Origin of the sequence: Pseudomonas sp. F8002, assembly GCF_013385495.1 — a bacterium.
In the GTDB taxonomy this organism is placed as follows: Bacteria; Pseudomonadota; Gammaproteobacteria; order Pseudomonadales; family Pseudomonadaceae; genus Aquipseudomonas.
The window spans coordinates 1-57671 of the sequence record NZ_JACAPW010000017.1 but is presented as its reverse complement, the minus strand read 5'-3'; the positions used below and the strand labels follow the sequence as shown (position 1 = coordinate 57671).

General features: G+C 61.5%; 52 protein-coding genes and 1 pseudogene (1 of these 53 running past the window's edge). 19 read left to right on the top strand and 34 right to left on the bottom strand.

Translation table 11 applies throughout. The features are described from left to right. Positions 1-8: the 3' portion of a tRNA 5-methoxyuridine(34)/uridine 5-oxyacetic acid(34) synthase CmoB gene (gene cmoB, locus HX811_RS14820; protein ID WP_003210420.1), read on the top strand. The gene continues 949 nt to the left of window position 1, outside the view; only the last 8 of its 957 coding nucleotides appear in the window; its start codon lies off the left edge, out of view; it ends in the stop codon at positions 6-8. A 138-nt stretch (positions 9-146) separates the two neighbouring features. Here the strand turns inward: cmoB and tadA are convergent, their stop codons facing one another. The 10 genes from tadA to lptF all read right to left on the bottom strand — a co-directional run bounded on the left by tadA (position 147) and on the right by lptF (position 10620). Continuing rightward, on the bottom strand, positions 147-638 hold the full coding sequence (tadA, locus tag HX811_RS14815; RefSeq protein WP_003210422.1) for a tRNA adenosine(34) deaminase TadA: 492 nt from the start codon (positions 636-638) through the stop codon (positions 147-149). After that, the gene (locus HX811_RS14810) at positions 638-2017 is read right to left on the bottom strand and encodes a multicopper oxidase family protein (RefSeq protein ID WP_087695164.1); all 1380 of its coding nucleotides are present in this window, start codon (positions 2015-2017) and stop codon (positions 638-640) included. The genes tadA and HX811_RS14810 overlap by 1 nt, the downstream gene beginning before the upstream one ends. A gap of 218 nt (positions 2018-2235) precedes the next feature. Beyond that, positions 2236-2979: a pyridoxine 5'-phosphate synthase gene (gene pdxJ / locus HX811_RS14805; RefSeq protein ID WP_177046379.1), complete on the bottom strand. Its 744-nt coding sequence runs from the start codon at positions 2977-2979 to the stop codon at positions 2236-2238. 52 nt (positions 2980-3031) lie between these two features. Continuing rightward, positions 3032-3721, bottom strand: a complete 690-nt coding sequence (gene recO, locus HX811_RS14800) for a DNA repair protein RecO (protein ID WP_003210428.1) — start codon at positions 3719-3721, stop codon at positions 3032-3034. Positions 3722-3885: 164 nt separating this feature from the next. Beyond that, positions 3886-4788 carry a GTPase Era gene (era, locus tag HX811_RS14795; protein ID WP_003210432.1) on the bottom strand — a complete coding sequence of 301 codons (903 nt, stop codon included), beginning with the start codon at positions 4786-4788 and terminating at the stop codon, positions 3886-3888. Beyond that, positions 4781-5470, bottom strand: coding sequence for a ribonuclease III (gene rnc / locus HX811_RS14790; RefSeq protein WP_003210434.1), 690 nt, complete (start codon positions 5468-5470; stop codon positions 4781-4783). The genes era and rnc overlap by 8 nt, the downstream gene beginning before the upstream one ends. A 147-nt stretch (positions 5471-5617) precedes the next feature. Continuing rightward, entirely contained in the window at positions 5618-6472 is an 855-nt protein-coding gene (gene lepB, locus HX811_RS14785; RefSeq protein WP_003210437.1) for a signal peptidase I, read from the bottom strand. Between the two features lie 5 nt (positions 6473-6477). After that, positions 6478-8277: a translation elongation factor 4 gene (lepA, locus tag HX811_RS14780; RefSeq protein ID WP_003210439.1), complete on the bottom strand. Its 1800-nt coding sequence runs from the start codon at positions 8275-8277 to the stop codon at positions 6478-6480. A 152-nt stretch (positions 8278-8429) separates the two neighbouring features. Further along, on the bottom strand, positions 8430-9509 hold the full coding sequence (gene lptG / locus HX811_RS14775) for an LPS export ABC transporter permease LptG (RefSeq protein ID WP_003210440.1): 1080 nt from the start codon (positions 9507-9509) through the stop codon (positions 8430-8432). Further along, positions 9502-10620 (bottom strand): LPS export ABC transporter permease LptF, encoded by a 1119-nt coding sequence (gene lptF / locus HX811_RS14770; RefSeq protein WP_008438514.1) that lies wholly within the window; start codon positions 10618-10620, stop codon positions 9502-9504. The genes lptG and lptF overlap by 8 nt, the downstream gene beginning before the upstream one ends. Positions 10621-10902: 282 nt before the next feature. On the opposite strand from lptF, the gene HX811_RS14765 reads away from it, so the two are divergent. From HX811_RS14765 to rlmF, 5 genes are all read left to right on the top strand, one after another. Then, on the top strand, positions 10903-12393 hold the full coding sequence (locus HX811_RS14765; RefSeq protein ID WP_003210444.1) for a leucyl aminopeptidase: 1491 nt from the start codon (positions 10903-10905) through the stop codon (positions 12391-12393). Between the two features lie 51 nt (positions 12394-12444). Further along, positions 12445-12873 (top strand): DNA polymerase III subunit chi, encoded by a 429-nt coding sequence (locus tag HX811_RS14760; RefSeq protein WP_003210446.1) that lies wholly within the window; start codon positions 12445-12447, stop codon positions 12871-12873. A 7-nt stretch (positions 12874-12880) separates the two neighbouring features. Then, positions 12881-13285, top strand: a complete 405-nt coding sequence (locus HX811_RS14755; RefSeq protein WP_177027932.1) for a DNA polymerase III subunit chi — start codon at positions 12881-12883, stop codon at positions 13283-13285. 229 nt (positions 13286-13514) lie between these two features. Continuing rightward, the gene (locus tag HX811_RS14750; RefSeq protein ID WP_177046377.1) at positions 13515-16361 is read left to right on the top strand and encodes a valine--tRNA ligase; all 2847 of its coding nucleotides are present in this window, start codon (positions 13515-13517) and stop codon (positions 16359-16361) included. Positions 16362-16609: 248 nt separating this feature from the next. After that, complete coding sequence (gene rlmF, locus HX811_RS14745; RefSeq protein ID WP_003212741.1) at positions 16610-17632, top strand: 23S rRNA (adenine(1618)-N(6))-methyltransferase RlmF; 1023 nt, start codon at positions 16610-16612, stop codon at positions 17630-17632. 64 nt (positions 17633-17696) lie between these two features. Here the strand turns inward: rlmF and HX811_RS14740 are convergent, their stop codons facing one another. Then, positions 17697-17978: an HU family DNA-binding protein gene (locus HX811_RS14740; RefSeq protein WP_003212743.1), complete on the bottom strand. Its 282-nt coding sequence runs from the start codon at positions 17976-17978 to the stop codon at positions 17697-17699. Positions 17979-18375: 397 nt separating this feature from the next. Between HX811_RS14740 and yejK the strand changes: the two genes are divergently transcribed. Continuing rightward, entirely contained in the window at positions 18376-19380 is a 1005-nt protein-coding gene (gene yejK / locus HX811_RS14735) for a nucleoid-associated protein YejK (RefSeq protein WP_003212745.1), read from the top strand. Beyond that, on the top strand, positions 19380-19730 hold the full coding sequence (locus HX811_RS14730; RefSeq protein WP_003212747.1) for a glutaredoxin family protein: 351 nt from the start codon (positions 19380-19382) through the stop codon (positions 19728-19730). The genes yejK and HX811_RS14730 overlap by 1 nt, the downstream gene beginning before the upstream one ends. Before the next feature lie 135 nt (positions 19731-19865). Here the strand turns inward: HX811_RS14730 and HX811_RS14725 are convergent. From HX811_RS14725 to HX811_RS14700, 6 genes and pseudogenes are all read right to left on the bottom strand, one after another. Then, positions 19866-22106, bottom strand: a pseudogene (locus HX811_RS14725) (TonB-dependent receptor). Positions 22107-22379: 273 nt separating this feature from the next. Beyond that, positions 22380-23369 carry a FecR family protein gene (locus tag HX811_RS14720; RefSeq protein WP_177046375.1) on the bottom strand — a complete coding sequence of 330 codons (990 nt, stop codon included), beginning with the start codon at positions 23367-23369 and terminating at the stop codon, positions 22380-22382. Continuing rightward, positions 23366-23926: an RNA polymerase sigma factor gene (locus HX811_RS14715; RefSeq protein WP_003212753.1), complete on the bottom strand. Its 561-nt coding sequence runs from the start codon at positions 23924-23926 to the stop codon at positions 23366-23368. Before HX811_RS14715 ends, HX811_RS14720 begins: the two co-directional genes overlap by 4 nt. 11 nt (positions 23927-23937) lie before the next feature. Next, a complete protein-coding gene (locus HX811_RS14710) occupies positions 23938-24264 on the bottom strand; it encodes a DUF3325 domain-containing protein (protein WP_003212755.1) in 327 nt (108 codons plus the stop codon). After that, complete coding sequence (locus HX811_RS14705) at positions 24265-25839, bottom strand: PepSY domain-containing protein (protein ID WP_177046373.1); 1575 nt, start codon at positions 25837-25839, stop codon at positions 24265-24267. After that, entirely contained in the window at positions 25836-26138 is a 303-nt protein-coding gene (locus HX811_RS14700) for a DUF3649 domain-containing protein (protein WP_003212759.1), read from the bottom strand. Before HX811_RS14700 ends, HX811_RS14705 begins: the two co-directional genes overlap by 4 nt. A 159-nt stretch (positions 26139-26297) precedes the next feature. Here HX811_RS14700 and HX811_RS14695 point away from each other — a divergent pair, with 159 nt between their 5' ends. The 3 genes from HX811_RS14695 to fecA all read left to right on the top strand — a co-directional run bounded on the left by HX811_RS14695 (position 26298) and on the right by fecA (position 30160). Continuing rightward, entirely contained in the window at positions 26298-26786 is a 489-nt protein-coding gene (locus HX811_RS14695; RefSeq protein ID WP_177046370.1) for a sigma-70 family RNA polymerase sigma factor, read from the top strand. Further along, complete coding sequence (locus tag HX811_RS14690) at positions 26783-27724, top strand: FecR domain-containing protein (RefSeq protein WP_177046368.1); 942 nt, start codon at positions 26783-26785, stop codon at positions 27722-27724. The genes HX811_RS14695 and HX811_RS14690 overlap by 4 nt, the downstream gene beginning before the upstream one ends. Before the next feature lie 90 nt (positions 27725-27814). Continuing rightward, positions 27815-30160 (top strand): TonB-dependent Fe(3+) dicitrate receptor FecA, encoded by a 2346-nt coding sequence (gene fecA / locus HX811_RS14685; RefSeq protein ID WP_102605177.1) that lies wholly within the window; start codon positions 27815-27817, stop codon positions 30158-30160. Here fecA and HX811_RS14680 read toward each other — a convergent pair whose 3' ends face one another. Continuing rightward, a complete protein-coding gene (locus tag HX811_RS14680; RefSeq protein ID WP_177046366.1) occupies positions 30161-31033 on the bottom strand; it encodes a LysR family transcriptional regulator in 873 nt (290 codons plus the stop codon). Between the two features lie 104 nt (positions 31034-31137). Here HX811_RS14680 and HX811_RS14675 point away from each other — a divergent pair, with 104 nt between their 5' ends. Then, positions 31138-32646: an MFS transporter gene (locus HX811_RS14675; protein ID WP_177046364.1), complete on the top strand. Its 1509-nt coding sequence runs from the start codon at positions 31138-31140 to the stop codon at positions 32644-32646. A 72-nt stretch (positions 32647-32718) separates the two neighbouring features. On the opposite strand, the gene HX811_RS14670 is transcribed toward HX811_RS14675, so the two are convergent. Together HX811_RS14670 and HX811_RS14665 are read right to left on the bottom strand one after the other, a co-directional pair. Continuing rightward, the gene (locus HX811_RS14670) at positions 32719-33129 is read right to left on the bottom strand and encodes an HPF/RaiA family ribosome-associated protein (RefSeq protein ID WP_003212772.1); all 411 of its coding nucleotides are present in this window, start codon (positions 33127-33129) and stop codon (positions 32719-32721) included. 211 nt (positions 33130-33340) lie between these two features. Continuing rightward, positions 33341-34288, bottom strand: coding sequence for a LysR substrate-binding domain-containing protein (locus tag HX811_RS14665; RefSeq protein WP_003212775.1), 948 nt, complete (start codon positions 34286-34288; stop codon positions 33341-33343). 137 nt (positions 34289-34425) lie between these two features. On the opposite strand from HX811_RS14665, the gene HX811_RS14660 reads away from it, so the two are divergent. From HX811_RS14660 to HX811_RS14650, 3 genes are all read left to right on the top strand, one after another. Next, positions 34426-35802 (top strand): L-serine ammonia-lyase, encoded by a 1377-nt coding sequence (locus tag HX811_RS14660; protein WP_177008189.1) that lies wholly within the window; start codon positions 34426-34428, stop codon positions 35800-35802. 60 nt (positions 35803-35862) lie between these two features. Then, positions 35863-37158: a serine/threonine transporter gene (locus tag HX811_RS14655; RefSeq protein WP_177046362.1), complete on the top strand. Its 1296-nt coding sequence runs from the start codon at positions 35863-35865 to the stop codon at positions 37156-37158. Between the two features lie 300 nt (positions 37159-37458). Further along, entirely contained in the window at positions 37459-37776 is a 318-nt protein-coding gene (locus HX811_RS14650; protein ID WP_003212781.1) for a DUF3509 domain-containing protein, read from the top strand. On the opposite strand, the gene HX811_RS14645 is transcribed toward HX811_RS14650, so the two are convergent. The 4 genes from HX811_RS14645 to HX811_RS14630 all read right to left on the bottom strand — a co-directional run bounded on the left by HX811_RS14645 (position 37773) and on the right by HX811_RS14630 (position 39315). Further along, on the bottom strand, positions 37773-38261 hold the full coding sequence (locus HX811_RS14645) for a phosphate-starvation-inducible protein PsiE (RefSeq protein WP_003212783.1): 489 nt from the start codon (positions 38259-38261) through the stop codon (positions 37773-37775). The genes HX811_RS14650 and HX811_RS14645 overlap by 4 nt on opposite strands. A gap of 172 nt (positions 38262-38433) precedes the next feature. Continuing rightward, on the bottom strand, positions 38434-38703 hold the full coding sequence (locus tag HX811_RS14640) for a type II toxin-antitoxin system RelE/ParE family toxin (RefSeq protein ID WP_177046360.1): 270 nt from the start codon (positions 38701-38703) through the stop codon (positions 38434-38436). Beyond that, complete coding sequence (locus tag HX811_RS14635; RefSeq protein WP_177046358.1) at positions 38693-38884, bottom strand: antitoxin; 192 nt, start codon at positions 38882-38884, stop codon at positions 38693-38695. The genes HX811_RS14640 and HX811_RS14635 overlap by 11 nt, the downstream gene beginning before the upstream one ends. 173 nt (positions 38885-39057) lie before the next feature. Beyond that, positions 39058-39315: a DUF6124 family protein gene (locus tag HX811_RS14630; RefSeq protein ID WP_177046356.1), complete on the bottom strand. Its 258-nt coding sequence runs from the start codon at positions 39313-39315 to the stop codon at positions 39058-39060. A 305-nt stretch (positions 39316-39620) separates the two neighbouring features. On the opposite strand from HX811_RS14630, the gene HX811_RS14625 reads away from it, so the two are divergent. Beyond that, entirely contained in the window at positions 39621-39881 is a 261-nt protein-coding gene (locus HX811_RS14625; RefSeq protein ID WP_003212789.1) for a YebG family protein, read from the top strand. A gap of 207 nt (positions 39882-40088) precedes the next feature. On the opposite strand, the gene HX811_RS14620 is transcribed toward HX811_RS14625, so the two are convergent. Continuing rightward, the gene (locus tag HX811_RS14620) at positions 40089-40814 is read right to left on the bottom strand and encodes a dienelactone hydrolase family protein (protein ID WP_023659147.1); all 726 of its coding nucleotides are present in this window, start codon (positions 40812-40814) and stop codon (positions 40089-40091) included. A 217-nt stretch (positions 40815-41031) separates the two neighbouring features. Here HX811_RS14620 and HX811_RS14615 point away from each other — a divergent pair, with 217 nt between their 5' ends. Further along, a complete protein-coding gene (locus HX811_RS14615) occupies positions 41032-42339 on the top strand; it encodes an acetamidase/formamidase family protein (protein WP_177046354.1) in 1308 nt (435 codons plus the stop codon). 6 nt (positions 42340-42345) lie between these two features. Here the strand turns inward: HX811_RS14615 and HX811_RS14610 are convergent, their stop codons facing one another. After that, complete coding sequence (locus HX811_RS14610) at positions 42346-43365, bottom strand: Glu/Leu/Phe/Val dehydrogenase dimerization domain-containing protein (RefSeq protein WP_010176963.1); 1020 nt, start codon at positions 43363-43365, stop codon at positions 42346-42348. A gap of 186 nt (positions 43366-43551) precedes the next feature. Here HX811_RS14610 and HX811_RS14605 point away from each other — a divergent pair, with 186 nt between their 5' ends. Further along, positions 43552-44355, top strand: a complete 804-nt coding sequence (locus HX811_RS14605) for a SirB1 family protein (protein ID WP_003212796.1) — start codon at positions 43552-43554, stop codon at positions 44353-44355. Here the strand turns inward: HX811_RS14605 and HX811_RS14600 are convergent. The 4 genes from HX811_RS14600 to hmgA all read right to left on the bottom strand — a co-directional run bounded on the left by HX811_RS14600 (position 44279) and on the right by hmgA (position 49025). Further along, positions 44279-45664 (bottom strand): aromatic acid/H+ symport family MFS transporter, encoded by a 1386-nt coding sequence (locus HX811_RS14600; protein WP_177008194.1) that lies wholly within the window; start codon positions 45662-45664, stop codon positions 44279-44281. The two genes, HX811_RS14605 and HX811_RS14600, sit on opposite strands and share 77 nt — an antisense overlap. A gap of 133 nt (positions 45665-45797) precedes the next feature. Further along, positions 45798-46439, bottom strand: a complete 642-nt coding sequence (maiA, locus tag HX811_RS14595; protein WP_177046352.1) for a maleylacetoacetate isomerase — start codon at positions 46437-46439, stop codon at positions 45798-45800. Positions 46440-46451: 12 nt separating this feature from the next. Continuing rightward, complete coding sequence (fahA, locus tag HX811_RS14590) at positions 46452-47738, bottom strand: fumarylacetoacetase (protein WP_102368145.1); 1287 nt, start codon at positions 47736-47738, stop codon at positions 46452-46454. A 3-nt stretch (positions 47739-47741) separates the two neighbouring features. Next, positions 47742-49025 carry a homogentisate 1,2-dioxygenase gene (gene hmgA / locus HX811_RS14585; protein WP_177046350.1) on the bottom strand — a complete coding sequence of 428 codons (1284 nt, stop codon included), beginning with the start codon at positions 49023-49025 and terminating at the stop codon, positions 47742-47744. 119 nt (positions 49026-49144) lie between these two features. Here hmgA and HX811_RS14580 point away from each other — a divergent pair, with 119 nt between their 5' ends. Further along, entirely contained in the window at positions 49145-49933 is a 789-nt protein-coding gene (locus HX811_RS14580) for an IclR family transcriptional regulator (protein WP_008438587.1), read from the top strand. Positions 49934-50088: 155 nt separating this feature from the next. Here HX811_RS14580 and HX811_RS14575 read toward each other — a convergent pair whose 3' ends face one another. The 4 genes from HX811_RS14575 to HX811_RS14560 all read right to left on the bottom strand — a co-directional run bounded on the left by HX811_RS14575 (position 50089) and on the right by HX811_RS14560 (position 57432). Beyond that, entirely contained in the window at positions 50089-52578 is a 2490-nt protein-coding gene (locus tag HX811_RS14575) for a LuxR C-terminal-related transcriptional regulator (RefSeq protein WP_177046348.1), read from the bottom strand. Positions 52579-52850: 272 nt separating this feature from the next. Continuing rightward, complete coding sequence (locus HX811_RS14570; protein WP_003212808.1) at positions 52851-54218, bottom strand: DUF1329 domain-containing protein; 1368 nt, start codon at positions 54216-54218, stop codon at positions 52851-52853. Positions 54219-54244: 26 nt separating this feature from the next. Further along, positions 54245-56035, bottom strand: a complete 1791-nt coding sequence (locus HX811_RS14565; protein WP_177040111.1) for a DUF1302 domain-containing protein — start codon at positions 56033-56035, stop codon at positions 54245-54247. A gap of 485 nt (positions 56036-56520) precedes the next feature. Beyond that, complete coding sequence (locus tag HX811_RS14560; RefSeq protein ID WP_008438591.1) at positions 56521-57432, bottom strand: SDR family oxidoreductase; 912 nt, start codon at positions 57430-57432, stop codon at positions 56521-56523. Positions 57433-57671: the final 239 nt, after the last annotated feature.

The window sequence follows — 57671 nt, the reverse complement described above, 5'->3', positions numbered from 1 at the left end:
AGAAATAAGACTGCTGTTGTGTTGAAGAAATAAGACTGCTGTTGTGGCGAGGGAGCTTGCTCCCGCTGGAGTGCGCAGCGCTCCCCGGATTTTGGGGCCGCTACGCAGCCCAGCGGGAGCAAGCTCCCTCGCCACAGGGCATCGTGTCAGCCTTTGGCTCTTCGCGCCTTGAAGAACTCGCTCAACACCGTCCCGCACTCCTCGGCCAACACCCCGCCTTCATACAGCACCCGATGGTTGAGAAAGCCCTGGGTAAAAAACTGTCCCTGGCTTTGCACAATCCCGGCTTTCGGCTCCAGCGCGCCGTACACCACCCGGGCAATCCGTGAATGCACGATCAGCCCGGCGCACATGCTGCACGGCTCCAGCGTGACGTACAGCGTACTGCCCGGCAGCCGGTAATTACTGACAGCCTGAGCGGCGGCCCGGATCGCGACCATCTCGGCATGCGCACTGGGGTCGTTGCCGCTGATGGGGCAGTTGAAGCCGCGCCCGATTACTTCGCCATCCTGCACCAGCACCGCGCCCACCGGCACTTCGCCCAGCGCGGCACCCTGGGCAGCCAGGGCCAGCGCTTCACGCATGAAGTCCTGGTCGCGGCTGCGGTCGATAATCGCCGTGGGGCGAAACTGGCGCATCACGCCACCTCGATGGCGGCCATCAGGCCGGTTTCCATGTGGTCGATCACATGGCAGTGGAACATCCAGACACCCGGGTTATCCGCCACCAGCGCCACGCGGGCACGCTCGTTCTTGCCCAGCAGGTAGGTGTCGGTGAAGTACGGAATCACCTTGTGGCGGTTCGAGGCGATGACCTTGAAACTCATGCCGTGCAGGTGGATCGGGTGTTGGTACTGGGTCATGTTCTTCAATTCGAAAATGTAGCTCTTGCCCTTTGCAAGCTTGGCAATCGGGCGGTCGGCGCAGGTCTTGTCGGTGATGTCCCAGGCCTGGCCGTTGATCTGCCACAGGCTCGGTGGCTTATTGTCCACGTTCACCGAGACCGATCCAACCCATTCGAAATTGAAGTTGAGTTTCTCGGCATTGGCCAGGTCCGGCTCGGCAATCGGGTTCGCCGGCAACGCAGGCGGCCATTCGGTCGCCGTGTCGGTGCTGGCCACCGAGCGGAAGGTGCCCAGGCGTACCGGGCCGTTGCGGATCGACAACTCTTCACCGGCGGGCGGCGCCTTGATCGCCAGGCAGATGCGCATGCCAGGGCCGAGCCAGTATTCCTTGCCCAGCGGGCGCGGTTCGATGGGGTTGCCGTCCAGGGCATAGATCTGCGCTTCAACGTCGGGGATGTTGATGCGATAGGTCAGGGTGTTATCGAGGTTGAGCAGGCGCACACGGGTGATCTGCCCGGCCGGCAAATCGATCACCGCCTGGGACACGCCATTGATGGTCGACAGGCGTCCGGCGGTGCCGCCCCGGGCCGCTTCGCGGGGAATGCTGAAGGCGACAAAGGCGCCCTCTTCGTCCACGTGCCAGCTTTTCAGGCTCAGGGTGCGTTCGTGCTTGAAACCGGTGGGTTCGCGCTCCTCGATGATCAGCGGGCCCACCAGGCCACGGCCCAGTTCTTCGCTGCTGTTCACGTGGGGGTGATACCAATAGCTGCCGGCATCGGGCACGCGGAATTTGTAGTCGAAGTATTCGCCCGGCAGTACCGGCAATTGCGAGACATACGGCACGCCGTCCATTTCCAGCGGCAGGCGTATGCCATGCCAGTGGATGGTGGTGGCGACCGGCAGGTGGTTGATAAAGCGTACCCGCAGCCATTCACCCTGGCGCACTCGCAACTCGGTGCCCGGCGCCGAAGGGCCGAAGGCCCAGGCCTGGGTCTTGTGCCCCGGCACCAGCTCCACGTCCAGCGGCGCGGCGATCAGCTCGTAATCGTGCCCCGCCTCGGCCTCGGCCACCTTCCCGAGCCAGTAGCGATAGGCGCCACCGGCACCGACGCCCACCACCGCGAGACCGGCAAGACCACCCAGGATTTGTCGACGGGAAAACGATTGGGACACAACAACCTCACGTATCTGCCGCGGGTCCGAGACCCGCAAAGGGCAGATACCATACACCGGCATCACCTAAACAGTAAGGGTTCGCATTGCCACATGTGGGAGCGGGCTTGTGTGGGAGCGGGCTTGCTCGCGAAAGCGGCGTGTCAGACGATGCATGAGTAACAGACCCACCGCCTTCGCGAGCAAGCCCGCTCCCACATTGGATCTTCAGCGCTCTTTTAATGTTTGGCGGCGGCCAGAATCAAGGCTTTCATCTCGGCGACGGCACCTTTGAAGCCGACGAACAGCGCATGAGCCACCAGTGCATGGCCGATGTTCAGCTCGTTGATGCCCTTGATCGCAGCCACGGCTTCGACGTTATGGTAGTGCAGGCCGTGGCCGGCGTTGACGATCAGGCCTTCGCCCAGGCCGCAGTTGACGCCGTCGGTGATGCGCTGTAATTCGTCGGCAACTTCGGTCGGCGTGGTCGCGTCGGCATAACGGCCCGTGTGCAGTTCGATGGCCGGGGCACCGACACGGCGCGAAGCTTCGATCTGGCGCTCGTCGGCGTCGATGAACAGCGAGACTTCACTGCCGATCTTCGACAGGCGCTCCACGGCGGCCTTGATCCGCGCTTCCTGGCCAGCCACATCGAGGCCGCCTTCGGTGGTCAGTTCCTGGCGGGTTTCCGGCACCAGGCAGATATGCGCCGGGCGAATGCGCTCGGCGAACGCCATCATTTCCTCGGTGACGCCCATTTCGAAGTTCATGCGGGTTTGCAGCACGTCCTTGAGCAGCAGCACGTCGCGCTCCTGGATGTGGCGCCGGTCTTCGCGCAGGTGCACGGTGATGCCGTCGGCGCCCGCTTCTTCGGCGTCCAGCGCGGCCTTGACCGGGTCCGGGTAACGGGTGCCCCGGGCCTGGCGCAGGGTGGCTACGTGGTCGATGTTCACGCCGAGAAGAATGCGATTGCTGGTGGTCACGAAAAGCGCTCCTGAAGAGGGAAGGAATCGCTGCACAGCATACACGGGGATGTCAGGGCTTTCGAAACAACTCGCGGCTGACCAGTGGCCGCCCCCCCAGATGCACGGCCAGGGCTTGGCGCATCAGGCGCTTGGCGGCAGACAGGGCGCCGGGGGCGGTCCAGTCGGCTTCGCTCATGGCGAGCAATTCGGTGCCTTGGAACAGGCCGGGTTGCAGCAGGTAGACCCGCTCCAGGCCTGCGTCCACTTGCAGGCGGTACATGCCGTCGGCGGCGATGGGCTCGCCGTGCAGGTCGTTGCTCAGTTCGAAGCCGTAGCCCAAGTCATCCAGCAGGCGCCATTCGAATGCGCGCAGCAGCGGCTCCAGGGGACGGCCTTCGGCGAGGGCGAGCAAGGTGGCGGCATAATGATCGAAGACGCCGGGGTGCGGGTCTTCGGCGGGGAGCAGGCGGATCAGCAATTCGTTGAGGTAAAGGCCGCTGAACAGCGCCTCACCGTTGAGCCAGTTGGAGGCGCCGGCAGCTTCCATGCGGCCGACGTTCTTCAGCTCGCCGCGTCCACGAAACTCCACTTCCAGGGCCACGAAGGGCCGCGCCAGGGTGCCGGCCTTGCCGCGTGCACTGCGCAAGACCGCGCGCAGGCGGCCTTGGGGCGTGAGGAAGTCCACCAGGGCGCTGGTCTCGCGGTAGGCGCGGCTGTGCAAGACGTAGGCGGGTTGGCCGGTGGGTGGGGTTTGAGACATGGGGTTCTCGCTGCGGGAACACGGTCTGGAAAACAACGACTATCCAATGTGGGAGCGGGCTTGCTCGCGAATGCGGGGTGTCAGTCAACACATCTGGTGACTGACACCCTGCATTCGCGAGCAAGCCCGCTCCCACATTTGTCCTGCGGTGTTCCGGAGACCTGTTACAGGTCGCCGTAACCCAACGAACGCAACGCGCGCTCATCATCGGACCAACCACCCTTAACCTTCACCCACAGGTTGAGCATGATCTTGGAATCAAACAGCAATTCCATGTCCTTGCGCGCTTCGGTGCCGATGCGCTTGATGCGCTCGCCCTTGTCGCCAATGATGATTTTCTTCTGGCCGTCACGCTCGACGAGGATCAACGCATGGATATGCAGGGTCTTGCCCTGCTGCTTGAACTCTTCGATTTCGACGGTGATCTGGTACGGCAGCTCGGCACCCATCTGGCGCATGATTTTCTCGCGTACCAGTTCGGCGGCGAGGAAACGGCTGCTGCGGTCGGTGATCTGGTCTTCCGGGAAGAAGTGTTCGTTCTCCGGCAGGTAGCCAGCAATCACACGTTCCAGGGCTTCAAGGTTGTGCCCGTGCTGGGCCGAGATCGGCATAATCTGGGCGTTCGGCAGTTGTTCCTGCAGCCAGCTCAGGTGCGGCATCAGCTCGGCCTTGTCTTCGATGCGGTCAGTCTTGTTCAACGCGACGATCAACGGGCCGGTGACGTACTGCACGCGCTCCAGAACCATCTGGTCTTCGTCGGTCCACTTGGTGCGGTCGACCACGAAGATCACCACGTCGACGTCTTTCAACGCTGCCGAAGCGGTTTTGTTCATGTAGCGGTTGAGGGCCTTTTCGCCGCCTTTGTGCATGCCCGGGGTATCAACGTAGACAGCCTGTACGGCGCCTTCGGTCTTGATGCCCAGCATGTTGTGGCGGGTGGTCTGGGGCTTGCGCGAGGTGATCGCCAGCTTCTGTCCCAGGATGTGGTTCAGCAACGTGGACTTGCCCACGTTCGGACGGCCGACGATGGCAACATAGCCACAGCGAGTTGCGGTTGAATCAGTCATGGCCATTCTCCACGCCCAGGGCAATCAGTGCTGCAGCGGCCGCTACCTGTTCGGCAATACGACGGCTCACACCCTGACCTCGGCTTTTTTCATTCAGTAAGGTGATTTCGCATTCGACGAAGAAGACTCGGCAATGCGGTTCACCCTGGATATCCACCACTTCGTAACGCGGCAGGTCGCAACCACGGGACTGCAGGAATTCCTGCAGGCGGGTCTTTGGATCTTTGTTGGTGTCTACCAGCGTCAGGCTTTCGATTTCGGTCGACAGCCAGGCGACGACGCGCTCTTTGGCCGCTTCCATGCCCGCGTCGAGGTAGATCGCGCCGATCAGTGCCTCAAGGGCGTCGGCCAGGATCGACTCGCGACGGAAACCGCCGCTCTTCAGCTCGCCGGAGCCCAGGCGCAGGTAATCACCCAGGTCGAAACCACGGGCCAGTACAGCCAGGGTCTCGCCTTTCACCAGGCGCGCACGCAAGCGCGACAACTGGCCTTCGCGGGCCAGCGGGAAGCGATTGAACAGGGCTTCGCCGGCGACGAAATTGAGGATGGCATCACCGAGGAATTCCAGGCGCTCGTTGTTACGCCCGGCAAAACTGCGGTGTGTGAGGGCAAGGATCATCAATTCCTGATCCTTGAAGGTGTAGCCGAGCTGGCGCTCGAGACGGCTTAGAGAAACGCTCACGGTTTACCCACATTCAGTTCGAGGCACCGGTGGCCTGCGACGATTAACGCTGTGTTCAAATTCAAATCCTGGTGGTTGCTGCATGGGGCCTGGTTTTGTCCAAGCCCCAGAAAAGCATTCGGCGCTGTGTTCACAGCGCCGCATGGATTACTTGATCAGCCCGACCCGCGAGAAGTTCGGCAGGTGGCTGAGCTTGGGTTCCGGCCAACTCATCCAGACCGCGAAGGCCTTGCCGACGATATTCTGGTCGGGGACCATGCCCAGCAGGTCCTTGGGAATATTCGGGTCATCCCAGTAGCGGCTGTCGTTGGAGTTGTCGCGGTTGTCGCCCATCATGAAGTAGTGCCCGGCAGGCACTGTCCACTGGTTGTCAGGCGGCGAACGGTAGCGGCTCATCTCCTTGCGGATTTCGTGCTCTACCGCCCCGAGTTTTTCCTGGTACAGCTCGGCGCTGCCCAGGGTGTTCGGCTCGGAACCGATCAGTTTTTCTGCCACCGACTCGCCGTTGACGAACAGGCGCTTGTCGCTGGTGTAGCGAATCACGTCACCCGGCAGGCCCACTACACGCTTGATGTAGTTGACGTTCGGGTCGCTTGGGTAGCGAAACACCATCACATCGCCGCGCTGCGGGTCACCGATCTCGATCACTTTCTTGTCGATCACCGGCAAGCGGATCCCGTAGGAAAACTTGTTCACCAGGATGAAGTCGCCCACGTCCAGGGTAGGTTTCATCGAGCCCGAAGGGATCTGAAACGGTTCCACCAGGAACGAACGCAGCACCAGCACGATGAACAACACCGGGAAGAACGACTTGCCGTATTCAACCAGCATCGGCTCTTTGTTCAGTTTCTCGATCACCGCCACATCGGGCTGGCTGACGCTGCCCTGATAGGACGCGATGGCTGCCCGGCGACGCGGGGCGAAGAACACCAGATCGAGCAACGCCAATAGACCGCAAACGGCAACGGCGATGACCAGCAACAGCGGGAAATTTAGTGACATAGGACCTAACTATCCAACCTGAGCACCGCAAGGAAGGCTTCTTGTGGAATTTCCACGTTACCCACTTGCTTCATGCGTTTTTTACCGGCCTTTTGCTTCTCGAGCAGCTTGCGCTTACGGCTGACGTCGCCGCCATAGCATTTGGCCAGTACGTTCTTTCTGAGTGCCTTGACGGAAGTCCGTGCAATGATCTGCCCGCCAATGGCGGCCTGGATCGCAACGTCGAACATCTGGCGCGGAATCAGTTCTTTCATCTTCTCGGTCAACTGGCGACCTTTGTAGTGCGCGTTGTCCTTGTGCACGATCAGCGCCAGGGCATCCACCTTGTCGCCGTTGATCAGCACATCCAGCTTCACCAGATTAGCTGATTGGTAACGGTCAAAATGGTAATCCAGCGAAGCATAGCCCCGGCTGGTGGATTTGAGACGGTCGAAGAAGTCCAGGACCACTTCGTTCATCGGCAAATCGTAGGTCACTTGCACCTGGGTACCGAGGAACAGCATGTCGTGCTGTACGCCACGCTTTTCGATACACAGGGTAATGACGTTGCCCAGATGCTCTTGCGGCACAAGAATATTGGCCCGCACGATCGGTTCGCGCATGTCTTCGATGGAAGACAGATCCGGAAGCTTGGACGGGTTGTCGACGTAAATCGTTTCACCGGTTTTCAGCGCCAGTTCAAAAATAACCGTCGGCGCGGTGGTGATCAGGTCCAGGTCGTATTCGCGCTCGAGGCGCTCCTGGATGATTTCCATGTGCAGCATGCCCAGGAACCCGCAGCGGAAGCCGAACCCGAGGGCGTCGGAGCTTTCCGGGGTGTACTGCAACGACGAGTCGTTGAGGGTCAGCTTCTGCAGGGCTTCGCGGAAGTCCTCGAAGTCGTCGGAGCTGACCGGGAACAGGCCGGCGTAAACCTGCGGCTGGATGCGTTTGAAGCCCGGCAGCACGTCGACGTCAGGGGTGGAACTCAAGGTCAGGGTGTCACCTACCGGTGCACCGTGGATGTCCTTGATACCGGCGATGATGAAGCCTACTTCGCCGGCTTTCAGATCAGTGGTAGCCGTGTGCTTCGGGTTGAATACACCGACGCTGTCCACCAGGTGGATCTTGCCGGTGGACTTGACCAGGATCTTGTCGCCCTTCTTCACACGGCCGTGGCGTACGCGTACCAGGGAAACAACGCCCAGGTAGTTGTCGAACCAGGAGTCGATGATCAACGCTTGCAGCGGATCTTCGTAGTTGCCGGTGGGGGCTGGAATGGTCTTGACCAGGCGCTCGAGCACCTCGTCGACGCCCAGGCCGGTCTTGGCGCTGCACTCGACGGCGTCGGTGGCGTCAATGCCGATGATCTTCTCGATCTCTTCCTTGACGCGGTCCGGATCGGCCTGTGGCAGGTCGATCTTGTTCAGCACCGGCATCACCTCCAGGCCTTGCTCGATGGCGGTGTAGCAGTTGGCCACGGACTGGGCTTCAACGCCCTGGCCCGCGTCCACTACCAGCAACGCACCTTCGCAGGCCGCCAGGGAACGGCTGACTTCATAGGTGAAGTCGACGTGACCCGGGGTGTCAATGAAGTTGAGCTGGTACTTGATACCGTCTTTGGCGGTGTAGTACAGGGTTACGCTGTGGGCCTTGATGGTGATCCCGCGCTCGCGCTCGAGGTCCATGGAGTCCAGCACCTGGGCTTCCATTTCACGCTCGGCAAGGCCGCCGCACATCTGGATGAATCGATCGGCCAGCGTCGACTTGCCATGGTCAATGTGGGCGATGATGGAGAAATTGCGGATATGACTCAAATCACTCACGGATCAACACTCAAAAAGGCTGCAGGCAGACTGCCCGCTGAAAAATAGCCGGGAATTGTACCTGATGCGCAGACCAGACGTCATCCATGGCGACCAAGAACAAAAATGCCCCGGTCGTTCGAACGGGGCATTTTTTGTTCATAAGCGCGGGCTCAACCGGCCCGACGCAACAGCCAGAAGCCGGCCACGGCGCAGATGGCGGTCGGCACCAGCACCGCAAACAGCGGCGAGAAACCGAATACCAGGCTGGACGGCCCCAGCAGGTCCTGGGCGATACGGAAGGTGAAACCCACCAGTACGCCGGTAAACACGCGCTGGCCGAGGGTCACGGAACGCAACGGGCCAAAGATGAACGAGATCGCCATCAGCACCAGCGCAGCCGTCACCACCGGCTGCAACACCTTGACCCAAAACGCCAGCCAGTAACGGCCGTTGTTCAAGCCCTGGTCCTTGAGGTAATGGATATACCCCCACAGGCCGGAGATAGGCAGGCTTTCCGGGATCATCACCACGGTATTCAGCAATTCGGGCTTGAGGGAAATATCCCACTGCTCCGTCGGCACATTGATCACTTCGGTGGTCGATGCCGCACCCTTGCCGATATCACGGAAATAGGTGGTGGTCACATCGCTCAGTTGCCACTTTTCGTCGGCGTACTGTGCACGTTTGGCGAAGCTCGACGACAGCAGGTGACGTTCCTTGTCGAAGTGGTAGCGGGTGACACCCACCAGCAAGCCACCCGGCTGCACGGCGTTGATGTGGATAAACTCCTCACCCTGGCGGTGCCACAGGCCATGCTTGGAGCTCTGGGCATCGCCCGAACCCTGGGCCAGGGCACGATTGGCCTGGGCCGTGGACTCGGCTGGAGGCGCCACGTATTCACCGATCAGCACGCTGACCACCATCAGCAACAGCATGGGCTTCATGACCGCCCACACGATGCGACCGATGGAAACACCCGCCGCGCGCATGATGGTCAGCTCGCTGTTGCTGGCCAGGCTGCCCAGGCCGATCAGGCAGCCGATCAGCGCAGCCATCGGCATCATGTCGTACAGGCGACGGGGCGCCGTCAGCGCCACGTAGCTCAGGACGTCGGTAACGGTGTAGGTATCGCTGACGTTGCCGACTTCATCAATGAAGGCGAACAACGAGGCCAGCCCCAGAATAATGCCCAATACCGCAAGGATTGCGACCAGGACGCTGCTACCAATGTAGCGGTCGAGCTTAACCACGGGCCATCTCCTTCACGCTGCGACGACTCCGCATCTTCAACCGCATCGGTTCCCAATAAAGCAGCCCCAGGCCAATGGCCAGGAAGACCCCGTGGACCCACCACAACCCGAGGGCCGGCGGCAGTTTGCCCTTCTCCAGGGAGCCGCGGGCGGAAATCAGGATGGTCAGGTACGCCATATAAAGCAGGATCGCCGGCAGCAGCTTGAGGAAGCGGCCCTGGCGCGGGTTGACCCGGGACAGCGGCACGGCCATCAAGGTCACGATAAACACCAGCAACGGCAGGGAAATTCGCCATTGCAGCTCGGCGATCGAACGCAGTTCCTTGCTGCCGATCAGGTCGGGGGTCGGGATCGCGTCGCGGTCGGTGACCTCATCGCTGACATCCGGCCGGGCCAGCATCACGCCATAGGTGTCGTACTTGATTGCGCGGTAATCGGCCTGACCGGGGCTGCCGTCATAGCGATAGCCATCTTCCAGGATCAGGTAACGGCTGCCATCCGGACGCACTTCCTGACGCCCCTTATCGGCCACCAGAATCGAAATACCACGGTCTTTCTGGTTCTGGCCGAGGTTTTTCTGGGAGATGAACACACCACCCAGGTTGGCACGGTCATCCGACATTTGCTCGGTATAGGTCACTCGGGTGCCGTCGTTGAGCGCTTGGAAGCGGCCCGGCTCCAGGGTGTCGAATTCGGTCATGGCGTCCTGTTTGTTCAGCACCAGCTGGAACTGCAGGGCGCCCTGGGGTGCCAGGCTCAAGCTCAGCCAGGCCACCACCAGCGCGATACCGGTGGCCGGAACCATGGTCATGGCCAGCAAACGTTGCTGGCTCATGCCGGTGGCCGACAACACGGTCATTTCGCTTTCAAGGTACAAGCGGCCGTAGGCCAGCAGAATCCCGAGAAACAGGCCCAATGGCAGGATCAACTGCAGGAAGCCCGGCAGGCGAAAGCCCATGATCAGGAACAGCGAACCCGGATCCAGGGCACCCGAGGCAGCCTGGGCGAGGTATTTGACGAAGCGACCACTCATGATGATGACCAGCAATACCGCACTCACGGCACTCAGGGTCAACAGGACTTCGCGGGATAGATAACGGAAGACGATCAAACCAGACACTCCAGGGTTGTCAGGCTAAGGCGGCCAAACAAGCAAGCATACCGAGTCGACCCATTGCTGCAGGCCGGCTAAAAAGATGGCGCATTATCCTGTGATTGACCGCACCTGTCACGGAGCTTGCTCATACGCGTGCACAAAGCTGCCCGCAAGGGTTGTCAGGCTCGGGCGGCGAGGTTCAAACTGCGGCCTTTGTCGCGGGCGGCCTACAGGCTGCCAAGCTTACAAGCCGGAGTACAGACTCCTGGCTCACTGACCTTTATAAGGGACCCGAAAATGGAACTGGTTGTAAAAAGCGTTAGCCCCGAAACGTTGAAAACCGCCACCCTCGTGGTCGCTGTCGGCGAAGGCCGCAAGCTGGGCGTTGCCGCCAAGCAACTGGACGAACTGAGCGGCGGCGCCATCAGCGCAGTCCTCAAGCGCGGCGACCTGGCCGGCAAGGTCGGCCAAAGCCTGCTGCTGCAAAGCCTGCCTAACCTTAAAGCCGACCGTGTATTGCTGGTGGGCGTTGGTAAAGACGCCGAACTGGGCGACCGTCCGTTCCGCAAGATCATCGCCGGCATCCTCAACACCCTCAAGGGCCTGGGCGGCACCGACGCGGCCCTGGCGCTGGACGAAGTCGTGGTCAAGGGCCGCGACAGCTACGGCAAGACCCGCCTGCTGGCCGAAAGCCTGCTGGACGGCGGCTACGTCTTCGACCAGTTCAAGAGCACCAAGGCCGAACCCCGCGCCCTGAAGAAAGTCACCCTGCTGACCATCAAGGCGGCCCAGGCTGAAGTCGAACGCGCCGTGACCCACGCCCAGGCCATCGCCGGCGGCATGGCGTTCACCCGTGACCTGGGCAACCTGCCACCGAACATCTGCCACCCAACCTACCTGGGCGAGCAAGCCAAGGCGCTGGGCAAGGAATTCAAGGGCCTGAAAGTCGAAGTCCTGGATGAGAAGAAGATCAAGGAACTGGGCATGGGCTCGTTCTATGCCGTGGGCCAGGGCAGCGACCAGCCGCCACGCCTGATCGTGATGCAATACAACGGCGGCAAGAAGTCCGAGAAGCCATTTGCCCTGGTCGGCAAAGGCATCACCTTCGACACCGGCGGCATCAGCCTCAAGCCGGGCCTGGGCATGGACGAGATGAAGTACGACATGGGCGGCGCCGCCAGCGTGTTCGGCACCCTGCGTGCCGTGCTGGAACTCAAGCTGCCGATCAACCTGGTGTGCATCCTGGCCTGCGCCGAGAACATGCCGAGCGGCGGCGCGACCCGTCCGGGCGACATCGTCACCACCCTCAGCGGCCAGACCGTGGAAATCCTCAACACTGACGCCGAAGGCCGCCTGGTGCTGTGCGACGCACTCACCTACGCCGAGCGCTTCAAGCCGCAAGCCGTGATCGACATCGCCACCCTGACCGGTGCCTGCGTGGTTGCCCTGGGCGCCCACACGTCGGGCCTGCTGGGCAACAGCGACGAACTGATCGGCCAACTGCTCAGCGCCGGCCAGGCTGCCGACGACCGCGCCTGGCAACTGCCGCTGTTCGATGAGTACCAGGAACAGCTGGACAGCCCGTTTGCCGACATCGCCAACATTGGTGGCCCGAAAGCCGGCACCATCACTGCGGCGTGCTTCCTGTCGCGCTTCGCCAAGAACTTCAACTGGGCCCACCTGGACATCGCCGGCACTGCCTGGACCAGCGGCGGCAAGGACAAGGGCGCCACTGGCCGTCCGGTTCCATTGCTGACCCAGTACCTGCTGGACCGCGCCAAAGCCTGAAAATGAAGATCCCCGGGCGCTTGTAAAGCCGCCCGGGGCTCAGGAACCGCAATGACCCAAGTCGACTTCTATATATTGCCCAGCGCCGATCCTTCCGCGCGCCTGGACTTTGCCTGCAAGCTCACCGAAAAAGCCTGGCGCATGGGCCACCGCATCTACCTGCACTGCAGCGACGCCGCCCAGCGTGATGACCTCGACGCCCGCCTGTGGCGCTTCAAGGGCGAAAGCTTCGTGCCCCACGGTGCCGCCGAATCAGAACCGGAAGGCCTGGTGGTACTGGGTTTGGGCGACAGCTGCGGCGATCACACAGACCTGCTGGTCAACCTTGACCTGAAAGTACCGGCCTTCGCCAAGGGGTTCGCCCGCGTGGCGGAAGTGGTGGTGGAAGACCCGGCTATTCGTCAGGCCGCGCGGGAGAGTTTCCGTTTCTACCGCGAACAGGGCTATTCTCTGCAAGATCACCGGCTACAACGACTTTGAGCACACGATGGACACTCCAAACCCGCTAAAAGACTCTGACCACCTGCTGGACGACCTTGAGTCGATCCGCAAGCTGCTCGGTGATGATGACCTGCAACCGCCATTGCTGACCGATGCGGTCAACGGTGACGTACAAATTCCCCTGCTGTTCGATATGGTGGGTGGCAAGCCGGTTACGCCGGAACCTGTCGAAACGCCCGCGGTACAAGCTGCGCCGGCTGCGGCTGTTGCCGTACCTGCCGCCGAAAAAGCCCCCGACGCCCTGCTGCTGCACCTGGACAACGAACTGCGCGCCGCCGCGCAACTGATCATGCAAGACGTGATCGACGATTTTGCCCCGCATATCGAAACCGAGATCAAGCGCCGGCTGGATGCGCGCATGGAGCGGTTGTTGAGCCAGTACCAGAACTAAGGCTGACACATATCCCCTGTGGGAGCGGGCTTGCTCGCGAAAGCGGTGGTTCAGTCAATACATTGGGTGACTGCTACACCGTCTTCGCGAGCAAGCCCGCTCCCACACAAGCCCGCTCCCACATTTGATCGGCGCCACCGTTGAGCCCGTCTTCAACTCGCCCTCTCCCCTATCCCCCGTTATACTTGTCGGCTTTCCTGAATTAATGCCAACTAGGGTCCCGCCGCGCATGGATAAGACCTACCAGCCGCACGCTATTGAAACTTCCTGGTACCAGACCTGGGAGTCCGAGAATTATTTCGCTCCGCAAGGCGCGGGCGATGCCTACACCATCATGATTCCGCCACCGAACGTCACTGGCAGCCTGCACATGGGCCATGGCTTCAACAATGCGATCATGGATGCCCTGATTCGTTTCCGCCGCATGCAGGGTCGCAACACCCTATGGCAACCAGGTACAGACCACGCCGGTATCGCCACCCAGATGCTGGTGGAGCGCCAACTGGAAGCCACCGGCCAGAACCGTCACGACCTGGGCCGCGAGAAATTCCTCGAGAAAATCTGGGAATGGAAGGATCAGTCCGGCGGCAATATCAGCCGTCAGATTCGTCGCCTGGGCTCGTCCGTCGACTGGAGCCGCGAGCGCTTCACCATGGACGACGGCCTGTCGGAAGCCGTGAAGGAAGCCTTCGTGCGCCTGCATGATGACGGCCTGATCTACCGCGGCAAGCGCCTGGTCAACTGGGACACCAAGCTGCACACGGCGATTTCCGACCTTGAAGTGGAAAACCACGACGAAAAAGGTTTCCTGTGGAACCTCAAGTACCCGCTGGCTGACGGCGCCAAGACCGCCGAAGGCAATGATTACCTGATCGTCGCCACCACCCGTCCGGAAACCATGCTTGGTGATGCCGCCGTCGCGGTTAACCCGAACGACGAACGCTACCAGGCGCTGATCGGCAAGTTCGTCGAGCTGCCGCTGGTTGGCCGTCGCATCCCGATTATCGCGGACGACTACTGCGACCCTGAATTCGGCACCGGCTGCGTGAAAATCACCCCGGCCCACGATTTCAACGACTACGAAGTCGGCAAGCGCCACAACCTGCCGCTGCTGAACATCTTCGACAAGAACGCCGCGGTTCTGCCGGCCTGCCAGGTGTTCAACCTCGACGGCACGCTGAACGAAAGCATCGACGGCAAGATCCCGGCTGAATACGCCGGCCTCGACCGTTTCGAAGCGCGCAAGCAGATCGTTGCCGCCTTCGACGCCGCCGGCCTGCTGGTGAGCGTTGACGACCACGGCCTGAAAGTGCCGAAGGGCGACCGCTCCGGCACCATCATCGAGCCCTGGCTGACCGACCAGTGGTACGTGTCCACCAAGCCTTTGGCTGAGCCGGCGATCGCTGCCGTGGAAGACGGCCGCATCGCGTTCGTGCCGAAACAGTACGAAAACATGTACTTCTCGTGGATGCGTGACATCCAGGATTGGTGCATCAGCCGCCAGCTGTGGTGGGGCCACCGGATTCCGGCCTGGTACGACGAGTCGGGCAAGGTCTACGTGGGCCGCGACGAAGCAGAAGTACGTGCCAAGCACAACCTTGGCGCGGACGTGGCGCTGCAACAGGACAACGACGTACTGGACACCTGGTTCAGCTCGGGCTTGTGGACCTTCTCCACCCTCGGCTGGCCGCAACAGACCGAATTCCTGAAGAAATTCCATTCCACCGACGTGCTGGTGACCGGCTTCGACATCATTTTCTTCTGGGTTGCCCGGATGATCATGCTCACCATGCACTTGGTGAAGAACGAAGACGGCACCCCGCAGGTACCGTTCAAGACCGTGTACGTGCACGGCCTGGTGCGTGATGGCCAGGGCCAGAAGATGTCCAAGTCCAAGGGCAACGTCCTGGACCCGCTGGACATCATCGACGGCATCGACCTGGAAACCCTGGTGCAGAAACGCACCTCGGGCCTGATGCAGCCGAAACTGGCGAAGAAGATCGAGAAGCAGACCCGCGACGAGTTCGCAGACGGCATCGCCAGCTACGGCACCGACGCCCTGCGCTTTACCTTCTGCTCGCTGGCGTCCACCGGTCGCGACATCAAGTTCGACATGGGCCGCGTCGAAGGCTATCGCAACTTCTGCAACAAGATCTGGAATGCCGCGCGCTACGTGCTGGATAAAGGCGAAGACTGCGGCCAGAACGGCGAGGCCATCGAGCTGTCCCTGGCAGACCGCTGGATCATCTCCCAGCTGCAGCGCACCGAAGCCGAAGTGACCCGTCAACTCGACCAGTTCCGCTTTGACCTGGCGGCGCAGGCCCTGTACGAGTTCATCTGGAACCAGTATTGCGACTGGTACCTGGAACTGTCCAAGCCCGTGCTGTGGGACGAGAACTCGCCGATCGAACGTCAGCGCGGCACCCGTCAAACCCTGGTGCGCGTACTGGAAGTGGCGTTGCGCCTGGCGCATCCGTTCATGCCCTTCATCACCGAAGAAATCTGGCAGCGCATCGCGCCGCTGGCCGGCAAAGACGGCAAGACCATCATGCTGCAACCTTGGCCGGTGGCCAACGAAGCCCGCATTGACGAGGCAGCCGAAAGCGATATCGAGTGGCTCAAGACCCTGATGATGGGTACGCGCAACATCCGCGCCGAGATGAACATCGGTCCGGGCAAGCCACTGGCCGTGTTCGTGAAGAATGCCAGCGCCGAAGATCAGCGTCGCCTCACCGAGAACGACGCGCTGCTCAAGAAGCTGGCGAAGCTGGAGTCGATCACCGTATTGGCCGCTGGCGAAGAAGCACCGCTGTCCGCCACCGCACTGGTGGGCGAGATGGAAGTGCTGGTGCCGATGGCCGGCCTGATCGACAAGGGTGCCGAACTGGCGCGCCTGGACAAGGAAATCCTGCGCCTGCAAGGCGAAGTGCAGCGGGTGGGCGGCAAGCTGTCCAACGCGGCGTTCGTCGACAAGGCTCCGGCTGAAGTCATCGAGAAAGAACGCGCCAAACTGGCTGAAGCTGAACAGGCTTTGGGCAAGCTGGCGGAGCAACACGCACGGATCTCCAGCCTGTAAGGGGCAGCCCGTGTGAAAAAAGAGACCTTCGGGTCTCTTTTTTTTGCTTGGAAAAACACCGCTATTTCTCTTTGGAAACCCGATCAATGTGGGAGCTGGCTTGCCTGCGATGGCATCGCCTCGGTCCGGCAGATACACCGAGTCGGCTGCATCGCAGGCAAGCCAGCTCCCACATTTGACCGAGTTCGACCAAGGAATGTGTGACAATACCCGCCACTTTTGAAACAAACGCAGAATCGACGCAGCCCATGACCGCCCCCAGCACACCCAAAGCACCGCGCAAGAAGCCTAAATCCAGTACGCCGGCCAAGCCCGTCGTTCCGCGCAAAGAGGCCACCTTGCACCCGCGTAACCGCCACCAGGGCCGTTACGACTTCCAGGCGCTGATCAAGACCACGCCCGAACTGGCGCAATTCGTGATCATCAACCCGTACGGCAAGGAAAGCATCGACTTCGCCAGCCCCGACGCGGTGCGGGTGTTCAACCGGGCGTTGCTCAAGGCGTTCTACGGCATCAATCACTGGGATATCCCGGCTGACTACCTGTGCCCACCGGTACCGGGGCGTGCCGACTACGTGCACTTCCTCGCCGACCTGCTGGCGAGCGTCAACGAAGGCGTGATCCCCCGTGGCGCGCCGGTGAAGGTGCTGGACATCGGCATGGGCGCCAACTGCGTCTACCCGTTGATTGGCTACAGCGAGTACCGCTGGAATTTCCTCGGCTCGGAAGTCGACCCGACCGCCGTGGCCGCCGCCAAGGCGATCGTGCAGTCCAACGGGCTGAACAAGGCCATCCAGCTGCGCCAGCAAACCAACCCCAAGCAGATCCTGCTGGGCTTGCTGGAGCCAGGCGAGCGGTTTGACCTGACCATGTGCAACCCGCCCTTCCACGCGTCCATGGATGAGGCGACCAAGGGCAGCGAGCGTAAATGGCGCGCACTGGGCAAGGCTGATCCGAAACGCAAGCTGCCGGTGCTGAACTTCGGTGGCCAGTCGGCGGAATTGTGGTGTGAAGGCGGTGAAGCGCGGTTTGTGACGCAGTTGATCGCTGAAAGCGCGCATTTCCAGCACAAGGTGCTGTGGTTCAGCACGCTGGTGTCGAAAGCGTCGAACTTGCCGGCGATCCAGACAGCGCTGAAAAAGGCCGGTGTGCTGGAAAGCCAGGTGGTGGAAATGTCCCAGGGCCAGAAGCAGAGCCGCTTCGTCGCCTGGACGTTCCAGACCCCGAGCGAGCAACAGGTGTGGCGCCAGCGTTGGGCCCGTAAAGACTGATAAATCGCAGGCAACAAAAAACCGTGCCCGGATCGCTCCGGAGCACGGTTTTTTTTGCTGCGTCTTACTTGTTAACAGCGTCGGTCAGGCCTTTGGCCACAACCAGCTTGATAACTTTCTTGGCAGCGATTTCGATGGCAGCGCCAGTCGAAGGGTTACGGCCAGTACGGGCAGGACGCTCGGTCACTTTCAGTTTGCCAACGCCTGGCAGAGTGATTTCGCCGCCGTTTTCCAGCTGATCAGCAACGATCTGGCTCAGTTGGTCCAGCAGAGCACGCACGGTGGTTTTCGGTGCGTCTACAGCTTCAGCCAGATCAGCGATCAGTTGGTCTTTAGTAATAGCCATTGTGGTGTTCCTTCCCTATCAAATTCATTTGGATTGCAGAGTGCAGTGTCAGCCATCGAGCCCTGCCATCAAGGCCTGGCACCCAAGGGCTATAACCACGAAGATCGGGGTTATAGATACCTGAAACCGGGTTTGGTTCGACCTGACAAATGCTGAATGCACGCTTAACGCCCAGACTGCGCGTAAGACGGGGCAAAACTAGCACAGAGACGGGGAAATATCCGCCTCAACATACCCATTTGGTCAGCTTTATCGCTCTAAACCGTGAAAAAAAGGCATATGGCCCGTCGGATGGCGCTCAAAACGCCCTCCGAACAGCGCCATCCCCAGCGGGTGCGGTACACTGGCGACTTTTTCCGGGAGCCCCACCCCTCCCCTTCAACCAGCCGAGAAGCCCATGCCGATCCGTCATTGCATCGTCCACCTGATCGACAAAAAACCCGACGGCACACCCGCAGTTCTCCACGCCCGCGACTCCGAGCTTGCCGAGTCGGCCGCGATCGAGAACATGCTCGCCGACCTCAACGAGAGCTACAACGCCAAACAAGGCAAGGCCTGGGGCTTTTTCCATGCCGAGTCCGGCGCGCACCCGTTCAGCGGCTGGTTGAAGGAGTATTTCGACGGCGGCAAGGATTTCACCGCCTTCAGCCGCATTGCGGTGGAACACCTGCAGAAGCTGATGGAAGAGTCCAACCTCTCCACCGGCGGCCACGTGCTGTTTGCCCACTATCAACAGGGCATGACCGATTACCTGGCGATCGCCCTGCTGCACCACAGTGAAGGCGTGGCCGTGACCGACCAACTGGACGTGACGCCGTCGCGCCACCTCGACCTTGGCCAACTGCACCTCGCCGCGCGCATCAACGTGTCCGAGTGGCAGAACAACAAGCAATCCAAGCAGTACATCTCGTTTATCAAGGGCAAGAACGGCAAGAAGGTCTCGGAGTACTTCCGCGACTTTATCGGCTGCCAGGAAGGCGTCGACGGCCCAGGCGAGACCCGCACCCTGCTCAAGGCCTTCAGCGATTTCGTCGAGAGCGAAGACCTGCCGGACGAATCCGCCCGCGAGAAAACCAAGACCCTGGTGGACTACGCCAGCAGCCAGGCCAAGCTCGGCGAGCCGATGGGCCTGGAAGAGCTGTCCGGGTTAATCGATGAAGATCGGCCAAAAGCCTTCTACGATCACATCCGCAACAAGGACTACGGCCTGTCGCCGGAAATCCCGGCGGATAAACGCACCCTCAACCAGTTCCGCCGTTTCACCGGGCGTGCCGAAGGCTTGTCCATCAGCTTTGAAGCGCACCTGCTGGGCGACAAGATCGAATACGACGAAGCCGCCGGCACCTTGATCATCAAGGGCCTGCCGACCCAGTTGACCGACCAGCTCAAGCGTCGCAACTGATGCTGGGCGGGGTTCTGAAGAAAGTCCTGCTGGTGTTGCTGGTGGTGGTGGTTTTCCAGAACTGGGGCAAGATCGAGCGGCTGTTCAACCCCTCCCAGGTGGTGCCGGAGCAGACACGCGCGGCAGCGCGCGTGGTGCTGTATTCCACCGAGTGGTGCGGCTACTGCAAACAGATCCGGCGCTTTCTGGATTCCAAGGGGATTCCCTACCAGGCGTTCGATATCGAGAAGGACGCCCAGGCGCGCAAGGCGTACGAGGCGTTGGGGGGCGGCGGGATTCCGTTTGTGGACGTGAACGGCACGCTGATTCGCGACTACAACCCGGAAGCGATCATGGCGGCCCTGAAGTAACTCACTCTGTAAAATACCGCAGATCAAATGTGGGAGCGGGCTTGCTCGCGAATGCGCTGGTTCAGTCAATACATCTGGCGACTGATCCACCGCTTTCGCGAGCAAGCCCGCTCCCAAATTGGGTTTGCGTACGCGTTAGAAATTGGCCTCCAGGGAAACCATCGCCGTACGCTCTTCACCCACGTTGTAATACGCCGAGCTGGCCGCCAGGCCATTCACCGGCGCCGAGTTGAACGACACGGTACGCGCCGAGCTCAAGTATTCCTTATCAAACACATTGAGCATCGAGAAGCGCAGCGCGGCCGACTTGAAGACCTTCTTGTCCACCGGCAGGTAGATACCAGCGTTGAGATCAAACACGGTGCGCCCGGAGATTTTCTCGTTGTTGGTCAAATCACCGTAGAACGCCCCGACATACTTGCCGGCAATGTTGCCGTAGTAGCGCTTGTCGTCGTAACCAAACACCAGGTTGAGCATGTTTTCCGGCACGTTGGCCAACTGGTTGCCCTTGGTCGGCAACAACACGTTCTTGCTGACAAAGTCGTCCTGCTGCTCGGACTTGGTATAGGTGTACGACGCGTAGTAGTTGAAGTTGTACGGCAGCAGGCCGCTCCACTCCAACTCCAGGCCTTTGTTGGTCACGTCACCGACGTTGGCCATCACGTAGTCACCGTTCAAGTCGGTGGTCGACAGCTGACGGTCCTTGAAGGTGATGTAGAACAGGGTCGCGCTCAAGGCCATTTTCTCTTCGGTGTAGCGCCAGCCCAGCTCCTGGTTCCAGCTCAGCTCGGGGTTGAGGTTGAGCGAGTCACCCTTGTTGTACAGCACGTAGTTCTGCGGTGTGCGCATGTTGCGAGTGACGTTGTAGAACGCCTGGTTGCTCTCGTCGACCTGGTACTTGGCGCTGAAGTTCGGCAGGAACTGATGGTAGCGGGCGTTACGTTTTTCCGGCTTGTCGTACAGGCTACCGAGGTTGTCGCCGTCACGCTCGACGTACTGGTACGCCAGGCCGCCGACAAAGCTCAGGTCTGGCGTGGCTTGCCAGCTGTCCTGCACCCACAGCTTCTGGGCCGGGGTCACGGTGTATTGATGGCGCCCCTGGACAGTCTTGCCGTTCTTGTCGACCACCTGGCCGCCGCTGTTGTAATCGCCCCAGACGTCGTCCGGTGCACCTTCGCTGTTGATCCCGATATACGGCTGGGTCTGGCGCTGGCGAGCGCGCTCGTACCAGTAGCCGTAATCCAGGCTGTGCTCCTCGTTGATGTCCCATTTCATTTTGACCGTCACGCCAGGGCGCCAGGTTTCGGTCCACGAGGGGCGATAGTAGTTGGCCGACTTGAGGTTGCTCAGGTCGTAGTTGCCACTCTTGTCGGACTTCGGCCCCAGGTTGGTCGCGGTCTGGCCGCTGAAACTGCCGCCGTTGCCCCAGTAGTAGTAAGGCGCAACCGTCAGGGCCAGGTCATCACGCAGGCGCCAGCGCTGGGTGAAGGTGGTCATGACACTTTCAAATGGGTTGCGGTTGAGCTTGTAGGAAGACGACAGCAATCCGTTCTTGTAGACCGGCGTTTCCGCGTAATCCAGGCGGCGGCCCTGTTGCTGGAACTGGCTCTTGCTCAGCGTGTTGTAGTTATAGTTTTCCTGGGTGTTGTACTTCATGGTGAAGTTGCTGGTGTTGCCGTTGTCGTCTTCGAACAGCGTGCTCCACTCCACCTTGTCGCCCCGCAAGGTGCCCTTGCCGCGCCACTTGTCGCCCTCGGTGTGAGAGGCCGACACCCAGGTCTTGAAGCCGCCGAGGTCGCCGGTGTTGATGCGGGCGAAGGACTTTGTCAGGTTGTTCGAACCCATGGATTGCTTGACGAACAGCCCCGGCTCCTTGGTCGGCCGAATGGTGACCATGCCGATGTTGCCGCCGCTGGAACCAATGTGCGGGCCGTCCGCTTCCGAGGAGCCCTGGGTGACAAATACTTCGCCGACGTTTTCCGGGTCGCCCAATTGGTTGGCGTAAACACCGTAGCTGCCGGAGTCGTTGATCGGCACGCCGTCCATGGAAACCCCGACCTGGTCGGAGTTCATGCCGCGCATGGTGAAGCTGGTGCCGCTCATGCCGCTGGCGTCGTCGTTGGAAACGTTGATGCCCGGGGTGTACTTGAGCTTGTCGATGGCGTTGGCCGTCGGGGACATTTCGTCCATGGCTTCCTTGGTCACCGTGGACCGGGCCTTGGCACTTTCTTCCTAAATCATGTGGCCGGTGCCCAGGGTACGTTCGCCGGCGACGTGCACCGAACCGACATCCTGGGAATCGTCTGCCAGAACCAGCGGCGCAAAGCCGCCCAGGCCCGATGCTAAAAGCAGGGCATAGAGTTTGTTGTAGGTCACGAGTAGATCCCTTACATGCATCTATCTGTTGTTATGGGGGAGGTATTGGCGATCTCGGCTGGGTGAACAGCGCCGCCAATCTTCCTGACCACCTGCTCAGGAATCCGAGGATCATCCGTGCATCACGTAACGATTTGGTTACAGGTTTTGGCGATTGCGATGAAGGTTAAATGAAAGGTCCACACACACGGATGTGCCAAGGCATGGGGATTTTCAAGAGAGACAGGTGCAAGTAATGACAGCGCCACGCCATTGCAGCGTAGCGCTCTGTATCTAGCGCAATACGATCATCCGACCGAGCAGCAAGTGTTGTTCAAACCCCAAGACCGCCTGCAACGCATTGAGCACCGCCTGGGGGTCCTTGCTCGGGAAACTGCCGCTGACACGCCGGGCGCCGAGGTCTTCGTTGAGCAGCAGAATACGCCCGGGGTAGTAGCGACCGAGGTCTTGCACCACATCGGCCAGTGGTGCCTTGTAGTAATTGAGCCAACCGTCACGCCAGGCCAGGCGCGACTCGCTGTCGACCGCGTGCAGCTCATCGGCGACACCATCGGCGTAGGCCACTTGTTGGCCGGCCGTCAGAATCTGTTGCTGAGCATACTTCGACGGCGTTACCCCAACCCGACCGGACAACACCGTCACCTGCGCACCTGCCGGTTGCAGGCGCACCTCAAACTGCGTGCCGAGCACCCGTGCTTCGCCGCTGCCGGCCTCGACCACAAAGGATTCGCCAGTGTGGGTCACACTGAAAAAACCGGCGCCACGGCGTAGCTGGATATGGCGCTCGCCATGCTTGAAATCCACTGCGATCGCACTGTCGGCGTCCAGGGTGACCTGGCTTTGATCGGCCAGGGTCACGGTCTTCACCTCACCCGGCGCGGTGACGTAATCCGCGCCGAAGTCATCGACCCAGCGTGACGGCTGCCAGCCGGCGCCCATCGAGATCATCACCAGCAGGCAGGCGGCCATGGCCAGGGCGCCAGACCAGCGCCGCACGCTGGAGCGTTTCGAGGTATTCATCGCGTTCAAGTAACCCTGCAGCGCCAGGGCATCCTCATCCGCCAACGTTCTGGCCGGTACTTCACTCAATTCCCACAGCACCTGGGCCTGGGCATAGGCTTCCACATGCGCAGGATCGGCCCGCAGCCAACGGCTGAACGTGGCCTGGTCGCCACTGCTGGGCTGGTCATGCAACAGGCTCAACCAGGCCAGTGCGGCCTGTTCCTGGTCGGGCGTCGGGGTGACGCTGGCGGTGGGGTTCACGGGGCTTTCCTTGGCGATGGTTCACGAAGGCTGGCCTTGCAGGCTTCGAGGGCACGCATCATATGTTTTTCCACGGCGCTTTGGGACAGGCCCATGGCCTTGGCGATTTCCGCGTACTTGCGGCCATGGATGCGGTTGAGCAGGAAAATCTGCCGGGTACGTTCCGGCAGGCTGCGCAAGGCTGCTTCAACGTGACGCAGATCATTGCCCGCCTCCAGCGCGGCCTGGGGTTCGCAGCCCTGGTTATCCTGTTGTTCCGGCAGCCAGCCTTCGCTGCTGCGCACCCGGGCGCCTTCGCTGCGCAGGTGGTCGATGGCGATATTGCCGGCGCAGCGCAGCAGGTAGGTGCTGAGTTCCTCGACCTGCACCAGCGGCCGGCGCCAGAAGCGCAGGAACAAATCCTGCACCAGGTCCGCCGCCGTCGCACGGCAGCCCACGCGGCGGCTGACCAGCGCTTCCATCTGCGAGCGCTGGGACAGGAACACCTGCAGGAAATGCGCCCGTCCGCCCGCCGCGTCTGCGTGCTGCTCTGGGTGTTCGGGAGGCGTGGTGATCATCAACGGTGGACTCAAAGGGTCGCGAAGGCCGCAACCGGACTGGCCAGCAGGCCGAGGCCCGCCAGGATCAAGGCCAGCCTTGGCCGATACGGCAACAGCAACACCAGCAACAACCCGCTGAGCATCAAGACCGCGCACCACTCCACCAACCCCTGGCTCCACCCGGTCGCGAGCACCGCCGGCCAGATCGAGACAATCAACAGCAGCCAGCCGCCCACGCGCAAACCCAGGCGCCGACGAGGCGAAGGTTTACTGTGCAGCAGTTCGCCATGGTGCCGGTCCATGGACAGGCACAACGCGGTAAACCCTGCGTAACACAGCAATAGCGCCAGGAGCATTCAGTTCACCTCGCCCTTGAGGGTCAATGGCCGGGCACGTTCGGCCTTGGGCTGAGGGACGCGGCGGTGCTGCATTTTCCAGGCAGCCCAGGCGAGGAACACACCGCTGCCCAGGCACGTCAGGTCGAAGCCGGCCATGGCCCAGTCGCCGTTGGCCAGGGTCACACCCAAATGCTGGGTCGTGGTCAGCGCGTTGAGCACCGGCACGCCGATAAACAGCAGCGCGCCCACACTCAATTGCTCAACCCAGCCGCGGCGCCCCTGGCGAACAATCGCGTGCACGACGCTCAAGCCCCAGGCAATAAAGAAGGCTTGTACTTCCCAGTCCGAGCGCCCGGCAAAGCTGGCCGGCAACAGGCGGTTGGCCCAGAAGAATGCAGCGATGGCGATCATCAAGCCGGACATGCTGGCGATGTTCAGCACTTCCACCAGCCGCAGCTCAAAGGGCAGCACACCGGTTTTGGTGTGCTTGAGCTGACGCTTGCCCAGCCACATCACCAGCCCGGTGCCGATCATTGCCGTGCCCGCGAGGCCGCAGATGAAATACAGCCAGCGCAATACCGGGCCGGCGAAATGGCCCATGTGCAAACCGTAGAAGCTGCCACCAATCGCCGCCGGCAGCGACTGCTCGCCGCTCACCCGCAACAGTTCGCCGGTAGTGCCGTTGAATGACACGGTGCTGCCAAAGTCATGCACCACTCGATCCGACCCGGCGCGGAACACATTGACCGAGGCGTTCACATCGCTTGGATTATTCACCACCAGCCGTCCGACATGCCCACCGGCCCATTGCCCGCGCGCCTGCTCGTACATCGGGCCCAGTGGCAGCAATTGCCCCGGCTGGCCGAGGGCCGGCGCATTGTCGGTGGCCGGAAACACATCGTTGAAGAACGCACGGGTGTCGTTGCCGTAGGAAGCGAGGATGCTCGCCGGCATCACCATGCTCATGAAAATCACCAGGCTGCTGTAGGTGATCATCAAGTGGAACGGCAACACCAGCACGCCCACGGCGTTGTGCCCGTCGAGCCAGGAACGCTGGCCCTTGCGCGGGCGGAAGGTGAAGAAGTCCTTGAAGATTTTCTTGTGGGTGATGATCCCGGTGATCAACGCCACGAACATCACCATCGCGGCGATGGTCGACAGCCAGCGCCCCCACGGATAGGGCATTTGCAGCTGGAAGTGGAAACGATAGAAGAATTCGCCGCCCATGCTTTCCCGGGCCTGGACCTGCTGGCCGCTGACGGGATCGAGGAGTTTTTCGACGAAATTGCCGCGTTTGCCCGGGTCGACCTTGTCTTGCCACATCACCGACAGGCCCGGCTCACGGCTGCTCGGCAAGGTGATAAACCAGCGCGCGGCATTGGGCGCCTGGTGTTGCAGATAGGTTTGGGCGGCGGCCAGGCTACGGGCGTCATCGACGGGATGCGCCTGCACTTCGGGCTGCATCCAGTGGGTAATTTCGTCCTTGAAATACGACAGGGTGCCCGTCAGGAAAATCGCAAACAGCAGCCAGCCAAAGATCAACCCGGCCCAGGTGTGCAACCAGGCCATGGCCTGGCGGAAGCCCTCTTTCATGTGCGCGCCATCCAGTACGCCAACCCGGCGAACGTGGCCATTATCGCGCTGGGCAGCAACACGCCAAACCAGGCGCGCCAGGCCGTGCGGCAGGCGAAGCACCAGATGACCGCCAACAGGTAGAACACAAACGAACTCAGCATGCCGCTGATCACCGCATCGGCGCGGCTGGTGGGCAGCCACAGCGTCATGCACACGCTGGCCAGCGAGGCCAGCAGGTAACCGCCGACCACAGCCGCCAGCACCCGCGAAGTCACGGCAAGACGGTAGGAAACGGGAAGTGAAGTTTTGCGTTTCATGCACAAGGCGCCAGGTTCGTCAGTGCGCAATATTAATGATAAAGGTTCTCATAAGCAAAAGAGAACGCATCACTGGCAATTGCCGAACCCGTCTGCGCGCCCTACAATGCGAACAATTCTTGTTCTCTAAAGCATGCCCATGCTGCCGGAGTGTGCGCGTTGCAGCCGTCCAACACCGTCGAAGTCCTGTACCACGACCATCACCACTGGCTTACCGGCTGGTTGCGACGCAAGCTCGGCTGCCCGGAAAGCGCCGCCGACCTGGCCCAGGACACCTTCATCCGCGTGCTCACCGCACGGGAAACACCGACGCTGATCGAACCTCGCGCCTTCCTCACCACCATCGCCAAGCGTGTGCTGTGCAACCATTACCGCCGCCAGGACCTGGAGCGCGCCTACCTCGACGCCCTGGCGCAAATGCCCGAACACGTGGCGCCGTCGGAGGAAGAGCGGGCAATCATCCTGCAAACCCTGATGGAGCTGGACCAGTTGCTGGACGGCTTGGCGCCCCTGGTTAAACGCGCGTTCCTGCTGGCCCAGCTCGACGGCCTGACCTACGCGCAAATCGGCGCGGAACTGGGCATCTCCATCGCCACGGTCAAGCGTCACCTGCATAAAGCGGCGATGCGCTGCTACTTCGCCCTATGAGTTTCTCAACGCAAGTCGCCGAACAAGCGGTGCACTGGCTGATGGAAATGCAGCAGGGCCCGCTCAACCCACGTAAACAGGCGGCCTGGCAACAGTGGCTGGACGCCCACGGCGAACATCAGCGGGCCTGGGAGCACATCCAGCGAGTGAACCAGCGCTTGCGCGGGATGCCATCACCCCTGGCCCATGCCGCCTTGAATGCGCCGAAATCCAGCAGTCGCCGCCAGGCCCTGAAATTGTTGCTGATACTCGGCGCCGGGTCGGCAGCGGCCTGGGGTTTGCGCCAGCAACATATCCTGCCGCCGTTGAGTGCCGACTACCGCAGCCCCATCGGCCAACGGCGCAAGTTCCAGCTGGCGGATGGCAGCCAATTGCAGCTCAACACCGGCAGTGCGGTGGATGTGCATTTTGATGGCCAGCAACGCTTGATCCGCCTGCTCGAAGGCGAAATCCTGCTGACCGCCAAACCCGGCAACGCCCCGCTGCGGATCATCACTTCCCAGGGCCTGCTCAGCGCCCAGGCCGCGCGGCTGAACGTGCGGCAATTCAACGATCACACACAACTGGCGGTGTTTGATGGGCACGTTGACGTGATGCCCAACACCTATAGCGGTTTGCCGCTGACCGTCGAAAAAGCCCATCAAGTCAATTTCACCCGCAAAGGCTGGGACACCGCCCGCCCCACCGACGCCGGCAGCGGCGCCTGGGCCGACGGCATGCTGGTGGCGGCCCACATGCGCCTGGAAGATTTCCTCGCCGAATTGAGCCGTTATCGCCGTGGCCAGCTCAATTGCGACCCGCAGGTGGCCAACCTGCTGATTTCCGGCAGCTACCCGCTGGACGACAGCGAACGAATCCTGGACCTGCTGCAAGTCAGCCTGCCGGTCAGGGTCCGGCGGTTTACCCGCTACTGGGTCACTGTCGAAGCCCGTGCCTGAAATATTTTCAAAACCCGTGAGCCGTTTTCCGCACCTCGCGTGACAGAGAAGGAAAGCCACCTTGATCCTTCCTTCTCAGGACCGCACTTCATGCCCCAGCAACCGACTCGCCTGACGCCACTCGCCCGCACCCTGCGCCACTTGTTGCTGGGGGCCAGCCTCAGTTTCAGCACCGTTCCCTACGTAATGGCGGCCGACGCCAAGCCCTACCGCATCGCCCCTACGTCACTGGAAGCGGCGCTGAATCAATTTGGCCGGGAAGCCGGCGTGCTGATTTCATTTGGCTCGGACGTGACCGCCGGCGTGCAAAGCCACGGCCTGTCGGGCAACTACACCGCTGAAGAAGGCTTGAATGCGTTGCTCAAAGGCACCGGCCTGCAAGCCCGTGCCGAGGGCAACAACGCCTTCAGCCTGCAACCGGCGAATGCTCCGGCCACCCTCGAATTGGGCACCTCCAACGTGGTCGGCGACTGGCTGGGGGACGCGGCGCAAACCAACGTCTTCGAGCACCCGGGCGCCCGGGACGTGATCCGCCGCGAAGAATTCGAACGCCAGGGCGCCACCCAGGCCCGCGACGTGCTCAACCGCATTCCCGGGGTCAACGCCCCGGAAAACAACGGCACCGGCAGCCACGACATGGCGCTGAACTTCGGCATTCGCGGGCTCAACCCACGCCTGGCCTCGCGCTCCACGGTCTTGATGGACGGCATCCCGGTGCCGTTCGCGCCGTATGGCCAGCCGCAGTTGTCGTTCGCGCCCATCAGCATGGGCAACATGGATGCCGTGGACGTGGTACGCGGCGGCGGCGCAGTGCGTTATGGCCCGCAGAACGTCGGCGGCATCGTCAACTTCGTCACGCGCGCGATTCCCGATGCGCCAACGGTGAAAGGCGGCCTGCAAACCGAAACCAGCCCGTCTTCCAGCCACGATGGCTTCAAGACCACCGGCAACCTGCTGGCCGGCGGCACGGCGGACAACGGCCTGGGCGGCGCGATCCTGTATTCCGGCACCCGTGGTGGTGATTGGCGCGAAAACAGCGACACCCGCATCGACGACCTGATCCTCAAGGGCAAATACCAGCTGGACGACGCCAACAGCTTCAACGCCATGGCGCAGTACTACGAAGGCAAAGCCGATATGCCCGGTGGTTTGAGCACTGCGGCCTACAAGGCCGACCCGTATCAGTCCACCCGTCCCTACGACCAGTTCTGGGGCCGGCGTACCATGTTCAACGCGGGCTATCGCTACCAGGAAGATCGCCGGGAATTCACGGTCAACAGCTTCTTCACCACCACCCTGCGCAGCGGTTACCTGGACCAGGGCAACTTCCTCTCCCTGTCGCCCCGCGAGTATTGGGTACGCGGCCTGGAAACCCGTTTCGCCCAAGGCTTCGACCTCGGCCCAACCAGCCACGAAGTCGGCGTGGGCTACCGCTACATCAACGAGGCCGGCCACGAACTGCGCTACCGCACGCCGATTTCCGCCAATCAGCAACTGCCGACCACCGACAGCCGCAACGACCGCGACACCCGGGGCAGCACCGAAGCCAATGCGTTCTTCGTCGACGACCGGATTGATATCGGCAAATGGACCATCACCCCGGGCATCCGCTACGAGATGATCGAGTCCCAGCAGACCAACAACCTCAGCAACGTCAAATACAAAGGCGACTACAACACCGCCCTGCCGGCGCTGAACGTGCTCTACCACCTGACCGACGACTGGAACCTCTATGCCAACACCGAAGGGTCGTTCGGCAGCGTGCAGTACAGCCAGATGCCCAACCGCGTGACCAGTGGCGAAGTGAAGCCGGAAAAAGCCCGCACCTGGGAACTCGGCACACGCTATGACAATGGCACCTTGCGCGCCGAGATCGGCGCGTTCCTGATCAACTTCGACAACCAGTACGACAGCAACCAGACCAACGACACCGTGATCGCCCGCGGCGAAACCCGCCATCAGGGCATCGAGTCCAGCATCAACTACGCCCTCGACGGCTTGAGCCCGGCGCTCGCCGGTTTTGATGTGTACGCCACCTACGCCTACGTCGACGCCACCATCCGCGAAGACGGCCCGAACAAAGGCAACCGCGTACCCTTCTCCTCCAAGCACAAGGGCACGCTGGGTGTGGGTTACACCGAAGGTCGCTGGAAGTTGAACGTGGACAGCAGCTACCAGAGCAGCCAGTTTGCCGACAACGCCAACACTGAAGCAGAAAGTGCTGATGGCAGCACCGGACGCATTCCTGGCTACATGCTGTTCAGCAGCCGCGCGGCGTACGACTTTGGCCCGCAGCTGTCGGATTTGAACGTGGCGGTGGGTGTGAAAAACATCTTCAACAAGCAGTACTACACCCGCTCGTTTGACGATAACAACAAGGGCAAATACGTCGGCGAGCCGCGCACGCTGTATGTGCAGACGTCCATCGCGTTCTGATCAACTGCCCGCCAGGCACGAAGGTGTGCCGGCCACCAACGCGTCGATGGCGCATCGGGTCTTGGCCGGCATGTGCGTCGCCGTGGGCCAGATGACATGGATCGGCATCGGTTGCTCGCGGTGGCCCGGCAGCACCGCCTGCAATTGCCCGCGCAACACGTAGTGGGCGATCAGCCAACTGGGCAACCAGGCCAGGCCGACCCCGGCGATGGCGGCATCGGCCACGGCCTGCAGGTCATCGAGGATCAACGGCGAGGCGACTCGCTCGCGGTGCGGGGCATTGCTGCGATAGGCAATGCCCCGGTGCCCGGCCAGGTCGTCGATGGAGTCAATCCGAGGTGTGCGCTGCAAGTACGCGGGTGACGCCGCCAGGGCAATCGCCTGTTCCCCCAGGCGGCGGGCGCTCAGACGGTCGGTGTCAGGCAGCGCGCCAATGCGTACCGCCAGATCGAAGCCTTCCTGGGCCAGGTCGATCAGTCGGTCGGAAAAGGAAATTTCAATCTCCATTTGCGGAAAACGGTCCATCAGCCCCCACAACGCAGGCGCCGCATAGTGGTGGCCGAATGCCAAAGGCAAGCTGGCCCTTAACCGTCCACGTGGCTGCTGACGGCCACTTTCCAGCACGGATTCGGCGGCTTCCAGTTCCGCCAGCGCACGCAGGCAATGCTCGTAATAGGCCTGCCCGTCCTCGGTCAAACGCTGACGCCGGGTGGAGCGTTGCAACAGCGACGTCCCCAACCGCGCCTCCAGCCGCGCCAGGCCTTTGCCCACCGCCGAGCGCGTGAGGTTCAGCCGTTCGGCGGCCTCCGTCAGATTGCCGCTCTCGACGATCTGCAAAAACAGTTCAACACCATCAAAACGCGGAGTGGCCATGATCGTTTGTCGCCCTATATTCCCTTATCACAGGAAGAAGTATCGCTAATAAAGAATCAGATTCCCGTGAAAATGACATCTTCCCCCATCGAAAGGAAGAGGCCATGCCACCCGACGCCGTTGTATCCGCCATCAACTCACCACGTACCGCCCGGGACGGCCTTGCGCTCACCGCCGTGTGCCTGGTGGCGCTGATGTTCGGGCTGGAGATTTCCAGCGTGCCGGTCATCCTGCCCACCCTTGAGCAGCAACTGGGCACCGGCTTCCAGGACGCCCAATGGATCATGAACGCCTACACCCTGGCCTGCACCAGCGTGCTGATGGCCGCCGGCACATTGGCCGATCGTTTTGGCCGCCGACGCATGCTGGTGCTGTGCCTGTGGGCATTCGGGCTGGCTTCGCTGGCCTGTGGGCTGGCGAACGATGCGTCCACGCTGATCGCGGCGCGTTTTGTCCAGGGCGTGGGAGGCGGGGCGATGATGATCTGCCAGTTCGCGATCCTGTCGCACCAGTTCCGCGAGCCGGCGGCCCGGGCCCGGGCCTTTGCGGTGTGGGGCGTGATCGCCGGGGTGGGCCTGGGTTTCGGGCCGATGGTGGGGGCATTGATCCTGGCGGTGGCGGATTGGCGCTGGGTGTTCCTGGTGCATGTGCCGTTGACCTTGTTCACCCTAGTGTTGCTGCGCATCAGCGTGCAGGAATCCCGTGACCCGGCGGCCCATCGCCTCGATATAGCCGGTATGGCCACCCTCACCCTGGCAGTGTTCGCCCTGGTCTATTTCATCACCCAGGGCACCGAGAGCGGCTTTGCCACCCCGGCCATGCTCGGTTGGGCCGGGTTGTCGGTGGGCAGCCTGTTGTTGTTCGTGGTTGTCGAGCGGCGCAGCCCGCATCCGATGTTCGACTTCTCGGTGTTTCGCATCCCGCGCTTCAACGGCGCACTGATGGGCTCGATCGGCATGAACTTCAGCTTCTGGCCCTTCATGATCTACCTGCCGCTGTATTTCCAGGCCGGCCTGGGCTACGACACCATGCTCACCGGGCTCGCCCTGCTCGCCTATACCCTGCCCACGTTGGTGGTGCCGCCGCTGGCTGAACGCCTGGCCCTGCGCTATGGCGCCGAACGCATCATTCCATTGGGCCTGGGCCTGATGGGCGTGGGGTTTGTGACAATGGCGGCGATCAATCATAGCGGCCAGCCCAGTGTGGTATGGGTCCTGATCGCCTGTGGGATTGCCGGCAGCGGCTTGGCGTTTACCAACTCGCCCACCACCAACACCACCACCGGATCAGTTTCATCCGACCGCGCGGGCATGGCCTCGGGCATCGACTTCAGTGCACGGCTGATCACCCTGGCGCTGAATATCGCGTTGATGGGGTTGGTGTTGATACTCGGGATCGCTCATTACCTGGCTGGCGTATTGCCCGACACCGCGCAACTGGCCACCCTCAGTCAGGACATCGCCGCCGGCAAGCTGGACGTGTTGCCGCAGGGCCCACTGATCGCCCAGGCCGCGCTGCGCAACGGTGCGGGATGGGCCATGTTGTATGCCGGCGTTGGAGCGTGCGCACTGGCGGCCTTGAGCGCCTGTTTTTTCCGGCGCAGCCCGCGCTGACCTTTTGCGCATAAAAAAACGGGCCTGCATCTGCAGGCCCGTTTTCAGTGGGGTTGAAAAAAGTATCAGCTATCAGCCGTTAAGCGCAGCCTGTTCGTTTTCCAGGAATTCCTCTTCTAGCTCGGCCTCGTCGGCCTTGGTATTGGGCAGGCTTTGACCCGCGGCGCGTGGTTTGCCGCGCAGTTTGCCGTACAGATGCTCCAGGGCATGCTCCAGCTTGGTCGCTGCGCCATCGATCGCCTGTTCCAGCGTATCGGCTTTATGGAGGACCGAAAGCGGTTGATGGCCTTTTGGCCGTGCTTCCAGTCGGCAACTCAGATCGTGTGGGCCGGGCTTGTCACCGTTCTCGTCCCGCAGGTAAACCTCGACGCGGGTCAGATCTTCTTCGTAACGTTCGAGCGTGCTCTCAATGGTGGTACGTACCCACTCCTCCAGTCGGATGCTGCTTTCAATATGGTTATCGCTATTGACTTGGATTTGCATAGTTTTCCCTTATTTCAGCTAGCTCGCCGAAGGCCATTCCTGCTTCACCGGATGGGTGAAAACCATGACCTCCTGATTACACAATTGAGCAGACAGAGGAACATTTCAACCCCTTTGCAAAGATAAATCCCACATTACAAATTAACCCTGACTACAACCAAAAACGCTGTTAGGGTGGGGAGTTGGTTACATCTTCTTACCGCCAACTTCCTTACAATTGCCCCTCTCCCAACGGGTGCAATCCGCGAAAAATCTCCGCTTCCTCCACCAGCCAGTCATGCACCGCCCGCACGCCCGGATGGCTCAACGCACCCGGCGCGTACAGCAGCACATAGCGTTTGTGGTTGGGAACGGCGAGGCCGAATGGCACGATCAAGGTGCCGCGTTCCAGTTCGTCATTGAGCAAGGTTCGCCGGGCAATCGCCACGCCCATGCCGGCAATCGCCGCCTCGATGGTCAGGTGGTTGCGGTTGAAGGTATGCCCGCGCCGTACGTCGGCGGCGTCATAGCCGATGGCGTTCAGGTAGAACTCCCACTCTGCATACTCATAACTCCCACGCCAGGCAGTGATGTCGTGCAGCAGCGGGAAATGCACCAGGTCAGCGGGGCCATGCAGTGGCGGTCGCCCCCGCAGCAGGCTCGGTGCGCACACCGGGAAAATCTGCTCGTCCAGCAAGGCTGTGGACAACAAGCCGGGATAGCTGCCGTCGTTAAGGTCGATGGCCAGGTCGAAGTCGCCCTCGTGCAGGGCGACGCTGCTGTCTTCGGCAACCATGCGCAGCTGGATATCCGGGAAGCGCTGCTGCAAACGCGGCAAACGCGGGGTCAGCCATTTGCCGAGAAACGACGGGATCGAACGCAGGCGCAAGGTGCCGCTGATCATCCCGGCGTCCAGCCGCTGCAGCTCGGCATCGATGCTGCCATAGGCCTCGCCCACGGTGATCGCCAACCGCTGGCCCTCTGCGCTCAGCTCAACCCCGCGTGCGCGCCGATGGAACAGGCGAAAGCCCAGGCGCTCCTCCAACTGACGGATTTGCTGGCTGACCGCGCCCGGGGTGATGTGCAGTTCCTCGGCGCAGCGGGTGAACGACAAATGCCGTGCCGCGCAGGAAAAAACGTGCAACCAGACGTAGGTCTGGCCATGAAGCGGGCGAGCCATAGGGTTTAGTCCTGCTAAAGGGTGTCTTAGGATAATTCGTTGGTCAGTGCCGATCCAGAGGCTCAGTATCGCGCCAATTCCGCTTGTCCTACAAAACATGGCAGCGATTCCTACTCCATTGCTTGTAAGGGTTTAGCATGGCTATCAGTGTTTTCGATCTATTCAAAGTGGGCATTGGTCCTTCCAGCTCCCATACCGTCGGCCCGATGCGGGCCGCGGCGACCTTCGTCCAAGCGCTTATCGACCAGCAATTGCTCGACGAAACCCGTCGCGTAGAGGTGCGTTTGTACGGCTCGCTGTCCGCCACCGGTGTCGGCCACGCCACCGACCGCGCCTGTGTGATGGGCCTGATGGGCGAATGGCCAGACAGCATCGACCCCACCAGTATCGGCCCACGCATCCAGCAACTGCGCGAGTCAGGCCAATTGCTGCTCGGCGGCCGCACGTCGATTGCCTTCAACTGGCAACACGACCTCCTGCTGCTGGACGAAAGCCTGCCCTACCACCCCAACGCCATGTCCCTGCATGCCTACGGCGAAAACGGCCTGTTGAGCGAGCAAACGTACTACTCGGTGGGCGGCGGTTTCATCATCGAAGCGGCAGAAGCCGAGTCCGGTATCGCGCCTACCAGCGAAGTGCAATTGCCCTACGACTTTTCGAGCGCCGTCGAACTGCTGGCCTTGTGCAACAAGCACGGCCTGCGGGTTTCCGAGCTGATGATGGCCAACGAGCGGGCCTGGCGCAGCGATGCCGAGATCCGCAGCGGCCTGCTGCATATCTGGTCGGTGATGCGTGAATGCGTCGAACAAGGCCTGCGCCACGAAGGCATCCTACCCGGCGGTCTGGATGTGCCACGGCGCGCGGCGAAACTGCACCGCAGCCTGCTGGAAATCGGCAAACCCAACGTCATCACCTCGACCTTGTCGGCCATGGAATGGGTCAACCTGTTCGCCCTCGCCGTCAACGAAGAAAACGCCGCCGGCGGGCGCATGGTCACCGCGCCGACCAATGGCGCGGCGGGAATCATCCCGGCGGTGCTGCACTACTACATGAAGTTCAACCCGGACGCGTCCGACGATGACGTGGTGAATTTCTTCCTGGCTGCCGCCGCCGTCGGCATCCTCTGCAAGAAAAACGCCTCGATCTCCGGCGCCGAAGTCGGCTGCCAGGGCGAAGTCGGTTCCGCCTGCGCCATGGCCGCTGCCGGCCTTGCAGACGTGCTCGGCGCATCCCCGGAGCAACTGGAAAACGCCGCCGAAATCGGCCTGGAACATAACCTGGGGTTGACCTGCGACCCGGTTGGCGGGTTGGTCCAGGTGCCGTGCATCGAGCGCAACGCCATCGCCGCGGTCAAGGCGATCAACGCCACGCAAATGGCCCTGCGCGGCGACGGCAAACACTTCATCTCCCTGGACCGGGTGATCCGCACCATGCGCGACACCGGCGCCGACATGCACGACAAATACAAAGAAACTTCACGGGGCGGCCTGGCCGTCAGCTGGGTGGAGTGCTGAGGAGCATTCCCTGATCGCCCCAACGTGAGCCCGCGCAAAAATAATAACGAGGCAATAACGATGACCGATGTACGTACACCTGCTGCCGAAAATCCCGCTGTAGACCTGACGCCGACCACCGTTACACAAGGCTGGAACAAACACGACACCACCTGGATGCTCGGCCTCTACGGCACCGCCATCGGTGCCGGCACCTTGTTCCTGCCGATCAACGCTGGCGTGGGCGGCTTCTGGCCGTTGATCGTGCTGGCGCTGCTGGCCTTCCCGATGACCTTCTTCGCCCACCGTGGGCTGACGCGCTTTGTGTTGTCGGGCAAATCCGGCGACATCACCGAAGTGGTGGAAGAACACTTCGGCATCGGCGCCGGCAAGCTGATCACCCTGCTGTACTTCTTCGCGATCTTCCCGATTTTGCTGGTGTACAGCGTGGCGCTGACCAACACCCTGACCAGCTTTATGGAACACCAACTGCACCTGGCTGCACCGCCCCGGGCAATCCTGTCGCTGGTGCTGATCCTCGGCCTGATGGCCATCGTTCGCTGCGGCCAGGGCGTGATCGTCAAGGCCATGAGCGTGCTGGTGTACCCCTTCGTCGCCGCCCTGCTGCTATTGGCGGTGAGCCTGATCCCCAACTGGAACGGTGCATTCTTCGCCTCCGCCAGCGAAGGCATGCCCCTGCCGGCCTTCTTCAAGACCTTGTGGCTGGCGATCCCGGTGATGGTGTTTTCCTTCAACCACTCGCCGATCATCTCCGCCTTCGCCGTCGACCAGAAACGCGTGTACGGCCCGCAGGCCGAGCGCAAAAGCAGCGGCATCCTGGCCATGGCCCACAGCATGATGGTGCTGACGGTGATGTTCTTCTGCTTCAGCTGCGTGCTGGCCCTGTCGCCGGCTGACCTCGCCGCCGCCAAGGCGCAGAACATCTCGATCCTGTCGTACCTGGCGAACCACTTCCAGACCCCGGTCATCGCCTACGCCGCACCGTTGATCGCGCTGGTGGCGATCACCAAATCCTTCCTGGGCCACTACATCGGCGCCAGCGAAGGCTTCCAGGGCCTGATCGTCAAATCCCTGCGCGGGCGCAACCGCAGCATGTCGGCCAAGTGGCTGGAGCGCTGCACCGCGCTGTTCATGGTGCTCACCTGCTGGGCCGTGGCCACCTTCAACCCGAGCATCCTCGGCATGATCGAAACCATGGGCGGGCCGATCATCGCCTGCCTGTTGTTCCTGATGCCGATGTACGCCATCCGCCGAGTGCCATCCCTGCGCAAGTACTCGGGCCAGGCGTCCAACGTGTTTGTGGTGTTGATCGGTTTGATTGCGCTGTCTGCGATCGTTTTTTCGGTCATGCCCTGAAACGGATCACCGAACTCAAAAACACCACCCACCCACTGTGGGAGCGGGCTTGCTCGCGAAAGCGGTCGTTCAGCCGAGTAATCATTGGCTGACACACCGCATTCGCGAGCAAGCCCGCTCCCACAGGGGAAATTTGATGGCAGGCAGATTGCTGTACGGCACGCCCCTTGCTGTACAGCTACTGAGGAAAACGGACCTTGTGAAAACCTCAGCGAGCGAATGGCCGGTGGTCAGGAAACGCGAACTAATCCCGACACCGGTCGTCAATGACTGCATGTTCTTATCAGGCGGTAACGCACCATGGACAACCCTTTTCAGATCATCACCGACACCTTCGCCCCGAAATACCGGGTCAATTTAAGCATCCAGCGGCTGGACGGCAGCATCATGCTGACCCTGTCCGATGAAGACGGCGTCGTGGCCAAACGCATGATCAGCGCCGAACAACGCAACGACCCCCAGCGCCTGAAACGGCTGGTGCAGAGTGTGCAATTCGGGATTGCGATCGAGCAGGGGCATAGCGCGATGGAGATATTGGCGGTGATGACCGATGGGGACAGCCACCAGGTACTGCAGCGGCCGCCGGTCAGCAGGCCGCCGCTCAACGCAGGGTTCTAGAGCTCGCCCTTCTCTGTTTCAAGGCTCGCTTCGCCCTTGCGGCGCGGGCCTTCGACCTTCACCGACGGAAACGCCGACGACGCATACCGCACTACCAGAATCGCGAACGCCAGCAGCAGAATCCCACCGCACAGGTAGATGATGCCGATGTCGGGCGGGTTGTGGTGGGACACGTTGGAAATCAGCAGACGGGTCAGCGCCGTGATCGCCACGTAGATCAGGAAACGCACCGGCATGTGGTTGGTCTTGAAATAAATCCCGACCATCGCCCCCAGTTCCAGGTAGATGAACAGCAGCAAGATGTCATCGATCTTGATGTGCCCCGTCTCCAGCATCCCCAGAAATTCCATCACCGCGGCATAGGCGGTCACCGCACCAATGGCGAACAGTGCCAGGTAGTGGAAGGTCTCGACGAACAGATTTCCCAAGGACTCGGCCAGTTGGTGCACGGTCTTGCGCAGGTTTTCAGCCCAGTTGATTTTCACGATGATGCTTCCTTAGGTCGGCTCGACCGGATAATGCGGGTTGGACGTGACGGTTTCTCTGCATGCAGAAAAAAGGCCAGGGAACAGGAAGTGAGAGGGTGGCGGGGTGATATGAGGCACGTGTGAAGGGCGAGGAGAACAAAAAACACTCCTCATCCCAACCATCAACTGCTCAAGGGTGTTGCTGTCGCGCGTGTAAAACCGCCAGTACCCGAACAGAGTCGGTGACTTGGTAAACCACCAGGTAATTGGGATGCACGACCATTTCTCGTGTGCCGCCAACACGGCCTGTTCGGTAAAGATGAGGTCTGCGGGAGAGGGCCAATACTGAGGCTTCTATTGCTCGGTTCAGCTCAAGAGCAGCATTGGGATTGCGATCGCTGATGTAATCAAGAATTTTCCAGAGTTGCGCCCGCGCAGCGGGTGCCCATTCAATCAGCATCGCCTTTCTTGCGTTTGGATTCGATCAGCGCCTGCATTTCGGCCATCACCTGATCGTGAGGGATGCCGGGACTAGGGTCATCCAAAGCGGCTTGCACCTTGGCACGAAACCAGCGGTCGTAGCTGGCAGCTTGCTCCTCGTTTTCGGTCAGGGGAGTTCGAGGGAAAAAGGAAGTACTCATAGGGGCCTCCGTTGTCGATGAAAAAGGAGTCTAGTCGCTAGACTTTTCACTGTCGTGGCTCAAGCGATGAAGTGAGTAACAGAAAAAGTCGCCGTTTGGACTCAACCACTGAAAAGAACAGGCCTCGCACGAGCGTACTTAGCCTGCCTCCTCCACTTATTTGGAATACCGGTTCAGGTTGGCGCGACCTGATCCAACGCTTGATCGACCAATAACCCACTCATTTCGAGCAGTTGATGGATCGCCAGAAGCAAACTTCGCTGTGGGCCCTCAAGCTCGAAGGCCAGGCTACAGGCCATTTCTCGTGCACTGCTCAACGTTTCGCTGGCGTTGGCGAGTAATGTTTCAGTGTCAGTATTTGGGGTCACAGCGAAAAGCGCGGTAAGAGGCTTTATAGGCGATTCAGTAAAACAGGCAGTCATTTTTACCATGGTGCATTCCTTGGATTTACAAGATGTTTGCTCCTTGAATTCGAGCCGCCAAACTCGTGTACCGCATAATCGAAGCCCGGAGAAGGTAAGCCACTGAATGACGCTCCTGCAACCCCACCAACCTGTGAGAAGTTTCCGATAGGGCAAACCAGCATTTGCCAGCTACATTGAAAAGCCACTACCCAAAGCCCATGGATTGGCTTATGCTTTTAGCTGTATATAAATACAGTAGTCGCAAAAACGCATGGCGACACTCGAACCAAGGGCAACTCCCTTCAATACTGCACCGATGACGAGGCCGAAAAATGGCTGTTGAAACCCTGTATCGCAGTACCCGTGACCTGGAGACTACATTCGTGGATCGCAAACTTGCCGACGCACACGACCAGATGCTTGAACTGGCAGAGTCCCTGATGGAAGTGCTGTTGAAAAACGTCGAAGGCTTGAGCGAGAAGCAGGCAGAAGATGCCGGTATTTTCATGGCCAAGAACCGCGCGGCGTTTGCGGCGGCGTTCAAGAACAATGCGAGTGCATTGGCGGAGATTGGGCAGCCAGCGGCTGAGTGATGCATTGCCTGTAGTGGCGAAAGGGCTTGCTGTGGCGGAGGGGGCTTGCTGTGGCGAGGGAGCTTGCTCCCGCTGGAGTGCGCAGCGCTCCCAAGCTTTTGGGTCTGCTGCGCAGCCCAGCGGGAGCAAGCTCCCTCGCCACAGCAAGCTCCCTCACCACAACAAGCTCCCTCGCCACAGGTTATGCGTTGATGCCTTTCACATGTGTCATGCCTGCCACAAGGTCTTGCCGAAGAACGTCAACGTGCGGTCCCACGCCAGTTGCGACCAGGCGGCATCGTATTGCGTGTCTGCAATCCGACCATCACCAATCGCCGTCTCGTTGGCAAACGCATGGCGCGCCAGGTAGCGATGGAAAGTCGCGTCCACACCCGCAGCATGCAGTTTTGCCTCCAGCTCCGCCACGGTGTCGATATTGAAGAAGGCATCCTGCGTGCCCCAATGCCCGATCAGCGGCGCCTTGATCTTCGAAGCATCCAGATACTCCAGCGGCGGGAAGCCGTACCACACCACGCCCGCAGCCACTTCCGGAATCGCGTTCAACGCCAGCAACGTCAACGCCCCGCCCATGCAGTAACCGGTCACACCAACTTTTTTCGAATCCGCCTGCAAGTACTGCACGGCGCCCTTGATGTCCTGGGAAACCGCGTCACCAAAATCCAGCCCATCCATCAGGTGGTGAGCCTCTTCTTCTTCCACGGTCGACGCGCCGCGATAAAGGTCCGGCACCAACACGCGGTAACCGCATTCGGCCAGTCGATTGGCCACGCCCTTGATCTGATCGTTTACGCCCCACCATTCCTGGATCACCACGATCGCCGGCGCGCCTTCGAGTACCGCCGGGCTGGCCAGGTAGCCGTTGACGTCAGCGCCATCCGGGCGTTTGAAGGTAATCATGCGCCCGCTGGAGCGCCCTGCTGTTTGTTTGGACATGCCAACCTCGTTCTGATGGGTTTGAAAAAATAAGCCGATAACAGAGATATCTGTATTTGCACGTGTCCGCCACTGCGGGTGTATCAGAGTGTGTATGGATGCCCCTGAGATACACACGTACCGGCAATCGCGGCAGCGCGACACACGACAGATACACATCGGCGCTTAAGTGATGAAGCCTGTTCAACATTCAATCACCCAGGGCCCGGAAAATAAAATGAATAACCTCCCATCTGTCGACCGTCTCACCGTCACCTCCTACACCAATGGGCTGCTCGGCCCCAGCCAGAAAATGCTCGGCCCGCTGGCCGACGGTGGCACCTTGATCACCGGCACCCCGCCCGGTTGCTGGGGCCCGATGATCACGCCGGCCTTTGAGGGTGGCCATGAAGTGACCCAGCCCGTGTTCATCGCCGGCGCCGAAATCGGCGACGCGGTGGCGCTGAAGATCAAGCGCATGCGCGTCACCTCCCTGGCCACGTCCTCGGGGGTCATGAGTTTCGTCGAAGGTCGCTACCATGGCGACCCGTTCGTCGCGAAGTTCTGCTCCAACTGCGGGCAAGAGCATCCCGCCAGCCACGTCGAAGGCATTGGCGATGACGCCATTCGTTGCGATGCCTGTGGCGCCGAGGTCAGTGCGTTTCGTTTCAGCAATGGTTACGTGATCGTTCTGGATGCCGAGCATCAGGTGAGCCTGACGGTCAACCAGGCCGTGGCGGATCGCCTGGCCGGCAAGGCATCGGACCTGTCGGCGCTGCCCGAATTGTCTGCCCAGCACTCGATCCTGTCCCTGGCCCGCGCCGATATCCCGGGCCTGGCCGCGCATATGCGCCCATTCCTGGGCAACATCGGCACCACGCCTTCACGGGATCTGCCGGATTCCCACAACTGCGGCGACTTCGGCCAGTACCTGGTGGGCGCGCCCCATCGCTACGGCATGACCCATGATGAACTGCACGCCGCGAAAACCGATGGCCACATGGACACCAATTCCGTGCGCGAAGGCTGCATCCTGATCTGCCCGGTGAAGGTCCCCGGCGCCGGGGTGTACATGGGCGATATGCATGCTCAACAGGGCAATGGCGAAATTGCCGGACATGCCACCGATGTGTCGGGGGAAACCGAACTGACGGTGCAGGTGATCAAGGGCCTGAGCCTGGACGGGCCGATCCTGCTGCAAAACATCGATGACCTGCCGCCCATGGCGCGCCCGATGACCGCGGAACAACGCCTGCGAGTGAAGTCACTGGGGGAGCGCTGGGGCCAGGTGGAGATCGAGGAGAACGCGCCCATCACCTTCATCGGCAGTGGGACCAATCTCAACGTCGCGACAGACAACGGACTGGAACGCGCAGCCGCCGTGACCGGGCTGCCGCTCGACGAAGTGCGCAACCGCGCGACCATCAACGGCTCGATTGAAATCAGCCGCCTGCCGGGAACCGTGCGGGTCACGATCCTGTGCCCGATGCACATCCTTGATCGTATGGGCGTGGGCCAACTGGCCCGGGAGAAATATCAGCTTTGACCCGCCTCAGCGGTACAGCAAGCGCTCCGCCAGCTCATCCGCTACCCGCGCGGGTGAGCGTTTTTCAGCCTGGGCATGGGCGAAGATCTCGGTCAGGCGTGTGCCGATGTTCGACAGGTGCGCGGTGATGGTTTCCAGCTCCGCGCCGCCGTGCTTGAGGGCCACGTAGATCAGCCCACCGGAGTTGATCACGTAGTCCGGCGCGTAAAGAATCCCACGGCCTTCCAACTGATCGGCCACTTGCAGGTTGGTCAACTGCGCACTGGCGGAGCCGGCCACCGCTGCGCATCGCAACTGCGCGACCGTGTAGCGGTTGAACACCGCGCCCACACCGCAGGGCGCAAGGATATCGCATGGGGTGCTGAGCAAGGCTTCGTTGGCAATCGGGTGCGCACCCAGTTGTTCCATGGCCAGTTGCACCTTGCCGTGGTCGATGTCGCTCACCAGCAATTCAGCCCCGGCGGCGTGCAGTTGCTCGGCCAGGGCATAACCGACATTGCCCAGGCCCTGGATCGCCACGCGCAGACCTTCCAGGTTATCGCTGCCCAGGCGAGCCATCGCGGTGGTGCGGATGCCGGCGAACACGCCCATCGCCGCGTGGGGCGAGGGATCGCCGGCCGCCGTGGTGCTGGTGACATAGCGGGTCTGCTGGGCGATGCAATCCATGTCCGCCACCGAGGTGCCGCTGTCGATGGCGGTGATGTAGCGGCCATCCAACTGCTCGATGCAGCGGCCGAAGGCTTCAAACAATGCCGCGCGGCTTTCCACATGGGCGGGGCGGATGATCACCGCATTGCCGCCACCCACCGGCAAACCGGCCAGCGCGGCCTTGTAGCTCATGCCCTGGGCCAGGCGCGCGGCATCCGCCACGGCACTTTCATCGTCGGGGTAAGAGAGATAGCGGCAGCCTCCAAGGGCGGGACCCAGGCGGCTGTTGTGGATGGCAATGACCGCCTTCAACCCGGTGGCCGGGTCAACGCTCAGGTGCAGCGATTCAAGGCGGGTGCTGTGCATGAGCGCAAACATCGTCAAGCTCCCGAATCACTTCTGGTAGGCGCCAAGTATAGGACCGCCAGCGAAACCCTGCTGAAGCGCGCAGGAATAAGACCACCGGTTTTAAAGGGTTTGCGACATAAACAGGTAGGACCTGTCTTAAGGCACTGGACGAAAGTTCACAGCAAGGCTAAAACGAGACATCCGCCGGAGAACCCAATGAAGCCCCGCGACGCCTTTTTTGCCTGCCTGGAACGGTCACCGCCCGCGCTGTTTGAAGCCGCGCTGTGGATGGCGGCCGAGCACGACCCGGCGGTGGACCCCTTGGCCATCCTGCAGGACTTCAAGGTATTGCAGCAATTGGTCAGCCTCAGCATGCCGATGCTGCCGGCGGATGAACTCGGACAACCGTTGTTGCGGCGCATGAACGACCTGGGGTTCGCCCAGGATGACCACACCCCGCTGCGCCCCGCCGCCGCGCTGCTGGACAAGGTGTTGAAGCGTAAACGCGGGCAGCCGCTGGCCTTGGGGCTGATTGCCCTGGAGCTGGCGCGGCGCCTGGACATTCCGCTGGTGGGCGTCAACTTCCCGGGGCACTTCCTGTTGCGGGTGCCGGGCGCCGATCACCTGCTCGACCCCTGCGGCGGCCGACGCCTGTACCCCAACGATTGCCGCGACCTGCTGACCCGCCAATACGGGCCCAATCTCAAGTTGCAGGCCGACCACCTGCACACCGCCGAGCCGCGATCGATCCTGCAACGGCTGTCGCGTAATCTGCGCCAGTTGCACCTGTCCAACGACGACCACCTGGCCGCTCTGGTGGATGCCGAACGCGTGCTGGAGCTGGGCAATGCCAGCGCCGCCGACTACCTGGCCCGGGCCAGTTTGTATCAGCGCCTGGATTGCCCGAACGCCGAGCGTTTTGACCTGGAACACGCATTGATGCTCAGCGAAGACCCGATCCAGCGTCTACGCCTGACCGAACGGCTGGGCCATTTGCCGCCGAACTCTGTGGTGCATTGACTGGCGAGCGCACCTGGATAATCAACAACGCCGCTATCACCGCCGGAATCGCGCAGAAGAAGAAAATCTGCTGCACCGGTATGTGCATCGCCAGCAGCAGGCTGCCGAACAGCGGCCCCAGGATCGACCCGAACCGCCCGACACCCAGCGCCCAGCCGGTACCGGTGGCCCGCACGTGAGCCGGGTAGAAGTTGCTGGCGAATGCATTGAGGGTCAGTTGACCGCCGATGATGCAGAAGCCCGCCGCAAACACGCAGGCCACCAGATAGCGCGGATTGTCGTGATTCAGCCCCAGCAGGATGGTGCACACCGCAGCCGCTGCCAGCACGCCGGACAGTAGGCGCACTTTGCTTTTGAGCCGGTCGGCAAACCAGGCCATGCCGATGGCGCCCAGTGTCCCGGCGAACAGGAACATCGAGGTCACCAGATTGGCTTCGTTCAGGCCCAAACCGCTTTCCAGCAACAGCGAAGGCAGCCAGCTGATCATGAAATACAGCAGGATCAGGCTGACAAAAAACGTCGCCCACAGCAGTAATGTCGGGCGCGCGTAGCCATGGCGGAACAGCTCCACCACCGTCAGTTTGCTGCCTTGCTCCTGGCGGTTTTCAGCCTCGCTCGCTGGCGGCGGTTGCCAGCCTGGCAGCATTCGCGCGGTGACTTTTTGCAGGCGCGCATACGGCGGTGCATCACGCAGCAGGCGTGGCAGGGATTCGGGCAACATCCAGGCAAGAAACGGAAACAACAGCAATGGCGTCACACCACCGGCGAGGAACACCGCCTGCCAGCCGAAACTGTCGATAAACCCGGCCGCGACAAAACCACCGGCCGCACCGCCGAAAGAGAAGCCACAGGCGGCGAGCGTTACCATCAATGTTCGCAGGCGGGGTGGTGAGTATTCCGACATGAGGGCCATGGCGCTGGGCATTGCACCGCCCATGCCGATGCCGCAGATAAAGCGGGCGGCCATCAAGGTATTGAGAGAGTTGGCGAACACCATCAGCACCGTGAGGCTGGCGTAGATCAACACACAGCACAGCAGGATGCGCCGCACCCCGAAGCGATCCGCCAGCGGCGTGACGGCCAGGGAGCCCAGCGTCAGCCCCAGCAAGTTGGCGCTGAACACCGGGCCGAACGCGGCTTTTTCCAGGCCCCAGTCCTTGGCCAGCGCCGGTACAACGTAGCCCAGGACCTGGGCGTCGTAGCCGTCGGTGACCAGCAACAGTGCCAGCAACAGGAGAATCAACCACTGATAGCGCGACACCGGACGGGCGTCGAGTGCCGCACGAAAGCTGGCAATCTGATTGTGCATCGCAAGGGACCTGTATTGTTTTTATAGTGGTGTAGATCGTTCCCACGCTCCGCGTGGGAATGAATCAGGTGACGCTCCGCGTCACGGACGCAGAGCGTCCAGGGCGGCATTCCCACGCAGAGCGTGGGAACGATCAGACTGGTGGGGTATCCGGTTGGTTGGCGGGATGAGCCGCCATGAACGCCGGATGCTGCGCCGCCAACCCCGCCACCCGCTGAATGCGCGGGTACGCCGTCAGCGACACCTTGAACCGCTCGGCCGCATACAACTGTGGAATCAGGAACGTATCCGCCATCCCCGGCTGCTCGCCAAAGCAATAACCCTGATCACCAATCAACTGCTCCACCGCCGCCAGGCCCTGGCTGATCCAGTGCCCGATCCACTCCAGCACCTGCGCTTCATCGTGCCCCCATTGCTTGAGCAGATTCTGGGTACTGGAGTTGTGCAGCGGATGAATGTCGCAACCGATGATCGACGCCACCGCGCGCTCATGGGCACGGGTTGCCAGATCCGTGGAGAGCAACGGCACCTGTGGATAACGTTCCTCCAGGTACTCGATGATTGCCGGCGACTGAATCAACACATCACCCTCATCGGTGCGCAAGGCCGGCACGCGACCTTGCGGGTTGATCGCCAGGTACTCCGGCTGGCGGTTGGCGCCGCCCTTGGGCACCAGCAGGTTGACCGGCACGGCGGTGAAGTCCAGGCCCTTGAGGGCCAGCGCGATCCGTACCCGGTAGGACGAGGTGGAGCGGTAGTAGGTATAGAGTTCCATGGCCCTGCCCTCTCAGCGCGCCGCGACCACGGTACCCCGGCATTCGCCGAAGCCGATGGAGGCAAAACCGTCGCGGGTGCAGCGGGCACGCAGGATGATTTCGTCGCCGTCTTCGAGGAACTTGCGCACTTCGCCGGAGGCCAGTTCGATCGGCTTTTTACCGCCCTCGGTGATTTCCAGCAGGCTGCCGAATTGCCCGGCTTCCGGCCCCGACAAGGTGCCCGAACCAAACAGGTCACCCGCCTGCAACTGGCAGCCATTGACGCTGTGGTGCGCAACCATTTGCGCGACGGTCCAGTACATGTGCTGGGTGTTGCTCAGGGTCAGGCGATGGGCCGGCAGGTTCTGCTCACGCATCGAGGCGGTGGTCAGCAGCACTTCCAGTTCGATATCAAAACCACCGGCAGCCTGGTCGCGCTTGTCCAGCAGGTATGGCAGTGGTTGGGGGTCGCCTTCAGGGCGCGCCGGCTGTGCCTTGCGGAACGGTTCCAGGGCTTCAGCCGTCACCACCCATGGCGAAATGCTGGTGATGAAACTCTTCGACAGGAACGGGCCCAGCGGCTGGTATTCCCAGGCCTGGATATCCCGCGCCGACCAGTCGTTGAGCAGGCAGAACCCGGCGATGTGATCAGCGGCGTCGCCAATGGCAATCGAGTCGCCCATGGCATTGCCCTGGCCGATCCAGATGCCCAGCTCCAGCTCGTAGTCCAGGCGTGCGCAGGGGCCAAAGGTCGGCTCGGTCTGGCCGGCTGGCAGGGTCTGGCCTTTCGGGCGGCGGACCTCGGTGCCCGACGGGCGAATCGTCGACGCGCGGCCGTGGTAGCCGATCGGCACATACTTGTAGTTGGGCAGCAGCGGGTTGTCCGGGCGGAACAGCTTACCGACGTTTTGCGCGTGCTCGATGCCCACGTAGAAGTCGGTGTAGTCGTTGATCCTGGCCGGCAGGTGCATCTGGCAATCGGCAGCCGGGTGCAGCGCAGCTTGCAGTTTGCCTTGCTGGTCGCTGCCTTCGGCCAACAGTTCCAGCAGGCGTTCACGCAGGGCCACGCGCGGGCCACGGCCGAGTTCGAAAAATGCGTTCAGTTGGCCGCCAGCGGTGGCTTCAACGGCCCGGCGGGCTTCGCCTTCAAAGCATTCCAACGCGGCGTGCAGATCAAGAATCTGCTCGCCAATCGCCACGCCACTGCGCGGTGCCGAGCCATTAACGCTGAACACCCCCAACGGCAGGTTTTGCAGCGGGAAATCCCGGTGACCGTTGGCGGAAACCACCCAACTGCGGGTGAGATTAGGCTGAGTCATGGGTTATCTCCGATTCGGGTTGAAGGTTGCAGGGAGCGAGGCCCAGCAAGCGTCGTAGGAAGGTTGCAGTTGCGGGCATTCCAGCGCGAACTGTGTAGGACGCAGCACCTGGCTGGTCTCGAACATGAACGCCATGGTGTTATCAATCTTGTGGGGCTCAAGCGTCGCGTTGATGGCTTTGGTGCAGGTCTCGCCATCCGGGCCGTGGGCGCTCATGCAGCTGTGCAACGACGCACCGCCGGGCACGAAGCCTTCGGCCTTGGCGTCGTAGGCACCCTGGATCAAGCCCATGTATTCGTTCATCAGGTTGCGGTGGAACCACGGCGGCCGGAAGGTGTTTTCGGCGACCATCCAGCGGGGCGGGAAAATCACGAAGTCGAGGTTGGCCAGGCCGTGCACGCTGGTGGGCGAGGTCAATACGGTGAAGATCGACGGGTCCGGGTGATCGAAGCTCACGGTGCCGATGGTGTTGAAACGACGCAGGTCGTATTTGTACGGCACGTTGTTGCCGTGCCACGCCACCACGTTCAGCGGCGAATGGTCGAGCTGGCAGCCCCACAGTTCACCGAGGAATTTCTGCACCAGCGTGGTCGGTTGCTTGAGGTCTTCGTAATGGGCGACGGGTGTGAGGAAATCCCGTGGGTTGGCCAGGCCGTTGCTGCCGATAGGGCCGAGATCCGGCAGGCGCAGTGGCGCGCCATGGTTCTCGGCGACGTAACCGCGGGCCTGGGCATCCAGCAGTTCGACGCGGAATTTCAGGCCCCGGGGCAGCACGACGATTTCCAGTGGCTCGACTTCCAGCACACCCAGTTCGGTCGCAATGCGCAGGCGGCCCTGTTCGGGAACGACCAACAGTTCGCCGTCCGCGTTGAAGAACACGCGGTCCATCGAACGGTTGGCGCGGTAGTTGTAGATGCTGATGCCCGAGGGTTTTTCCGATCCGGAATTGGCGACCATGCCTACAAGGCCATCGATGAAATCTGTCGGCTCACCCGGAATATCCAGCGGGTTCCAGCGCAGGCGGTTGGGCGTCACAGCGCCCAGCGGTCCACCGGCCAATTGCCGCTCCAGCTTGACGAACGCCGGGTGATTGGCCGACGGCTGGATGCGGTACAACCAGGTGCGCCGGGCTTCGCTGCGGGCCATGGTGAAGGCGGTGCCGGAGAAGAGTTCGGTGTACAGCCCGTAGGGCGCTTTTTGCGGGGCGTTCTGGCCGACGGGCAATGCACCGGGCAAGGCTTCAGTGGCAAATTCATTGCCAAAACCCGATTGGTATTCGAGGGTCATGGATCATCCTCTGAGCGGAAGTTGTTTTTATCGTAATCCAGTTACGCATAACGTAATTTGATACCTGTTGACCGTCAAGCTATAAAGACGCCCATTCGCCTTTCGGATTCATGCCCTCCATGGAAAAGCCGCCCGCCCCCCGCGACACCGGTAAACAGAAAGTCCGCTCGGCTGAAGTGGGCACCGACATCCTTAAGGCCCTGGCTGAACTGTCGCCGGCCACCTCGTTGTCGCGCCTGGCCGAGCACGTGCAAATGCCGGCGAGCAAGGTCCACCGCTATTTGCAGGCGCTGATTGCCTCGGGTTTTGCCGAACAGAACACCGCCACCAACCATTACGGCCTGGGCCGCGAAGCCTTGCGCGTGGGACTGGCCGCGCTGGGCAGCATGGACGTGCTGAAAGTCGCCGCCCTGCCCCTGGCGGAACTGCGGGATGAGTTGAATGAAACCTGCTTCCTGGCCGTCTGGGGTAACCAGGGCGCGACGGTGGTGCATATCGAGCCGGCGGTGCGCGCGGTGACGGTGGTCACGCAATTGGGCTCGGTGTTGCCGTTGCTCAGTTCGTCCACCGGGCTGGTGTTCAGCGCGTTCCTGCCGTCGCGGGAAACCGTGGAGTTGCGCGAGCGGGAGATTCAGGCGGGCGTTGCCCATGCGTTGGCGGATGACCAGGAATACGCGACCACCTGTGAGCAGATCCGCCAGCGCGGCTTGCACTTTGTGCATGGTTTGCTGATGCCGGGTGTGGACGCGTTGTCGGCGCCGGTGTTCAACGCGGTCGGGCAAGTGGCGGCGGTGTTGACCGTGGTGGGGCCGACGTCGCTGTTCCATGCCGATGAAGACGGCCCGGCGGCGAAGCGTTTGCTGGCGGCGACCCAGGCGGTGAGTTGGCGCATGGGTTATCAGCCGTAACGCTCAGTATCAGGCACCCAACAGAACAAAATGTGGGAGCGGGCTTGCTCGCGAATGCAGTCTGTCAGTTAAAGCATCAGTGACTGATACACCGCATTCGCGAGCAAGCCCGCTCCCACATTTGATCGTCATTGTTTGACGAATAGTGCATGGCTTCAGGCCATCAAGCCCAGCGTCTTGGCTTTCGCCACTGCCTGGGTGCGCCGCTCCACCCCCAACTTGCTGTGAATCCTCCGCGCATGGGTTTTTACCGTGTGCAGCGAGATAAACAATTGGCTGGCAATTTCCAGATTGGAATTGCCCTGGGCTATCAGTTGCAGCACCTCAAGCTCGCGCTGGCTCAGGGGATTTTCCCCCGCCGCCGCCGGGCATTCCTGCGGCTCCAGCCCCAACGCACTCAACAACCCCGGTTGCCTGAGGCGCAGCTCGCGAATCGCCTGCTGTACCTGGCAACGCCCCGCCAGTTCCAATCCGGCTTCCAGCGAGCGCACGGCCAACGGGCGATCGCCGACTTGCCAGGCCACTTCCCCCAGCACCAAGTGCAACTCCGCTTCCAGGCACAGCATGCCCCGCTGACGGGCGGCCTCCAGTAACGCACTCAGGCGGGCGACGGGCTCTTCGGCGCGATGCAATTTCACTTCGGCCAGCACCTGCAAATATTCAAGCCTGGGGATCAACTCCAGGGTGGCCGGCGGTGCTTGTTTCGCCTTGGGGCCACGGTAGTGCCGCAGCACCCGGGTCACCGCCTCCAGGGTCAGTTCGGCGCGACCCTGTTGCAGCCAGAAATGCCCGCTGAGCAACAGCAATACGGCGCGATAGACGGTGTCGGGCACCTGGCGTTGCTGCATCAGGCGTTCAGCGTCGCGCAACTGGATAAACGCCTGGGCGTAATCGCCCTTGTTGGCGGCCAATAGCGCCAGTCCCAGGTAGCCGTAGAGCACGCGTTTGTCCTGGCTGTGCAGGCACATGCCCAGGCCGGATTCGAAGCATTCGGCGGCCACGGCGTCGTGGCCCTGGCGCAGCGCCAGGTGCCCACGTCGCAAGCAAATCCGTCCCATCAACGGCCCGGCTTTAAGCCGCTGCTGCACCAGCATGCGCTGCACATTTTCCAGCAGGCTCTGGGCCCGATACGGCGCGCCGCGCTGCTCCAGCAACTGCGCATGATCGAGCTCCAACAATGCCTCCAACAGCAGTGAGCCGTGGGAGCGCGCCAGGCACAACGCCTCGCGGTTCAGCGCCTGGGCCACATCCAGCTCGCCACGCAGCAAGGCTTGCTGGGTCAGGCCCGACAGGCACATCAGGCGCGACGTCCAGGCGCTCTCGGGCAAGTCTTGCAGGGCTTCGAGAAAATGCCCCCGGGCCCGTGCGGCTTCGCCGCCCAGATGCAACAGCCAGCCCCATTGCGCCTGCCAGCGGGCCAGCAGATAACGCTGCAGGTGCGCGGTCGGTTGCGGAGTGAAACGCGCCAGTTGGTCAATGCACAACGCCGCCTGGTCGAAACGCCCGGCAAACAGCAACGCCGCCGTTACCAAGCCCACCAGTTGCGCCGAGCCCAGCATCAATTCATCACCATGCTGCTCATGCAGGCGCAACAACAGCACCGCGTTTTGCTGGCGGAACAGGTCTTCAAAACTGAAATGCTGCAACAGGCTTACGGCCACTTCGTACTCTTCGGCCTGCAACGCTTGCTCAAACGCTGCTTGCCAGTCCTCGGCGGCGGTAAACCATTGGCACGCGCGCCGGTGCCAGGAGCGCCTGGCTGGCCAGGGTTCGGCGCGCATCAGTTGGGCCAGTGGCGGGAAGACTTGCAGCCAGTCGGTGGACTCCTCCCAGGGCTCGATAAAGGCGCCCAGCGTCTGCAAGTCTCGCAGGTAGTCGCCACCATCACCAAAGCCGAACAGGTGGTCACACAAGCTCGGGTTGAAGCGTGGCAGGTGCGCGAGCACGCGCCAGGCCTCGGCCAATTCCGGCGCCAGGCCCGTGAACAACTCGTGTTGCAGGTAGTCGAGCAAGGTTTTGTCCGGGTGCCCGTCGCCTTCAAGCAATCCGATACGCACTCCGGCGCACCAGCCGGCGCTGAACTGCAACACCTTGTCGGCACTGGGCCCGGCCAAGTGCTGGATTTCGCTGGGGTCAAACGCCAACTCGGCAGCGCTGCATTCCCACAGTTCATCATCAAGCAACAGCCGGGGCCAGTTGCAGGCCGGCCGCCGCCGCGCGCCGATCCACCAGGTCAAGGCCGGGCTGCTGGCGGCCAGAATGCGGTCAAGCAACCCATCCAGTTCAGGCGCCGGCACGCGGCAGAAGTCATCGAGAAACAACCAGGCCGGCGCTTGCCAGCGGTTCAGGGCCAGCAGCAAGGTGGGCTCATCAACAAAGTCGAGGCCAAGGCTTTGCGCCAGGCGCTGACACAAATCCGAGGCCACGCCATTCAGCGGCAACCAGTACACCTGGCACTGCGAAGGCGCCTGCAACGCGCACTCGGCGAGCAATGCACTCTTGCCACTGCCGGCCGGGGCGCAGAGCAACTTCACCCGTGCCGTGGCGTTGAGCAGCGGCACGGCCAGGCGCGGGCGCAACAGATGATGGGGAGACAAGCGTGGCATGAATCCAGGACGATCCAGACAACGGGTCATGGCGGTCATTACTGCGTCCCTGTTTTTTATTATTAGGCGGCGTGCGCCCTACCCTAGTCCTGTGGCTGGCGGTTGTTGAGGAGTATTCAGCAGGCTGATTGGCGGGCATAAAAAAGCCGGGAGCCAAAAGGCCACCCGGCACTCGTTCTAAAGGTGGAACACCGTAAATGTGGGAGCGGGCTTGCTCGCGAAGGCGGTGTATCAGTCACTGATGCTTTAACTGACAGACCGCCTTCGCGAGCAAGCCCGCTCCCACAGTTTGATCGCATTTCAATCAGGTTTTAGCGCACGCCTTCCGAGCGCAATGCTGCCGGCGTGTAGTCGGCCGCCTTGGCCGCAAAGCCGAACACAAAGCTGCTCTTCTCTTCGTTCTTCATGCCCAGGGCGATGTAGCGCCCGGCGATGATGTCGTACAGGGTTTCGACGGTGTAGGCCGGCACCTGATGGTCGTAGTAGAACTGCGCGTGACCTTCAGCAACACGCCACAGCTGGCCGCGGCCGTCGTAGTGGTCCACCAGCGCCACCTGCCAGCTGTCTTCGTCGATGTACATGTGGCGCTTGGCGTAGATGTGCCGCTCGCTCGGCTTGACCGTGCCGATCACTTCCCAGACCCGGTGCAGTTCGTAGCGGGTCAGGTCCTGGTTGATGTGGCCGGCCTTGATGATGTCATCGTACTTGAGGGTCGGCGAATCGAGCTTGTAGCTGTTGTAGGGAATGTACATCTCCTTCTTGCCCACCAGCTTCCAGTCGTAGCGGTCGGGGGCGCCGGAGAACATGTCGAAGTTATCCGAGGTGCGCAGGCCGTCGGCCGCAGTGCCCGGCCCGTCGTAGGCCACTTGCGGCGCACGGCGTACCCGGCGCTGGCCGGCGTTGTAGACCCAGGCCAGGCGCGGTTCCTTCACCTGGTCGAGCGTCTCATGCACCAACAGTACGTTGCCGGCCAGGCGCGCCGGGGCGGTCACCGATTGTTTGAAGAAGGTCAGTACGTTGGCGCCCTTGACCGGGTCCATGTCCGGGATCAGTTGCGGCACGGCCACTTCTTCCTCGAAACGGATCGGCGTGTAGCTGCCGTTGGTTTGCGGCGTGGCTTGGGTGATGATGCGGCGCAGGTTGCCGCCGTGGTAACGGGTGATGTGGTTCCACAGCACTTCCACGCCATTTTTCGGAATCGGGAAGGCGTAGTAGCGGTTGCCGGTGAAATTTTCCAGGCCATTGCCGTCGTTGATCGCGTGTACGTTGAGCGCGCTGCGCTTGATCGACTCGTAGATCTCCGGCGGCAGGTTGACCGTGCGGTGGGTCGGGTACACCGGAATCTTGTAGGTTTGCGGGTAGCGCTTGAACATCGCCACCTGGCCTTCGGAGAGTTTGTCCTTGTATTTGTCGACCGTGGCGGCGGTGATCACGAACAGCGGCTTTTCATTGGCGAACGGGTCAGCGAGGAAGCCTTTGCTGTCCACCGCCCCGGCGTTTTTCGGGATACCACCGGTCCATGCCGGGATCGAACCATCGGCGTTACCGGCCTTCTCGGCGCCCACCGGGGTCAGGGTAGTGCCGAGCTTGGCCGCTTCTTCCGGCGACACTGCGGCCATCACGTTGGCGGCCAACAGGCTCAGGGCCAACACCCCGCATTGCAGAATCATTTTGCGCATAGTCTCTTGTCCTTACTTAAGCCAAATCAGAAGTTCACGCCAAAGCTGAGGGCGATGAAGTCGCGGTCGGTGAGGGTGTTGTAGTCACCGCCAAAAAAGTCGGTGTAGCTCAGGCTCGCGGTGTAGGTGTTGCGGTAGTCCGCATCCACGCCGACGCTGATGGCCTTGGCGCCTTCGTTGAACAGGCCGTTGGGGCCGTAGCCGCTGACGTCCTGGGACCACGACACGTTGGGCTTGAGGTTGACCCCGGCGAATACGTTGTTGTAATCGAGAATGGCCCGGGCGCGATAACCCCAGGAGTTGGCCGTGACAAACCCATCGGTGTCGCCGCCGAACCCGTACTGGCCGTAGACCGAGTCACGGCCATAACGCAGCTTGGATTTCGCCTCCAGCCCGCCGACGTGCACAAAGGCCGCCTCGCCCACCAGGGTCAGGCGTTCGGCGCCCAGTACCTGGTCGAAGAATTGGGTCATGGTGCTCTGGATCTGGGTGATTTCCTTGCGGCGGTAGCCGGCGTTGTCGGCACCGAAGGAACTGCTGATCGGTGAAGCGGCGTTGCCGGCAATCGGGTTGACCAGGGCCAGCGTCAGGTCGGTGGTGTTGAGTTGTACGGGAGCATTCGGGCGGTAGCTGATTTCGCCGGTCCAGGCGGTGCCGGTGGGCAAGGTGGTGGAGAAGCTGGCACCGAACAGGCGGATGTTTTCCGGGTAGTCGAGGTAATACTGGCCGCGACCGAGCATCGTGCTTTGCGCCAGGCCGGCCCCGGTACCCGGTGCGATCCCGTTGGCCGCGTTGGCAATAGCGCCAATGGTTGCCAGGTTGGTGTTGGCGGTGATGGTACCGACGGTGGGCGTGCGGCTGTGATAGTTCATGAAGTACAGGCCGTACTCGGTGTCATCTCCCAGCCAGCGCAACGCCATGCCGAACTGGCCGCCATCGCGCGCCTCGCGGTCTTTTGCACGTTGCACTACAACGCCTTCGTTGGTGACCTGGAAGCCCTGGCCAAACGCCGCCGCCACCGGCTGCAACGGCGCAATCGCCGGGCTGCCGACGGTGTAGTTGCCGTTACAGCCATGGGCCACCACGTCGTTACCGAAGAAGGTGCCGCAGTTGTCCACCACGGTGTTTTCCCAGTTCAACTGGTAGAAACCTTCCACGCTCAACTGGTTGGTGAGGCTTTGGGAGGCGAACACCATGTTGACCGGAATCAGGCCTTCCTTGATCTCGGCGCCAGGGCGGCGGAACGCGGAAACGTCGATGGGGTTGATGCTGTTGATGGAGTTGCCGATGAACGTACTTTCCCCCCAACTGACCACCTGTTTACCGACGCGCACGTTGCCCGGCAAATCGCCGATGGAATAGTTGTGATAGACAAATGCATCGAGTAATTCATAGCCGGAGGAACGCGCGCCTTCGTCGCGGTGGTTATTGCTGATCTGCTTGAATTCGCGGTCTTCGTCCTGCAGTTCAAAGTCGTACCAGTACTTGCCGCGCACGAACACGCCGCTGTCGCCGTACTTGAGTTCCAGGTCGTGGATGCCCTTGAAGATCTTGGAGAAGGTCTCGCCCTTCTTGAAGTTCAGGCGACCATCATCGCCGGTGGAAGCCTGGCCCGTTCCGCCGTTGGGAATGCCCACCAGCTTCTTGTCGGCATCGCGCATGCCCCAGCTGGCACCGACCGACAGCGAGGAATCGAATTGCCCTTCGATCTCGCCGATGTTGAACGAAACAGCCTGCGCCTGGGCACAGCAACCCAAAGCAACCGCAGCGGCCAGCGCCTGTGGCCTGAAGATGGCGCGCATTGTTGTTTTTGTCATGCGTCTTCCCCGGTGGTGTGACAGAAGGCCCCACCCTACTGCCCGCGATCAGGAGCGATAAGCGCACCAAGGAGGTATTCGTGTTGTCGCTCGAAAGGATGAGAGGGCGCTCTGGCCGGGGTCTTGGAGAGGCCATGGACGAGATGGATGAAGGATTATCAGGAGGATGGATGAGGTGTTATTGCCACTGTTGCGGGTTTGGTAACAGTCCTTGTCTCGAATCGCTATTTTTCATTTTGTAACAAAAGCCTATTCTTGCCTGGCTTTCAGGGCAAACCGCCCGCTTCCAGAACCTGGAAGAACAGCCAGTTTTTTATGGATTGATCAATATTTTCAATCTGTTACCGGTGTTCACTGACGTTGATTTATTGCTCCTTGATCAAACGTCTTACTTCAGCCGCTGCCTTTGCAGCGGCTTTTTTTATGCCTGAAATAAAGCGGGGCGCCATGGCGCCCCGCTTGATTAAAACTTTTTCACGTAATGATCACAGGCTGTACTTCTGCAGGTTGGCCATCATCTCCTTCAAGGCCTCGATGTTGTCCTTGGGGTGAGCGGCCCCGTCGAAGTCACAGATTTGCTGCCAGTGGGCGGCGACATCATCCGGGGAGAACCCGGCTTCAGGGTCGAACCCAACCCCCAGGCTGCGCTCCCAGCGGGTCTTGCCGATCCAGCCGCCGCCCACCTCAAACAGCCCGGAGGTTTCCTGACACGCCTCGCTGCCCAGGTACACCACCAGCGGGCTGATCAATTCCGGCTTGAGGCGTTCGAAGACTTGCGGCGGGATCAGGCCTTCGGTCATGCGTGTACCACCGGTGGGGGCGATGGCGTTGACCAGGATGTTGTTCTTGCGGCCTTCCAGCGCCAGGGTGCGGGTCAGGCCGTACAGGCCGAGCTTGGCCATGCCGTAGTTGGACTGGCCGAAGTTGCCGTAGATACCGGAGGTGGAGGCGGTAAAGATCACCCGGCCGTAGGCTTGTTCACGCAGGTGGGGCCAGGCGGCGCGGGTGACTTTGTAGGCGCCTTCGACGTGTACGCGGTAGACCAGGTCCCAGTCGCTGTCTTCCATTTTGTGGAAGGTTTTGTCCCGCAGGATCCCGGCGTTGTTGACCACGACGTCGATGCGGCCGAAGGCGTCGAGGGCGTTCTGGACGATCTTGTCGCCGTCGGTGACGGAGTCGTGGTTGGCCTCGGCGATGCCGCCGGCTTCGCGGATTTCGGCCACTACGCGGTCGGCCGCCGAGGCGTTGGCGCCTTCGCCCTGGGTTGAGCCTCCAAGATCGTTGACCAGCACTTTGGCGCCGTGTCTGGCGAACAGGAGTGCGTGGGCGCGGCCTAGTCCGCCGCCGGCACCGGTGACGATCACGACCTTGTCTTGGAACTGCACAGGCTCACTCATTGGGGACTCCAGGGGTGGTTAGGGGTGGATGGGTTGAGTGTCAGGCACGGGGCCTGGGGTCACAATAAATACGGCTGGGGGTGAATGGTGCGCGATAAGGCTGGGGGATGATTGGCGTGGCAGGGGGGGTGGGTACATATCCGTTATTTGGGTGATGGCTGATATTGGTTCCGCTCTTACAGCGGCTCACTTTTGAACAGCGCAAAAGTAAGCAAAACGCTCTTGCCCCACCACTCGGC

What these genes read in the sequence shown, in the direction of transcription:
- tadA (WP_003210422.1), bottom strand. Translation starts at nt 638, where the DNA reads ATGCGCCAGTTTCGCCCCACGGCGATTATCGACCGCAGCCGCGACCAG.
- recO (WP_003210428.1), bottom strand. Translation starts at nt 3,721, where the DNA reads ATGTCTCAAACCCCACCCACCGGCCAACCCGCCTACGTCTTGCACAGC.
- era (WP_003210432.1), bottom strand. Translation starts at nt 4,788, where the DNA reads ATGACTGATTCAACCGCAACTCGCTGTGGCTATGTTGCCATCGTCGGC.
- lepB (WP_003210437.1), bottom strand. Translation starts at nt 6,472, where the DNA reads ATGTCACTAAATTTCCCGCTGTTGCTGGTCATCGCCGTTGCCGTTTGC.
- HX811_RS14765 (WP_003210444.1), top strand. Translation starts at nt 10,903, where the DNA reads ATGGAACTGGTTGTAAAAAGCGTTAGCCCCGAAACGTTGAAAACCGCC.
- HX811_RS14760 (WP_003210446.1), top strand. Translation starts at nt 12,445, where the DNA reads ATGACCCAAGTCGACTTCTATATATTGCCCAGCGCCGATCCTTCCGCG.
- HX811_RS14755 (WP_177027932.1), top strand. Translation starts at nt 12,881, where the DNA reads ATGGACACTCCAAACCCGCTAAAAGACTCTGACCACCTGCTGGACGAC.
- HX811_RS14750 (WP_177046377.1), top strand. Translation starts at nt 13,515, where the DNA reads ATGGATAAGACCTACCAGCCGCACGCTATTGAAACTTCCTGGTACCAG.
- rlmF (WP_003212741.1), top strand. Translation starts at nt 16,610, where the DNA reads ATGACCGCCCCCAGCACACCCAAAGCACCGCGCAAGAAGCCTAAATCC.
- HX811_RS14740 (WP_003212743.1), bottom strand. Translation starts at nt 17,978, where the DNA reads ATGGCTATTACTAAAGACCAACTGATCGCTGATCTGGCTGAAGCTGTA.
- yejK (WP_003212745.1), top strand. Translation starts at nt 18,376, where the DNA reads ATGCCGATCCGTCATTGCATCGTCCACCTGATCGACAAAAAACCCGAC.
- HX811_RS14730 (WP_003212747.1), top strand. Translation starts at nt 19,380, where the DNA reads ATGCTGGGCGGGGTTCTGAAGAAAGTCCTGCTGGTGTTGCTGGTGGTG.
- HX811_RS14715 (WP_003212753.1), bottom strand. Translation starts at nt 23,926, where the DNA reads ATGATCACCACGCCTCCCGAACACCCAGAGCAGCACGCAGACGCGGCG.
- HX811_RS14710 (WP_003212755.1), bottom strand. Translation starts at nt 24,264, where the DNA reads ATGCTCCTGGCGCTATTGCTGTGTTACGCAGGGTTTACCGCGTTGTGC.
- HX811_RS14705 (WP_177046373.1), bottom strand. Translation starts at nt 25,839, where the DNA reads ATGAAAGAGGGCTTCCGCCAGGCCATGGCCTGGTTGCACACCTGGGCC.
- HX811_RS14700 (WP_003212759.1), bottom strand. Translation starts at nt 26,138, where the DNA reads ATGAAACGCAAAACTTCACTTCCCGTTTCCTACCGTCTTGCCGTGACT.
- HX811_RS14690 (WP_177046368.1), top strand. Translation starts at nt 26,783, where the DNA reads ATGAGTTTCTCAACGCAAGTCGCCGAACAAGCGGTGCACTGGCTGATG.
- fecA (WP_102605177.1), top strand. Translation starts at nt 27,815, where the DNA reads ATGCCCCAGCAACCGACTCGCCTGACGCCACTCGCCCGCACCCTGCGC.
- HX811_RS14680 (WP_177046366.1), bottom strand. Translation starts at nt 31,033, where the DNA reads ATGGCCACTCCGCGTTTTGATGGTGTTGAACTGTTTTTGCAGATCGTC.
- HX811_RS14675 (WP_177046364.1), top strand. Translation starts at nt 31,138, where the DNA reads ATGCCACCCGACGCCGTTGTATCCGCCATCAACTCACCACGTACCGCC.
- HX811_RS14670 (WP_003212772.1), bottom strand. Translation starts at nt 33,129, where the DNA reads ATGCAAATCCAAGTCAATAGCGATAACCATATTGAAAGCAGCATCCGA.
- HX811_RS14665 (WP_003212775.1), bottom strand. Translation starts at nt 34,288, where the DNA reads ATGGCTCGCCCGCTTCATGGCCAGACCTACGTCTGGTTGCACGTTTTT.
- HX811_RS14660 (WP_177008189.1), top strand. Translation starts at nt 34,426, where the DNA reads ATGGCTATCAGTGTTTTCGATCTATTCAAAGTGGGCATTGGTCCTTCC.
- HX811_RS14655 (WP_177046362.1), top strand. Translation starts at nt 35,863, where the DNA reads ATGACCGATGTACGTACACCTGCTGCCGAAAATCCCGCTGTAGACCTG.
- HX811_RS14650 (WP_003212781.1), top strand. Translation starts at nt 37,459, where the DNA reads ATGGACAACCCTTTTCAGATCATCACCGACACCTTCGCCCCGAAATAC.
- HX811_RS14640 (WP_177046360.1), bottom strand. Translation starts at nt 38,703, where the DNA reads ATGCTGATTGAATGGGCACCCGCTGCGCGGGCGCAACTCTGGAAAATT.
- HX811_RS14635 (WP_177046358.1), bottom strand. Translation starts at nt 38,884, where the DNA reads ATGAGTACTTCCTTTTTCCCTCGAACTCCCCTGACCGAAAACGAGGAG.
- HX811_RS14630 (WP_177046356.1), bottom strand. Translation starts at nt 39,315, where the DNA reads ATGGTAAAAATGACTGCCTGTTTTACTGAATCGCCTATAAAGCCTCTT.
- HX811_RS14625 (WP_003212789.1), top strand. Translation starts at nt 39,621, where the DNA reads ATGGCTGTTGAAACCCTGTATCGCAGTACCCGTGACCTGGAGACTACA.
- HX811_RS14620 (WP_023659147.1), bottom strand. Translation starts at nt 40,814, where the DNA reads ATGTCCAAACAAACAGCAGGGCGCTCCAGCGGGCGCATGATTACCTTC.
- HX811_RS14615 (WP_177046354.1), top strand. Translation starts at nt 41,032, where the DNA reads ATGAATAACCTCCCATCTGTCGACCGTCTCACCGTCACCTCCTACACC.
- HX811_RS14610 (WP_010176963.1), bottom strand. Translation starts at nt 43,365, where the DNA reads ATGTTTGCGCTCATGCACAGCACCCGCCTTGAATCGCTGCACCTGAGC.
- HX811_RS14605 (WP_003212796.1), top strand. Translation starts at nt 43,552, where the DNA reads ATGAAGCCCCGCGACGCCTTTTTTGCCTGCCTGGAACGGTCACCGCCC.
- HX811_RS14600 (WP_177008194.1), bottom strand. Translation starts at nt 45,664, where the DNA reads ATGCACAATCAGATTGCCAGCTTTCGTGCGGCACTCGACGCCCGTCCG.
- maiA (WP_177046352.1), bottom strand. Translation starts at nt 46,439, where the DNA reads ATGGAACTCTATACCTACTACCGCTCCACCTCGTCCTACCGGGTACGG.
- fahA (WP_102368145.1), bottom strand. Translation starts at nt 47,738, where the DNA reads ATGACTCAGCCTAATCTCACCCGCAGTTGGGTGGTTTCCGCCAACGGT.
- hmgA (WP_177046350.1), bottom strand. Translation starts at nt 49,025, where the DNA reads ATGACCCTCGAATACCAATCGGGTTTTGGCAATGAATTTGCCACTGAA.
- HX811_RS14580 (WP_008438587.1), top strand. Translation starts at nt 49,145, where the DNA reads ATGGAAAAGCCGCCCGCCCCCCGCGACACCGGTAAACAGAAAGTCCGC.
- HX811_RS14575 (WP_177046348.1), bottom strand. Translation starts at nt 52,578, where the DNA reads ATGACCGCCATGACCCGTTGTCTGGATCGTCCTGGATTCATGCCACGC.
- HX811_RS14570 (WP_003212808.1), bottom strand. Translation starts at nt 54,218, where the DNA reads ATGCGCAAAATGATTCTGCAATGCGGGGTGTTGGCCCTGAGCCTGTTG.
- HX811_RS14565 (WP_177040111.1), bottom strand. Translation starts at nt 56,035, where the DNA reads ATGACAAAAACAACAATGCGCGCCATCTTCAGGCCACAGGCGCTGGCC.
- HX811_RS14560 (WP_008438591.1), bottom strand. Translation starts at nt 57,432, where the DNA reads ATGAGTGAGCCTGTGCAGTTCCAAGACAAGGTCGTGATCGTCACCGGT.